Below are 57,671 nucleotides of genomic sequence, written 5' to 3'. Positions count from 1 at the left end.
TGCTACAGCGGCGATACAGGCCGCCCCCGCGCGGACAATCATCTGGAAAGCGCTGTTTCTGTCCGGTTGCGGCCGACGGCGCCGAAGGGCATGGTCAATGTTGATAACGGACTTCAGCGTCCACCGCAGGCGCACAACGCAACTGGCGGATTGCCAGTGGGCTCAAGCGAGTCGAATTGTCATTTCGAAGGAGCTTCCACATTGGCTGGGATACCACCCCTTCATCAATGCCTGTCGAATAGCGCGCTCCACGACTGAGGGCGTAATGGCACGCGTAAAATTACCCAGCCAAATATCCGGACGTGCGATATCTGTTCTCACCAGAAGGGTGGTTCGGCCACCGCTTTCAGATTCAACTGCGAAAGACAGATTCGTTTCCCCCATGGCCTGTGTATAGGCAGGTAGGCTGACCGACCATCGATATGGTAAAGAATCGACAATAATCCGGCGGCTTCCTTTTCTTGCAATGGACATGACATTTCCTGTGCTTCAGTGGCAGCCTCTGGCCGGTTGCCGCCGTTGGCAGGTTACGCCCCTTTGCGGAATTTGGCGTGCTACCGATAGTAGAGCCCTGCACAGACGATTTGCGGTATATCGACTCGTACCACCTTGGGCTGTTCGCTGGCAGGCATCAGGTTGACCCGCTCGATACACGTGTAAGTGAGAATATTTTGACGTCTCTTCATGCAAGTGGTCGACGGTGCCATATCGACTGGGTCACAGGCAAATCCATTAGCCTCAAGGGTTTTTGTTGCACTTGCCATATCGAATCCAGGTTCGAGAAGCTTATGGACGTCAGTAGCAAACCGTTCATTGTTCACGGTATAGCACCCTCCCAGCCACAGCAGGCAACTCGTAATGAACACGTATCGATGCATACATTCGACCTCATAATGGATATTAGCCGTGAAAGCCCGCTCTTGGCCGATACCGCACAGTCGGAATAAGTCAGCGCACGAAGTTACCGCCTTCGGCGCAAGCAAGAGGTTCTGTCCGGCGCTGCAAGCCCTCTTCGTGCCACTTACGGGCCCGGCACCGTCTCATCCGGACAGCTGACCTCGTCCTCTGGCGTATATAGGGTCATCGGTACGCGCTGGCCGTCGACTTCCAGTTCGCGCACTTTCGGCGGCACCAGCTGGAACTCGCCTGCCTGCAGTTTCTCGCGCAGGGGTTTGCAGCGCAGGGCATCGGTGGGGATTTGTCCGCGCGCGGTCCAGCTGCCGTCTTCCTTTTCAGCCAGCAAGACCGACGAGGCGCGCGGGTCATTGCTGATCAGCAGCACGTCCTGCTTGCCATCGCCGTCGAAATCGAGCAGATACGCGTCGCACTGCTGCCCTGCCCGTTTCAGGCAGGCGGGCAAGCGCCAGGCCGGGCCCACTTGCGTCCAGTCCTGGCGCAGGAAACTCTCCGGCAGTTTCGCCGTGGCCGGGCGCAGGGTCAGGTTGATCGACACGTCGCTCAGCGCGCCCGTCTCGTCGAGGCGATTCTGGCGCTTGAGCATGGCGTCGGCGCGGGCTCGCACGACGGCCGCGTCCGGACCCGTTGTGCGCGTCTTGAGTTCCTGCAAGGCCGCCTGGCCGTAGCGGGCACCCTGGAAGCGCAGGTAGTCGAAATCGAACTTGTCCACGCCTATCTTGCCGCTGTCTAGGCGCGCCATCTGGCTGGCCACGGAAATGCGCGCCGGGTCCGCCAGCGGCGAGAACAGGGCGAACAGCACCAGCAGGGTAACAAAGGCGGTGGCCACGTTGACGTTGGAGATCAGGTGCAGCCAGTCGCCATACTTGCTGGCCGCCCAAGCATAGCCGGCGGCGTAGCAGGTGGCGATCAAGAGGCAGGCGGCAGCGATCAGGCGGTCGGAGGTCCAGCCATGCGACATCACGCGCAGGGTCAGCGCATAGATGGCGATGCCCACCACCCACGGCAGCAGCAGACAGGCCAGGCGCGTGCCGAGGCGGATGCCGCGCGCCACGCCATGGCCCACTTCGCCATTCTGGAAGGCCGCATTGATCAGCACCACCAGCACGCCGGCCATGCCCAGCAGCACGGACGCCGCATGGCGCGTGGCCCACAGCCGCTCGAAGCCGATGAAGGGCAAGGTCAGCAGGAAGCCTGAGACGAGCACGGCGGCGATCGGCATCAGCCACGACAGCAGCACCAGCAGCAAGGTGCGGATGCCGCGCACGATCGAGGGGCGCACATCCGTGATGTGGATGGCGAACGAAAACGCGAAGCAGATGACGGGAATCACGAACCAGGCCTGGCCCAGCAGTTTTTTCAGGAAACTCAACTTGATGAGCAGGAACAGCTGCCCGCCCAGCCACAGCACCAGCCACAGGCCCAGCACGAACAGCAGGGAAAACAGCAGCTGGATGCCGAGCTTCCAGGCGATTTCAAAATAGGTCGGGTAGCGGGCGATGCGCTGGCCATCCTGGGCGCTGGCCAGCACCAGCGCGTGGGCGATATAAAAACCCACGACGCAAAAACCGAACAGCTGGGCGGAAATGACGCGCAGCGGCGCGCCCGGTTTGTAGTTGCCCCAGATCACGTGCTCGGCGCCGCGCGCCACGTCGTGCCAGGCCAGCACGGCCATCACGACGGCCGCGCCCGCCATCCACAGGCCGATGCGCTTGACCGACATGTGGCCCAGGCTGGAGACCAGCAGGATGGGCAGCAGCAAACTGATCAGCATCAGCGGCGCCAGCAGATAGGCTTCCGTGGCGGGCCACGCCTTGTCTTGCGCCGTGCTGTACAGCCAGTACAGCAGCAAGCCTTGCAGCAGGCCCGTCACCAGGCGCGTCACCGCGATGCGCGGCGCCACCACCGGATCGAGCAACGCCATGTTTTTTCCTGCGGCATCCTGCTGCATAGTCATTCCTTTAATAGTCGTTTATTGCTGTAAAGCACGGCCATTATTGCATTTCGTTATCGTCATCTCAACAACGATTCGTGCGCGCGCCCTGCCGGCGCGCCTTCGCTGCGGCGCAATGGCAAGCTTTGCGCAAGGCCCCAGGCCAGTTCCGGCACGAAGAACAGCCACAGCAGCGGCTGGCCCGTCGTGAACAGCGCCCACGCCATCCAGGTGGAAAACAGGTAGCGCGCTGCCGCGTCATAGCGGCCGAAGCGCGGCTGCGGATCCAGCATGCGCAGCACGGACCAGACCATCACCACGCTGCCGAACAAGCTGCTGATGAGCAGATGAAATGGTCCGAAGACGGGCAGCGGCAGGCCGCCCAGGCTCACGTTAAGGGCGCTCAAGTGATCGTGCAGCAGCAAAAACGTCCACGGCGTGACAAACGGGGCCGTCATGAGCACATCATAAATGGCGCTGGCGCGCACCACGCGGCGGAAAGCAGAAACGGACAACATGGGAACTCCTGTCGATGGAAAGCGCCCATGATCGAGCTTGGAGTACACTCCATGGTCAAGCATTTTATGAAAGAAAAATCACCATGCAGATCGGCGAGATGGCGCAGGCGACGGGCTTGAGCCGCGACACCCTGCGCTTTTATGAAAAGCGGGGCTTGCTGCGCGCGCGGCGCGGCGCGAACGGCTACCGCGACTACCCGCCCGAGGCGGCCGACTGGCTGCGCTACCTGCGCACGGCGCAGCAGCTGGGCTTTACCCTGGCGGAAATCGAGGCCGACATGCCGCTGCTGGCCAGTGCCGGCGATCCCGCCACGGCGGAACTGCTGCGCGCGGCGCTGGCGCGCAAGCTGGGCGAAATCGATGCGCGCATCGCGGGTTTGACGCAGTTGCGCGGCGAACTGGTGCTGCGCATGGGGCCGGCAGCGGCCGCGTGTCCCTTGCGCGCAGATGCCGATGCAAGTCAGTAAGCTCACTACACTGCTGCCGTGGCTATTCCTGCTGGGCGCGGGCGGCGCGCAGGGCGCCGGGCTGGCCTGCGGCGACTTCCTGTCCCAGCTGGGCAAGAAGCCCGCCTATCTCGTCTACCAGGGTTGCCAGCAAAACAGGGAACGCCAGGACCAGCCGTTCGAAGCCCGCTACGCAGTCGATGGCAAGCATGCGCAACAGGCGGAAGCGTATCTGCGGCGCACTTACGGTTTGCCCAAGCTCAAGCGCTATTGCTGCGCCTGGGACAGTACACCCCATTCCTGGCGCGACCGCCGCACGGGCTACGGCTATGTATTGCTCATGGCCACGGGCGAAACCTTGGTCAGGAGGCGCGACGCCTGGCCGCAGATCGAGCGCTTTACGGTGCAGGTGGACGGCTACGCGCAAGACCCTTGACGTAAAAAAACCGCCTGTGCATGGCAGCAGGCGGTTTGATCTCGGACAAAATCAGGCTTACTTGGCGGCCTTGCGGCGGCGCAGGAAACCCATCAGGCCCAGGCCAGCCAGCAGCATGGCGTAGGTTTCCGGTTCCGGTACGGCGGCCATCACGGCCACGTTGTCGATCACGGCGCCCGAGTAATTGTCGAACGGCGTGCCGGCCTGGGCGGCGCTGGCAAACGACAGGGTCGCCAGGCCGCTGGAAGCGGCCGTGAAGCTCAAGGTGTTGCTGTACAAGGTGTTCGAGGCGGCAGCCGTCGAGTAGAAATTGCCTGCCACGCCACCGAAATTGACGGCCACGCCCTGGCCGGCAGGGCCGCCGGAATTGCGCGCCATGTCAAAGCTCAGGTTGTACGTCTGGCCGGCAACGACATTGAAACTTTGCGACAGAAAACCCGGACCAGGCGTGCCCAGCATGTCGATGCTGTAGCCGTCGATGGCGTTATACGCGTTGCGGATCAGGTCGACCGAGGAAGCGCCCACCGTCCAGCCACCGATGGCCGAGGAGCCGCCATTGACAACATGAAAGCCGCTGGAAAAACTATAGCCGGGAGCGACCGATTCAAAATCGCCATTCGTGATCAGGTTGACGGGGCTGGCGCTGGCGGTGCCGACGGCGAACAGGGCGACAACTGCTGCGATGGTGGCGATTTTCATGATGTGATTTCCTTGCCTTATAGGCATTAAAGTTTCCTTAAGTGAAATCATATCCCAGCCATGACAAAAATCATAGAACTTTGCAAAAATATATTCAATGTGGATAATTTGTAACGTTTTCGGTGCGCCATCAATCGAGTTCCTGGCGCGCCACCAGAATGCCGTCCGCATCGGCGTAGATCCAGTCGCCCGGATGCACGGCCACGCCGCTGACCTGCACGCGCACGTCGCGCTGGCCGGCGCCCGTCTTGTTGCTCTTGCGCGGATACGTGGCCAGGGCGCGCACGCCGATCTGGCAGACATTGATTTCCTCGCTGTCGCGGATGCAGCCATCGACGACGATGCCGGCCCAGCCATTGCTTTCCGCCAGCACGCCCAGCTGGCCGCCCACCAGCGCGCGGCGCAGGCTGCCGCCGCCATCGATCACCAGCACGTGGCCCTGGCCCGGCGTTTCCAGGGTGCTGCGCACGAGCGCGTTGTCCTCGAACACCTGCAAGGTGGTGGCGGGGCCGCTGAAACGCACGCGCTGGCCGAAAGCGCGGTACACGGGCGGCAGCACGGCCAGGGTGCCGTCGTCGAGCATGGCCGCATAGTCGTCGCACAGGTCGGTGGTGGCAAAGGTCATGGGGATTCCTTTCGTGGCTGATGGCAACGATTCTAAGCCTTTTGCAAGGCCGCGGCACGTGTTTTGCCGCCCACGCCCACGGCCGTGGCAATCGCCAGCGCCTGGAACAGGCCGATGAACACGAACAGCAGGGCCGGATGGTCGCCATCCATCAGCGCGCCAAAGAACAGGGGGCCGACGGCCAGGCCGCTGTCGAGGCCCGAATACACAACGCCATACACGCGCCCGGTGGCATTCTTCGGCGCCGCCGCGCGTATCATCAGGTCGCGCGATGGCCCCGCCACGCCGGACGTCAAGCCGATGGCGCCCATCAGCACCACCGCGCCCCAGGCCGGCACGACGGCCATGGACAGCAGCACGGCCAGCAGCGCGGCGGCGGAAAAGGCGATCGCCACGTTGCGGTCCGGCTGCTTGCTGCGCGCACCCACCACGCCGCCGGCCAGCATGCCCACGGCCGAGGCCAGCATATAGGCCGTGTAGGCGCTGGTGGCCAGCGCCAGGCTCATGCCGTACAGCTTGACGAGGGCCACGCTGGCAAAGCTCTGGATGCCGCCCAGGGCGATGGCGGTAATGAAGAAAAAGGCAAAGCACATCCACACGGCGGGCAAACGCAGAAAGTCCAGCGTGCCCTCGCCGCTGGCGGCCTGGCCTGGCGCGGCCTTCTTGACCGGCTCGGGACGGATGGCGTGGCGGTTCAGGAACAGGATCAGCAGCACGCCGAACGGCAACACGGCCGCGCATTGCAGCGCGATACGCCAGTCATAATGGGTGGCAACGTATGTCATGAACAGCGGCGCCAGGGCCCAGCCGATATTGCCGCTGATGCCATGCACGGAAAAGCCGTAGGCCACGCGGGCCGCCGAGACGCGCTGGTTGAGGATGGTGTAGTCGGCCGGATGGAACACGCTGTTGCCCATGCCGGCCAGCATGGCGCCCAGCATCAGCGCCGCATAGCTGTGCGCGGTGGACAGGGCCAGCGCCGACACGCCCAGCAAGAAAATACCGGAAAACAACACGGCGCGGGCGCCGAAGCGGTCGACGACAAAGCCGGCCAGCGCCTGCCCCACGCCCGAGATGATGAAAAACACCGTCATCAGCAAGCCCAGCTCTGCATACGACAGGTCGAAGGCGGGCTTCAGCCAGACGAACAGGGCCGCGAGAATCAGGTGGTAGAAGTGCGACACGCCATGCGCCAGCCCCACCAGGGCGATGACGCGCGCATCGCTGCGCAAGGTAGGAAGTTCGGATGCCGAGTGAGTTGTTATCATGTCATACCCTGTCTTATACTGGTGAAGCTCAAGTGTATGCAAAATACCATCGCCTGTTTTCCGACAGGACGACATAATTTATCGAATTAAGGCCAAGCTGATGGGTGTACCTATCCTCCACCATACCCGCATGTGTCCGCCACGGGAAGCGCCCAGCGCGACCATCCCCGTGACCATGGTCGCGCGCGACCTGCAACCCGATGAATTTCTTTCGCCGCACAGCCATCCCTGGGGCCAGGTCACGATGGCGCTCGAAGGCGTGCTGCGCATCACCGCCAACAACAGCAGCTGGGTGCTGCCGCCCATGCGCGCCATCTGGATCGCGCCCAACGTGGAGCATGCCGTCACGATACTGGAAAAAACCCGCTTGCGCCCCCTGTGCATCCATGCCGCGCGCGCGCCGTTCGCGGGCAGCGACTGCAAGGTGCTGGAAGTGTCGAATCTGCTGCGCCAGCTGATCATGGCGCTGGAACAGCTGGACCCGGGACAGGAACCGGCGCGCGAGGCGCTGCTGGCCGAACTGATCCTCGATGAATTGAAACGCTCGGCCACGCGCCCCATTCGCGTCCCCTTGCCCAGCGACAAGCGCCTGAAGACCCTGTGCGACAGCCTGATCGAGAAACCGGGTTTGAACCAGACCCTGGAGCACTGGGCGCAGCTGGTCGGCGCCTCGGAGCGTACCCTGGCGCGGCTGTTCGAACGGGAGTTGGGCATGAGTTTCGGCCAGTGGCGCCAGCAAGTGCGCCTGGCTCACGCGGCGCCCCTGATCGCGCGCGGCGTGCCGCTGTCGCAGGTGGCCGAAGAACTGGGTTATGCCAGCCAGTCGGCGTTTTCCGCCATGTTCAAGAAGACTTTCGGCAGTTCGCCGTCAGCCTTCTTTGCCCAGGGCGAACGCTCTTAAGCCATGAAGTCGAATAAAGAGTTCTTGCCGGTATAACCCGGCAAGGCCGAGTTCGTTCCCATCTGTTCCTGGGCTGAATAGGCTTTGACCAGCGCCTGCGCCTGCGCCGTCAGCGCCTTGGCCAGCACGGCTTTCTTGTTGGTCAGGGTGGTGATGTCCTTGCCCACCGTCTGCACTTCCTTGCGGATGATGCTCGTTTCGCCCGTCAGCTCGCCGATCTTGCTGGAGAACTGGTCCGCCACGCCCTTGCCGTTATTCGTAAACAGCTTGCTGACGGCGTCCGGATCGGCCGCAATGGCGGCCTTGAGTTTTTTGTCGTCCAGCACCAGTTCGCCGCTTTTGCCCAGGGTCACGCCGGCGCTGCCCAGTACGGACGATGGCACGCCCGTGCTGGCCGTGCGCAACACTTGCTCCATCTGCGAGCGCACCTGGCCCAGGGCCGTATCGGACTTCAAATCGCCCTGCTGCAGGCTCTGCAGCTTGCTGTTGAGTTCATTGTAGGCCGTGACGAAGCTGGCCACGTTGGTCGCGATCTGGCTGCTGTCCTTGGCGATGACGAGGTCGGTCACACCCTTTTTCTTCAATTCGATGGTGGCGCCCTCGACAGCCGTCGTCAAGGTATTCGTGGCGCTCTTGATGTCCTTGCCGTCGACGGTCAGCAGCGCATCCTGCGCGGCAGCCGTTTGCTGCATGCCCTTGCCGGCGCCGGGCGCATAGCTGAGCAGATTGCTGACGGCCGCATCGCCGGAAACGCTGATGCGCATGCTGCTGTCGGCGCCGCTCTTGCCGTTCAGCGCCAGCGAATAGCCATCGGGGCCTTTGACCACGCTGGCGTCGATGCCCTGCTGCTTGAGCGCGGCGGCGATGCCGTCGAGGCTATTGTTGCTGCTGTCTATCGTCAGCGAAATGATCTTGCCGCTGCCGGCCGTGAATTGCTTGCCGTCGGCCGTGCCCACTTCGATCTTGACCAGCGCGGGCGCCCCAGTGCCGATCGGCGCGCTCGAGGATTTCTGCGCGCCGCTGAGCAGGGTCTGCCCCTGCGCCAGCTGTTTGACGTTCAGCTCATGGCTGCCGCTGGCGGCCTTGTCGGTGGTGGTGGCGCTCAGCACATCCTTGGCGCTGGACGTGGCCGACGTGGCCAGGCCGCTGCCGGCCATGTTCTTGGCCACGGTCTGGAATTTTGCCAGCGCCGATTGCAGCTGGCCCAGGCCGGAGAACTTAGCCTGGTCGCGCGCCAGGCTGGCGTTGAGCTTGACGACGCCCGTGTTCTGCGACTGCATCTGGCGCTCCACCTTCGCATACACATCAGCCGAGATATTGCCCTGCGTCGTCTGCTGCGTGTTGTTGGTGTAAGCCCTGCTGTTGATGGTCGAATTAAACATGATAGGCGTTCCCGTCGGGTGTAAGGTCATGACACACGGTTCAGGTCCTGACCGTGCTGCGCAAGAAACGGACGGCAGGCGCGCGTGGCGCGGCGGCGTCCCTCTTCTGGTTGATAATTATGCAGTATTACCGGAATATCAAAACAGCGAACAGAACAAGTTTTTCCTGACTGCAAACCTATATGCACCATTCTAGCGCATTTCACTTGCCGCTTATCGCGGGCATGCCTCAGCGCATGAATTTCGAAATGGCGCTGCTGACAGCCATGTCCAGTTGCAGGAAAGTGAGTCCCACCTTGAAACCGGCACTGCTGAAAATGCAGTGCGAGACGGACACGCGCGCCTCGATGATGTGCGCCGCGCCATCGTAAAACAGCTCGAACAGCACCTTGCCCTGCTTGCCTGTCGGCACCGGCTCAGCGATGACGGCCGCCATGCCGCCCGGCCCTACATCAAGGGTACGTGCCGCCACGGGGCCCGCACCATCGATTACCAACATTGCCTTGGCACGCAATATCTTGCGTGCGCCCTGCCTTTGCTCTACTGACACTGTATTCCGCTTCTCTCTATGCATTGTCGATACGAATTCGCCATGCGAACTCATCGGACAAATATTATAGTTCCAAACGGAAATTTTGTTTGACTTGTCTCAAGCTTGGCATTTAAACCATACCAACTCTTACTCCAGGTCACGGAGCTTATTGAACGCTTCATCGATGCGTTCGACGCCGATGACCTTGAGGCCCTCGATAACCTGTTTCGGCAAATTGGACTTGGGCACCACGGCCAGGGTAAAGCCCAGCTTGGCCGCTTCGCGCAAGCGCTCCTGGCCCCGTGGCGCGGGACGGATTTCGCCGGCCAGCCCCACTTCGCCAAACACGACCAATCCCCGCGGCAAGGGTTTGTTGCGCATCGACGAGTTAATCGCCAGCAACACGGCCAAGTCGGCCGCCGGTTCCGTGATCTTCACGCCGCCCACCGCGTTGATGAACACATCCTGGTCAAAGGCCGCGATGCCCGCATGGCGGTGCGCCACGGCCAGTAGCATGGCCAGGCGGTTTTGCTCCAGGCCGACGGACAGCCGGCGCGCATTGGGCAAGTGGCTCGTATCGACGAGGGCCTGGATTTCCACCAGTAAAGGGCGAGTGCCTTCCTGCGTCACCATCACGCAGGAACCGGGCACCTGGTTGTCGTGCTGCGACAGGAACAGGGCCGATGGATTCGACACCCCTTTCAAGCCCTTTTCCGTCATGGCAAATACGCCCAGCTCGTTGACGGCGCCGAAACGATTCTTGATGGCGCGCACGAGGCGGAAGCTGGAATGGGCGTCGCCCTCGAAATACAGCACCGTGTCGACGATGTGCTCGAGTACGCGGGGACCGGCCAGCGCGCCCTCTTTCGTCACGTGGCCCACCAGAATGATGGTCACGCCCGTCTGCTTGGCCGCGCGCGTGAGCTGGGCCGCGCATTCGCGCACTTGCGCCACGGAACCGGGCGCCGAACTGAGCGCGTCCGAATACACGGTCTGGATCGAGTCGATGACCACCACTTCCGGTTTCAGGTCGTTCAAGGTGGACAGGATCTTTTCCAGCTGGATCTCGGCCTGCAATTTCAGTTCCTTGGCGTCGATGACGAGGCGCTTGGCGCGCAGGGCGATCTGCGCGCCCGATTCCTCGCCACTGACGTACAGCACGCGCTTGTGGTGCGACATGTTCGCCAGCGCCTGCAGCAGCAGGGTCGACTTGCCGATGCCGGGGTCGCCGCCGATCAGCACGACGCCGCCGGCCACCATGCCGCCGCCCAGCACGCGGTCGAATTCCTCGATGCCCGTGCCGAAGCGGGGCACGTCGATGGCGTCGATATCGTCGAGCGACAGCACGGGCGCCGTCTGCGCCAGCGACATGTGCTGCGGATTCGAATAGCGGTTGTTGCCGCCCGTCTCGGGCAGGGTTTCCACCATGGTGTTCCACTGGTTGCACGAGGTGCATTGCCCCATCCATTTATTGCTGATGGCGCCGCAATCGCTGCAGGTGTAGATGGTCTTGACTTTTGCCATGGTGTACTTTGCCCGGGTAAGGTGAAACTGCTGTTTATATATACAGTATATACAAACAAGGCTGCAAGGTCACGCCTCGATCACCGGAACGCGGGGCGCCAGCGCGCACATCAGCTCGTAGCCTATGGTGCCGGCGGCCAGGGCCACCTCGTCGATCGGCATGCCCTGGCCCCACAAGGTGACGGCACTGCCGACTTTTGCTCCCGGCACGTGCGTCAGATCGACCATCAGCATGTCCATCGACACCCGGCCGATGAGGCCAGTGCGCACGCCGTCGACGAGCACGGGCGTGCCTTCGGGCGCATGGCGCGGATAACCGTCTGCATAGCCGCAGGCCACTACGCCTACCTTGATATTGCCGGCCGCTTCGTAGCGGCTGCCGTAGCCCACCACTTCGCCAGCGGCGATGTCCTGGATGCCGATGATGCTGCTGCGCAAGGTCATGGTAGGCAGCAAGCCGAACGCTTGCGCGGACGTCCCGCCGGGAGCGCCGCTGGGCGTGCCGCCATACAGCATGATGCCGGGGCGCACCCAATCGCTGTCGAGCTGGTGCATCAGCACGCCGGCAGAATTGCACAGGCTGCGCGGCAAGGCAGCACCAATGCTCGCCGCGCCCGCCTCAAAACGCAGCATCTGCTGTTCCAGGGGCAAACGCGTGGGCGCCGCCTCGTCCGCATTGGCGAAATGCGTCATCAGGGTGATCGTGCCGACGTGCGGCATGGCGCGCAAGCGCGCATAGACACTCGCCACGGCTTGCGGCGTGAAACCCAGGCGGTTCATGCCCGTGTTCATCTTCAGGTGCACGTCGATGGCGTGCGGCAAGCGCGCCGCTGCCAGCATGTCGATCTGCTCTTCGCAATGCACGCTGCCGTTCAAGCCATATTGCGCCATGACGGACAAATCGCTGGCGTCGAAAAAACCTTCCAACAACAAGATGGGCTTGGTCCAGCCCAGCTCGCGCAAGCGCACGGCATAATCGACCTCGACCAGCGCCAGGCCATCGGCCTCGGCAAAGCCCCGCATGGCCCGCTCCAGGCCGTGGCCGTAGGCATTCGCCTTGACGACGGCCCACACGTTGGCGCCGCGGGCGCCGGCACGGGCGCGCGCCAGATTGTGTTGCATGGCATCGAGATGGATGGTGGCGATGAGGGGCCTGGGCATAAGCGTGACACACGGCAAGTGGGAAAGCCGTATTTTACCGGATGGGCCGTACGAGGACATGGCAGGCACCGCAGGTCGTGCGCATCGGACATCATTTACAAAATGCTCACATGTATGTGTATTTTTCTACGGCAGAAAAATTAAGCCGACCTTAGGCAAGCGGATGCAAAGCAGCCCCTTCCAAACTTGGGGTTTGCCGTTTTTTCGTGGTATAAAGCAAGCCAGATATGATTTCAGGCAATCCAGAATGAATCGTGGTTTTTATACCATCATGGCGGCGCAGTTCTTTTCCTCGCTGGCAGATAACGCCCTCTTTTTTGTCGCCGTCGATTTATTGGTGTCCATGAAATCCCCGGCGTGGATCACGCCGCTGCTTAAACTGTCGTTCGTGCTGTTTTACGTGCTGTTGGCCGCTTTTGTCGGCGCCTTCGCGGATGCATTGCCGAAAGGCAAGGTCATGTTCATCGCCAACATGGTCAAGATCTTCGGCTGCGCCCTCGTCTTTTTCCATGTGCATCCACTGCTGGCCTACGCCGTCGTCGGTTTTGGCGCGGCCGTGTACTCACCCGCCAAGTACGGCATCCTGACGGAACTGCTGCCGCCGGAAAAGCTGGTGGCGGCGAATGGCTGGATCGAAGGCTTGACCGTCACCTCCATCATTCTCGGCACCGTCATGGGCGGCGCGCTCGTCAGCGGTCACGTGTCCGACATGCTGCTGTCCATCGACATTCCCCTGATCGATACGGGCATCACCAGCAAGACGGAAGCGGCCTTGTGCGTGGTAGTGGGCATTTATGCGCTGGCGACGCTGGCCAACCTGAAGATTCCAGATACGGGCTGCGTGTATCCGCACCAGGAACGCAATCCTATCAAACTGATTACCGATTTTGCCAATTGCTATTCCATCCTGTGGAAAGACAAGCTGGGCCAGATCACCCTGGCTGTGACAACCCTGTTCTGGGGCGCTGGCGCCACCTTGCAGCTGATCGTGCTGGAATGGGCCAAACAATCGCTGAACATGCCGTTCGACAAGGCAACCAGCCTGGTGGGCGTGGTGGCCATCGGCGTGGCCGCCGGCGCCGTGCTGTCGGCCCGCTTCATTCCGCTGCGCAAATCGCTGACCGTCATTCCGCTCGGTATCGCCATGGGCGTGATCGTCATGATGATGACGCAAGTACATTCCGTGTGGATCGCCTACCCGCTGCTGATACTGATCGGCGCCCTGTCCGGCTTCTTCGTCGTGCCAATGAATGCCCTGCTGCAACACCGCGGCCACGTGCTGATGAGCGCAGGCCATTCCATCGCCGTGCAGAACTTCAATGAGAACCTGTCGATTCTGACCATGCTGGCAGTGTATTCGATCATGATCCGCTTGCACCTGCCGCTGAACATCATCATCACCCTGTTCGGCCTGTTCGTTGCCGGTACCATGTACATGATCATGCGCAAGCACAAGCTGAACCAGGCTGAGCATGACAATCTGTCCTTGATCGGCGAGCAGAAACATTAATTAGGGTGGTGTCGGATTACGCGCTATGCGCTAATCCGACCTACGCGACCTACACAGGTAGAAAGCCTGTTATCCGCCGCGCCGCAGCCTGCTCCGTCCAGTCATGGGGCACGACAAACCCGCGCGCGCGCTCCACTTCCCAGCCTTCGATATTGTCCACCGCTGCCACCAGCACCGGTTGCGCCAGATCAAACAGTTGCGCGCGCAAGGCATCGACGTCCAGCACTTCCACGTCGCGCCCCTTGAACGGCGCCAGCCATTGCAAGCGGGGCAGCACGACGTAACGCTGCTGCGGCAATTGCGTTGGCGTGCACCAGAAGCCGTGTCCATGATCCCGGGAAATACCGTCCATGGCGGGCGTGGCGCCTGCCGCATAGAACAGCCAGCCCTTGACAAGCGCCTGCGCCGTGCGCACGGGTTGCGCCAGCAGGCTTTGCGCGGCAGGATGGCGGGACAAGGCCAGTTGCTTGTCGAGAATCTTGCGCATCTTCAAGCCCAGGGTATCGGCCAGGTTCGGACCGATCAAGTGATTGAACACGCCAGGATCGGGCGCGCCTTCGAGCAGGTAGAACTTGGTGGCGAATTCCCAGTGCAGCAACTCACTCCCGTCACGCAGCAGGAAATCGAACTCGCCCACCGTGTCGTTGCGGTTCACCTGCACTTGCAAGCCATGCGCTTGCAGCAGTCCATGCTGCTCAAAATAAAAGGCCAGCAGCTTTTCAGCGTACAGGCCCAGGCGGGAATAGAATTTCGGCCCCAGCGCCGCATCGAGCGGCGACGGATCATCCTGCAGCGCCCCCAGCCACGCTGCCACGGCAGGCGTGACGGGCACGAGGCTGGCGATACGCCCGCCCCAGTGGGGGCTGGACGGATCCAGCAAGTCGGGCGAGTCGAGCAGCCAGGCCAGCGCACGCACGCGGGGGTGCGTCAGATGTCCCCATCGGCGCTCGAAGCGGACCTGAAAGCTGTCGACGGCCGTGTCAACCACCGTGCGTGCTTTTCGCCAGGCACAGGTCGGCCCAGGCGCGCGCCTTGGCCTTGCCCGTCTCGTCCTGCAGCAACATTTCCGGATGAAAGGTGGCCACGACGGACGCATTGCCCAGCTGGCGCACCTTGCCGCGCACGGGTTTTTCGCCGGGATTGATGCCGGCGGCGGCCATGGAACCGAGGGTGACGATGGTGCGCGGTTGCAGCAGAGCCAGTTCGCGGTCGAAGTACGGGCGGCAGGCGGCGGACTCGGCCTCTGTCGGCAGACGTTCCTGCCCGGCCTCGTCGAGCGGACGGCATTTCAGCAAGTGCGTGATGTACACATCGCTGCCCGCGTCAACCTCGATGGCTTTCAGCATATTGTCGAGCAATTTACCCTGTTCGCCCGGCAAGGCGCGCCCTTCCCGTTCTTCCGCGCGCGCGGGGCTGCTGGCCAGCATCAGCCAATCGCCCTGGCGGTCGCCGCGACCCATGACGACGCCCTTGCGCGTCTTGCACAAGTCGCAGCGCGCGCACTTGGCGACGGCCGCCGTCAAGCCATCCCAGTCGAGGGCGGCAATGTCTGCGTCGCTCAGCTGTTTGGCGGGCGGCGGTGGCGGCGCATCGTCGAACCAGGCCGTGTCGTCAGGCTCGGCGGAGGGGACTGGCGCAGCGGCAACGGCGACGGGCGCTTCGGCCTTCACCTCGACCTTCGCCTCGGCAGCCATCTCGACGACGACTGCGGCGACCGCCTCAGCGACCACTGCGGTCACGGCCTCAGCGGCTTCGGCAACAGGGGGCGCCACGGCGACTTCCATCTCCACGGCAGCCTCGGCGGCGGCGTCAACAGCTTCGGATGCAGCGCCCTGGCGCAAGCGCCACAGGGGGCCGACGCCCATTTCATCGAGGAAAACGGCGCTGCGGCTCATAAGGTATAACGCATCACGATGGCGTCCTCACGTTGCGAATTGGCGGCAGGATAATATCCCTTGCGCCGGCCGATCTGTTCAAATCCATAACGCTGGTAAATATCAAGCGCGCGCACGTTCGACGGGCGCACTTCCAACAGCATCGATTCCATGCCCAGCCGGCGCGCGCAGGCGCAGGACTGGTTCAGCAGGAAACGGCCCAGCCCCTGTCCCTGGATGGCGCCCTCGACGGCCACGTTCAGCAAGTGCGCTTCATCGACAACCAGCATCAGCAAAAAGTAGCCAAGCAAGGTGCCATCCACGTCGCGCAGCACCCAGGCAGGGTAGCCGCTCTTGAGGGAGTCGGCAAAGTTGCCATGCGTCCACGGATGCGGATACACGCGCTGTTCCAGCGCCAGCACCTCAAACAGGTCCGCTTCAACCATCGGCTGATAGTCGAGGCGCAGCAAGTCCCAAGCTGCAGCGCTGTCCTTGTCCTGGCCCCCTACACTCATTGTGCCGACTCCGCAGCGGCCTTGGCGGCCTGCATGTCGAGGCGTTCCGCGCTCGTGTAGGCGATCTTGTTGCGCAAGTACAAAGGCTGCGCCTCGGCCGCCGTCACGAACTGACCGGCCGCAAAGGCGATGCGCGCCAGCTGCGCCACTTGCACGGCGTGCGGCATGATGGCCGCGTCCGCGCTGGCGGCGCATGGCAGCGTCGCCAAGGCATCGGCATAGGCCGCAAAACCGTTGCCGCAAGCGGTGACGTCGCCTTGCGGCGCTACGCCGGCAGGCGCACTCAGGGCCGGTGGCGCAACAATCTGCAAGCCATCCTGGTAATCATATTGCGCCCAGTAGACTTCTCCCATGCGGGCGTCGAGCACGGTGACGATGCGCTGCGCGCCATGCTGCTGGTGGCATGCGAGCGCCATGGCGTCGAGCGTCACGACGGGCACGACGGGCAGGCTGGCGCCATAGGCCAGGCCTTGCGCGATGCCGCAGGCCGTGCGCACGCCCGTAAACGAGCCAGGGCCGGAGCCGTAGGCGATGGCGTCCACGTCCGCCAGGGTCACGCCCGCTTCGGCCAGCAATTCCTGCACCATGGGCAGGATGGACTGGGAATGGGTACGCACGCCCGACGAGGCGTGGGACAGGACGGCATCGCCGCGCAGCAAGGCGCAGGAGGCGAGTTCGGACGACGTTTCAATAGCAAGTAAGGTGGGAAGTAAGGTAGGCATGGCGTATTTTAACCTGTGCCTGTACGTTATTACAGTACGCAGTGCGTACCGCCGCTGCCGCATTGCACAACTCTCTCTCTGGCACGGCTATAATGGAAGGCTGGCTGGTGGCAATGCCGCAGCCGGCCTTCGTTCCCACTCTTGCCCTGGTCCGCTCCGTGAATCCACTTCTTGCCAAACTGCAACCATATCCTTTTGAAAAGCTGCGCCAGCTGTTTGCCGGCGTAACGGTCAACCCCGAATATGCGCCCATCAGCCTGGGCATGGGCGAACCCAAGCACCCGACGCCAGCCTTCATCGAGCAGGCATTGACCGACAATATCCATGGCCTGGCCAGCTATCCGACCACCATCGGTTCAGAAGCCTTGCGCACCGCTATTGCCGGCTGGCTCGAACGCCGCTACGGCATCCCCAAGCTCAATCCTGCCACGCAAATCCTGCCCGTGAATGGTTCACGCGAAGCACTGTTTGCGCTGGCGCAAACGGTGATCGATCCGTCGGCCGGTTCGCTCGTGATCAGCCCGAATCCGTTTTACCAGATCTATGAAGGCGCGGCCTACCTGGCCGGCGCCGAACCGTATTTCGTCAATTCCGACCCGGCGCGCAATTTCGGCTGCGACTACGACAGCGTGCCTGCGTCCGTGTGGGAAAAGGTCAAGCTGCTGTTCCTGTGCTCGCCAGGCAACCCGACGGGCGCCGTGCTCACCCTGACGGACTGGGAACACCTGTTCGCCCTGTCCGAGCGCTACGACTTCGTCATCGCCGCCGACGAGTGCTATTCCGAGATTTACCACGGCGACACGCCGCCGCTGGGCGCGCTGCAGGCGGCGCACATGCTGGGCCTGTCCACCATCGAGCGCCCGTATGCGCGCCTGGTCGTGTTTTCCAGCCTGTCGAAGCGCTCGAACGTGCCGGGCATGCGCTCGGGCTTTGTGGCCGGCGACGCGGAAGTCCTGAAAAAATTCCTGCTTTACCGAACCTACCACGGCGGCGCCATGAGCCCTGCCGTGCAGGCGGCCTCCGTCGCGGCCTGGAACGACGAAACCCATGTCGAGGAAAATCGCGCCAAGTACCGCGCCAAGTTCGACGCCATCACGCCGCTGCTGCAATCGGTGATGGACGTGCAATTGCCGGACGCCGGCTTCTACCTGTGGGCCGACGTCAGCCGCACGGGACTGTCCGACACCGAATTCGCGCAACGCCTGTACGCCGAATATAATGTCACGGTATTGCCTGGCAGTTACCTGGCGCGCGACGCGCACGGCATCAATCCGGGCCGCAACCGCATCCGCATGGCCCTCGTGGCCGAAACGGCCGAAGGGCTGGAAGCCGCGTTGCGCATAGTAAAATTCTGCCAGCAGCTTTCCGCATCCGCATCAACCAACTAGATAAACAAGACATCATCATGAGCCAACAACTGCAAACCATCATCGACCAGGCCTGGGAAAACCGCGCCGAGATCAATCCAGGCAACGGCACGGCCGAACTGCGCGACGCCGTCTCCCACGTCATCAATGGCCTGGATAACGGCAGCATCCGCGTGGCCGAAAAAACCACGGGCGACTGGGTTGTCAACCAGTGGGTCAAGAAAGCCGTGCTGCTGTCGTTCCGCCTGGAAGACAACGTCGTCCTGCCGTCCGACGGCACGATGCAGTTCTACGACAAGGTGCCGACCAAGTTCGCCAATTACACCAAGGAAGACTTCGCCAAGGGCGGCTTCCGCGTGGTGCCGCCAGCCGTCGCCCGCCGCGGCAGCTTCATCGCCAAGAACGTCGTGCTGATGCCGTCCTACGTCAACATCGGCGCCTACGTCGATGAAGGCGCCATGGTCGACACCTGGGCCACTGTCGGCTCCTGCGCGCAGATCGGCAAGAACGTCCACCTGTCCGGCGGCGTCGGCATCGGCGGCGTGCTGGAACCAATGCAAGCGAACCCGACCATCATCGAAGACAACTGCTTCATCGGCGCCCGTTCGGAAATCGTCGAAGGCGTCATCGTCGAAGAAAACTCGGTCATCTCGATGGGCGTGTACATCGGCCAATCGACCAAGATCTACGACCGCGCCACGGGCGAAGTCACCTACGGCCGCGTGCCAGCCGGTTCCGTCGTGGTTTCGGGCAACCTGCCTTCGGAAGACGGCAAGTACTCGCTGTACTGCGCCGTGATCGTCAAGCGCGTGGATGCAAAAACCCGCGCCAAGACCGGCATCAACGAGTTGCTGCGCGGTATTTAATCACTGCGCCGCAAGGCGCACGCAGTACCCTGAACGTCCCGCTTCGGCGGGACATTTTTGTTTCCAGCGAGCAACTTCAATCGTCGCGCAGCCATCTTCCATCCTGTCCTATACTGGATGGCATGAATACTCCTCCCGTCCTGATCGTCGGCGCCGGTCCTACCGGCCTCATGCTGGCCTTGCGCCTGGCGCGTCATGGCGTCGATTGCCGCATCATCGACCAAAATAGCGGTCCGGGCCAGGCGTCGCGGGCCATGGCCGTGCATGCGCGCACCCTGGAGTTTTACCAGCAACTGGGCTTTGCCGATGAACTGGTCAGCCTGGGTATCAAGATCAATGCCATGCACATCCACGAAGGCGGCGAGGAGCTGGTGAAACTGGCGCTGGGAGAAATCGGCGAAGGCCTGAGTCCCTACCCTTTCGTGCTGAGCCTGCCCCAGGACGAGCATGAACGTTTTCTGATCAGCAAGCTGGCGGCGGCCGGCGTGCACGTGGAATGGAATGTCGCGCTGGACCTGTGGACGCAGGACGATAGCGAAGTGCAAGCCATCCTGCTCAAGGGCGGCGAACGCCAATATTGCACGTTTAACTACATTTGCGGCTGCGACGGCGCCCGCAGCAAGGTGCGCGAGATCGCCGGTTTCGAGTTCTCTGGCGGCACCTACGACCACCTGTATTACGTGGCCGACGCGCAAGTGGCAGGCAAGAACACGGATTTGCACGCCCACCTGGGCGCGAACTCGTTTGCCTTGATGCTGCCCGTGCGCACCAGCGGCATGCAGCGCCTGATCGGCATCCTGCCCGACCGCCCCGACGGCGCGCCCGCGCCCGTCTTCGACGACGTGCGGGAATCGGTGCAAACTTTGCTCGGCATCGAAGTCGAACACGTGAACTGGTTTTCCACGTATAAAGTGCATCACCGGGTGGCCGGGCAATTCCGCGAACGGCGTTGCTTCATCCTCGGCGACGCGGCCCATTTGCACAGCCCCGTGGGCGGCCAGGGCATGAACACGGGCCTGGGCGACGCCGTCAACCTGGCGTGGAAACTGGCGCAAAAGCTGCGGGGCCAGAGCAACGATGCCCTGCTCGACACCTATGAAAGCGAGCGCATCGTGTTTGCCCGCAAGCTCGTCGCCACCACCGACCGCGCCTTTCAGGCCATCGTCGCGCAGGGCATGGCCGGGCAATTCCTGCGCCGCTGGCTGGTGCCGCATGCGCTGCCCTTCCTTTCGGGCTTCGCGCGGGCGCGCCGTTTGCTGTTCAAAACAGTGTCGCAGATCCAGATCAGCTATGAAGACAGCGCCCTGTCCGCAGGCCACGCGGAATACCTGCGCGGCGGCGACCGCCTGCCGTGGTTTTCCGACGGCACGCAAGACAATTTTATCGCCCTGCGCAGCATGAATTGGCAATTGCACATCTATGGCGAAGCGGCACCCGAATTGCTGGACGAAGCGCGCGTGCTGAAACTGCCCGTGCATTGCTACACCTATAACGTGGCGGCCAAGCTGGCGGGACTGGGCCGCGACGCGGCCTACCTCGTGCGCCCCGACGGCCACATCGCGCTGGCCCTGCACCTGCAGGAAAGCGGTGCCCTGCGCGCCCTGGCCTTGCGACTTGGCCTGCATTTCGGTCCGGCGGAGTCGGGCAAGGCGGCGCCGCGGCCTGTGTAGGGGAAATCACCGGGCCTTGTTGCACTGCCGCATCGACTGCGCATCGACTGTATAATGGCGGCTACCATCGCATTTTTCCCTGGCGCAAGCGCCGCGATCAAGCGAACCGCATTCATTCCCCTTAGCCCTACCCATGACGACCATTACACTCTACGGTATCCCCAACTGCGATACCGTCAAAAAGGCCCGCACCTGGCTGGCCGCGCAGCAACTCGATTTCACCTTCCACGACTTCAAGAAGCAGGGCCTGGAACGCGCCACGGTCGAGGCCTGGCTGGCGCAATTGCCGTGGGATGTGCTGGTCAACAAAAAAGGCACGACCTGGCGCGCCCTGTCCGACGAGCGCAAGGCGTCCATCGTTGACCCCGCCAGCGCGCTGGACCTGATGCTGGAAAACCCGTCCATCATCAAGCGCCCCGTGCTGGACAAGGATGGCCAGTTCAGCGTGGCGTTTTCGGATGCGCAGTACAAGACCATTTTCTCGTTGTAACTCCCTAGTTGACCACCGGAACGATGTTGCCGGCACGACCTTACCCATGACCACCTCCAAAACCCTCGCCCTGACCGAAAAACTGATCGCCCTGTCCTCGGTCACGCCCGACGACAAGGGCTGCCAGCAGCACCTGATCGATATCCTCACGCCGCTGGGCTTTGTCTGCGAGACGATACAGTCGAACGACGTCACCAATCTGTGGGCGCGCCGTGGCACGACTTCTCCCGTGTTCGTCTTTGCCGGCCATACGGACGTGGTGCCGACCGGCCCCGTCGAGCAATGGCGCTCGCTGCCCTTTATCCCCACCCACCGCGACGGCAAGCTGTACGGCCGTGGCGCGGCCGACATGAAGACCTCGATCGCCGCCATGGTGGTCGCTTGCGAGGAATTCATCGCCGCCACGCCCGACCATACTGGTTCGATCGCCTTTCTGATCACCAGCGACGAGGAAGGCCCGGCCACGGACGGCACCGTCATCGTCTGCAACAAATTGAAGGAACGGGGCGAGCAGATCGACTATTGCCTGGTAGGCGAGCCGACGTCGAGCGCGCAGCTGGGCGACATGATCAAGAACGGCCGCCGCGGTTCGCTGTCGGGCCGTTTGACGATCAAGGGCGTGCAAGGCCATATCGCCTACCCGCACCTGGCGAAAAACCCGATCCACGAAGCGGCGCAGGCGCTGGCCGATTTGGTCGAGGAAAAATGGGATGCCGGCAACGAGTATTACCTGCCGACGTCTTGGCAAATGTCCAACATCAACGCGGGCACGGGCGCCAACAACGTGATTCCGGGCGACATGGTGATCGATTTCAATTTCCGCTTTTCCACGGCCAGCACGGCGGAAAACCTGCAGGAACGAGTCCACGCCATCCTCGACAAGCATGACTTGCAATACGATTTGCAGTGGACCCTGAGCGGCCTGCCCTTCCTCACGCCACGCGGCACCTTGAGCGATGCGCTGTCGTCCGCCATCCTCGAAGAAACGGGCCTCACGACGGAGCTGTCGACCACGGGCGGCACCTCGGATGGCCGGTTTATCGCGCAAATCTGCCCCCAAGTGATAGAATTCGGGCCGCCCAATGCCAGTATTCACAAGATCGACGAGCACATCGAACTGCGCCACATCGATCCCTTGAAGAATATTTACCGGCGCACGCTGGAGCATTTGCTGCCCGTCTGAACCAGAATACCGAGGCCCGTCACGGCGGGCCAGAACACCGTCTTTTCGAGAATGCCATGACCCCGAACCCGTTTTCCACGCCACGCGACCTGCTGCGCTACGCCGTTACCCGTTTCAATACCGCCAAGCTGTTTTTCGGCCACGGCAGCGCCGAAGCGTTCGACGAAGCGGCCTATCTGATCCTGCACACCTTGAAGTTGCCGCTCGACAAGCTCGAACCGTTCCTCGACGCCAAGCTGCTGCCGTCGGAAGTGGCCAGCGTGATGAGCGTCATCGACCGCCGCAGCATCGACCGCGTGCCGGCCGCCTACATCACCAAGGAAGGCTGGCTGGGCACCTACAATTTCTACGTGGACGAGCGCGTGATCGTGCCCCGTTCCTTCATCGCCGAGCTGATCCCTGAATACTTCTCGCCATGGGTCGCGGAACCGGAAGCCGTGGAAAACATCCTGGAACTGTGCACCGGCTCGGGCTGCCTGTCGATCATGATGGCCGACGCCTTCCCGAACGCCGCCGTCGATGCCGTGGACATTTCCGCCGACGCGCTGGCCGTGGCCAAGCGCAACGTCGACACGTACAAATTGCAGGACCGCGTGAACCTGATCGAATCGGACCTGTACACAAACGTGCCGGCCAAGAAATATGATTTGATCATCAGCAACCCACCATACGTGAATTCGGCGTCGATGGGCGCCCTGCCCCAGGAATACCTGGCCGAACCGCAAATCGCCCTCGACGGCGGCAGCGACGGCATGGACCTGGTGCGCAAGATCATCGCCGGCGCGGCCGAGCGCCTGACGGACGACGGCATCCTGATGATTGAAATCGGCAACGAGCGCGCATACGCGGAAGCGGCCTTCGGCGAGCTGGGCCTGACCTGGCTGACGACGAGCGCCGGCGACGACATGGTGTTCCTGCTGACGGCCGAGCAGCTCAAGCTGGCTTGATCGACTTGGCAGGTCGGATAACGCCCTTCGGGCTAATCCGACCTACCTGAATTTTACGGCGCGGGTTCATTCCCAGCCTTTACAAAGAAAAAAATGATACGTTTCCTACAAGTAAGCCTGATGCGCGGCATCAAACCGTTGCTCGAACAAGTCGACGTCACCCTCAATCCGGGCGACAAGATCGGCCTGATCGGCGCCAATGGCGCGGGCAAATCGAGCCTGTTCGCCATGATGCGTGGCGAATTGCACCCTGACCAGGGCGAGATCGATTTCCCGGCGAAATGGCGCGTGGCTTACGTGGCGCAGGAAACGCCGCCGCTGGACCGTGCCGCGCTCGACTATGCGATCGATGGCGACATCACCCTGCGCAAGCTGGAAGCGGAACTGACGCGCCTGGAATCGGAACCGGCCACGTCGGAAAACGGCATCGCCATCGGCGAAATCTACAGCGCGCTGGCCGATGCCGACGCGTATACCGTGCAGTCGCGCGGCGAGCAATTGCTGCTGGGCCTGGGCTTCACCCTGGACCAGATGCAGCAGCCGGTGGCGAGTTTCTCCGGCGGCTGGCGCATGCGTTTGAACCTGGCGCAAGCGCTGATGTGCCCATCCGACCTGCTGCTGCTCGATGAACCGACCAATCACCTGGATCTGGACGCCATCATCTGGCTGGAAGACTGGCTCAAGCGCTACGCCGGCACCTTGCTGATCATTTCCCATGACCGCGACTTCCTCGACGAAGTGGTCAACGTCGTCGTGCATATCGACGAACGCAAGCTGAAGCGCTATTCGGGCAACTATTCGAGCTTCGAGCGTCAACGCGCGGCGCAGATGATCCTGGCCGCCGGCGCGCTGGAAAAGCAGCAACGCAAGCGCGCCCACCTGGAATCGTTCGTCAACCGCTTCAAGGCGCAAGCGTCGAAGGCCCGCCAGGCGCAAAGCCGCATGAAGGCGCTGGCGAAGATGGAAGAACTGGCGCCATTGCGCGCCGCCGCCGAATTCTCGTTCGAATTCCGCGAGCCGCTGAGCGCGCCGAACCCGCTGCTGGTGATGGAAGACGTCGATGCTGGCTACAAGATCGAGAACGAAGCGACTGGCGAAATCACGCATAAAACCATCGTCAACGGCATCAAGTTTTCGCTGCAGATCGGCCAGCGTATCGGCTTGCTGGGTCAGAACGGCGCCGGCAAATCGACCCTGATCAAGACCATCGCCGGCGAACTGATGCCGTTGACGGGCGACGCCACCATGGGCAAGGGCCTCAACATCGGCTACTTCGCCCAGCACCAGGTGGAAATGCTGCGCCACGACGAATCGCCGCTGTGGCATCTGTCGAAGATCGCCCCGACCGTGCGCGAGCAGGAACTGCGCAACTTCCTGGGCGGCTTCAACTTCCCCGGCAACATGGTGACCGCCTCGATCGCACCGTTCTCGGGCGGCGAAAAAGCCCGTCTGGCGCTGGCCCTGATCGTCTGGCAGCGTCCGAACCTGCTGCTGCTCGATGAACCGACCAATCACCTGGATCTGGAAACGCGCGAAGCGCTGACGGAAGCGCTGGCCCAGTTCGAAGGCACCCTGGTCGTCGTGTCCCATGATCGCCACTTGCTGCGCGCCACCACGGACGAATTCATCATCGTTGCCGACGGCAAGCTGCAGCCGTTCGACGGCGACCTGGACGACTACAAGGACTGGCTGTTCAAGACCAAGCTGGGCAAAGGCACGGACGTGCTGCCGGCCGCCGGCAAGGCCAACAAGACCGACTTCCCCGTCGTGTCGCCGGTAGCGGCCGCCGCGCCTGCCGCGCCCGTGCGCGACAAGCGCAAGGAAGCGGAAGAGCGCCAGAAAACGGCCGCCCTGCGCAAGCCGATCGAAAACAAGATCAAGCGCCAGGAAGAGCAGATCGCCAAGCGCAATGCGCAAAAGGCGGAAACCGACGCCAAGCTGGGCGAGCCGACCATCTATGACGCCGCCAACAAGGCGAAATTGAAGCAACTGCTGGCCGACCAGACCTTCTTTACCAAGGACCTGGCACAGCTGGAAGCGGAATGGCTCGATCTGCAGGATCAGCTGGAAAAGCTCGGCTAATTCGGTAGCGACAAAAGACGACTTTCGGGTCGTCTTTTTTTTAGGCCGCCTGCAGGGGGCTGGGGCTGCGGATCGCCATCAGGCGGTCGATGTCGACGAGGATCAGGCGGCGCCCCGCCACCGTGCCCAGGCCCAACAGGTAATCGGCTTCCGCCGCGCCCAGGCCTGACACGGCGGCGATGTCGCTTGGCGCCAGGCTGACGATATCGGTGACGCCATCGACCACCATGCCCATCACGCCATTGCTCAGCTGCAAAATGATCACGTCGGTGGCCGGGTCGGGCGCGCTCTGGGCGCCACCGAACGCGGCGCGCATGTCGACGATGGGGATGATCACGCCGCGCGAGACGGCCACGCTGTGCAGCACTTCCCCTTCCGAGGAAAAACGGTCGAGTTCCTTCAGCGGACGCAATTCCCGCACGCAGCGGTAGTCAAGGCCGTATTCCAGGCCGCCCAGCCGGAAGCTCAAGTACTGCGTCAGGTATTGCGCAGTTGCGGCGCCAGGCGTGGTCGTGGGCTGCATGGTGTTCCTTTCATCCGGTAAGCGCTGCCAGGATGCGCAATGGCGCAACGTTGGCCCCATGCTAACCAGCATCGCCGCAAGCGGCGTTGAGAAACATCAATTTTCCCGGAAGACATCATCAGCTGGCCGCCCGCCCTTGCGCCGGCGCAGCCATCTTCCCTTACAATACCCACATCATTCCCCCACAGGCAGGCCATGCAACACCTCGTCAATCCCGCTGAAGTTGAATTCTCCGCCATCCGCGCCCAGGGCCCGGGCGGGCAGAACGTCAACAAGGTCTCCAGCGCCATCCATTTGCGCTTCCCCATCGCCGCCTCGTCGCTGCCGGAAGCGTACAAGGAGCGGCTGCTGGCCCTGCGCGACAGCCGCATCAGCAAGGATGGCGTGCTGGTGCTCAAGGCGCAGCAATCGCGCAGCCAGGAGCAGAACAAGGAAGAAGCGTTGCGGCGCTTGCAGGAAATCATCGACAGCGTGACCTTCCTGCCCGCCGTGCGCCGCGCCACCAAGCCCACGCGCAGTTCGCAGCGACGCCGCCTCGACAGCAAGAGCACGCACAGCGTACTCAAGCAATCTCGGGGCAAGGTCACGGATTAAACGCTACGGCGGCGGCGCATACGTCCACTCCAGGCTGCCCGTGCTATCCGCAAACACGGCTTGCGTGACCGGCGTGGCGCTGCGCAGCAAGGCCTTGATTTCTTTCGGAGGGCGGTCGTAGACCTTGGCCGGCCCGGGCGGCACGACCAAGGCGCGCACCGTCGTCTCGCCATCGATCAGGCCCAGGCTGCAGCGCGACTGGCCCGCCGTCGCCTGCCGCTCCTGGCGCAGTTGCGCCACCAGGGCCAGCATCTGCGCGTGCAGGATTTCCGACTGTTTCACCTCCACGCGCAGCCGCGCCACCTCTTTCAGGACCGGAGCGATGCGCGCGGCCAGCTTGTCGTACTGCACCTGCTGCGTTGGCTGCAACTGCAATTCGCCGCGCCGCAGCTGGCCCGCCAGGGTCAGGTAATTGCGCACCTCGGGCAATTGCGCGATGGCGTCGATCTCCTGCTGGCGCTTGTGCTGCACCTGCAGGAATTGCGCCCCCTTCGCCAGGCTCTCGGCGATCTTCTGCTCCAGCGCGCTCAGGTCGGGCACCAGCGGGAACAGCAGCATTTCCACCTGCTTGCGGGGACCGGCGCTGCCGATGCGGATGGTGCGCGCCGCCACGGCGCAGCCTTCGGCCAGCTCGATGACGACCTCGTCGGCGATGATCTCGCAATTGCTGGCGCTATCGATCACCACGCGCGTGCCTGCGATGACGCAGCTTTCCGCGCGCTTCACGTGTACTTCACCGCTCAGCGCCTGCAGCACGGAACCGGAAGCGACGCCCTCGACGCGCACGTCGCCGTGTTCATTAAACGCCGTGCCGCCCACCAGGTTGCGGTGTAACAAGATCAAGCCGCCATGCGAGTGCAAATGGCCATATACGTCGCCATGGATGGTGATGTCGCTGCCGTCGAGCTGGCGCTGCTCCTGCACTTCGCCATACTCCTCGTAGGCGGCGCGCAGCTTCAGATTGCCCGTGGTGCGGCTGCTGACGCCTTCGCGGCTGACGATCTTGTTTTCGATCGACATCTTGCCGCTCTCATCGACATTCACATAGCCATCCTGGGTGGCCACAAGGAAATCGCCATCGCTGAAATGCTCGACCGCCGTGCCTGGCCCCGCCACCGTGGCCAGGTCCAGTTCCAGCGGCGCGGGCGGCGGCAGCGCCTTGCCGGCCAGGTCGTAGCCAGGCAAGCCGGGCGTACCGGGCAGCAGACGCAGCAGGCGCGCGTGTTTTTTCACTTGCGGAAAGCGGTTCTTGAAGCTGAGCAAATCGAGGCGGCCATCGGAGCGTTCGCGCGGCGCATCGTCGCGATGGATGCCTTGCGACACTTCGACCAGCTGGGCGTCGCGCCCCGGCTGCGGCGGCAGCACCCGCGCCACCGTGATGCGCTCGGCCTTGCCGCTGGCGAGCATGGCGCGCACGGCCACGCTATCGATGCCGTAGTGCACGCCCTTGCACCACAGGTCGGCCACCAGCTCGTCAAACTCGCGGCGCGCAGGCACCTGGCCGTCCGCGTCCGCAAGCAGGGCTTCAAAGTAAAACTCGGCGCTGTCGCCACGGATCTTGACCTGTTTGTACAGCGCGCGGCGCGGGGGCGGGAATGGCGCCACGCGCACGGCGATGCGCAGCAAGGCGTCGCCCTTGGGCGCGGCGCGGGGAGTGGGAGCATGGAACAGGGTCAGCAGGAACAAACCGTAGTCGAGGCCGGCCAGCAACTGCCCCGACTGGAACAGCTGGTCGACGGCGGCGCGCAGCTGCGCCGGCGCCAGCGACATGTCAAGGCACACGCCCTCTTCGCGCTGGACCAGGCCGAGCGGCAAGCCGCCTGCGGGAGCCGCATCAGGAACGGGTGTGTCGTCGTCGCTCACCACTTGCCTCCCCAAAAACCGAGAATTGCCTCATTGCGTTAGAACAATATCACGCGGCGGGGCCGTGTGCCTGACTGAGCAATACAAAGGGGGGAGCAAATGCAAACAGGGCCATGTCTTGCGAGATGGCCCTGTCGGATGGGGTTGTACACCGCCTAGCGGCGCGGCGGATTCGAGTAGATGTCCTGGCCCACTTCGTTGATTTGGCGGCGCAGGTCGCGGCGCTCGTCGGGCGTCATGCGGCCCGTGCGGCGCGAGGCGTCGGCGCCTTCGTTGGCGCGGCGCTGCTCTTCGGCGCGCGTGTCGAAACTGCGTGCGTCACGCTGTTCGCGCAAGCGCGTATCATTGCTGTTGCTGCGCTGAACCTGTTCATATCGCTGGGCCTGCATTTGCTGCTGGTCGTCACGGCGTGGCGGCGGCTGGTTTTGCGCTGACGCCAGGCCGGCGGCAAACACGGAACAAATGGCACATGCGGACAGCACGGTCGTACGTGCGGCAAAAGCTGCGCTGGGAGCGGCGTGAATTTTTTTAGTAAAGATATTCATTGAGTTCCTCTTCCGCGATGCCGTATAAACTAAAGCTGATTTCCACTGTGGCCCCAGTGTATGATGCTTTACACGGTGCAGTAAGAGTAATTGGGTAAAGTTTGTAACACTTTGTAATGGGTCGCCACAGCCCCTTGCCGACGCCGCGCGAGGCGTTACTATAGCAACTAATATAAGATAACACGACACCCTAAATGACCACAACCTCCACTTCCGGCAGCAATACAACAACGCAATCGATCCACGGCCACCAGGCAAAAATCATGGTGGTCGATGACGATGTGCGCCTGCGCGACCTGCTGCGGCGCTACCTGACCGAACAGGGCTTTAATGTCTTCACGGCAGAGAGCGCGACGGCCATGAACAAGCTGTGGCTGCGCGAACGCTACGACCTGCTCGTGCTCGACCTGATGCTGCCCGGTGAAGACGGCCTGTCGATCTGCCGCCGCCTGCGCGGCGCGGGCGATCAGACGCCGATCATCATGCTGACGGCCAAGGGCGAGGACGTGGACCGCATCGTGGGCCTGGAGATGGGTGCCGACGACTACCTGCCGAAACCGTTCAATCCGCGCGAGCTGGTGGCCCGCATTGGCGCCGTACTGCGCCGCAAGGGTCCCGATGAAATCCCGGGCGCCCCGTCGGAAACGCCGCAAACCTTCGAGTTCGGCGACTTCGTGCTGGACCTGGGCACGCGCACCCTGAAAAAGAATGGCGAAACGGTGCCGCTGACGACCGGCGAGTTTTCCGTGCTGAAAGTGTTTGCCCGCCATGCGCGCCAGCCGCTGTCGCGCGAAAAACTGATGGAACTGGCGCGCGGCCGCGAATACGAAGTGTTCGACCGCAGCCTGGACGTGCAAATCTCGCGCCTGCGCAAGCTGATCGAACCCGACCCGTCGAGCCCGCTGTTCATCCAGACCGTGTGGGGCCTCGGCTACGTCTTCATCCCGGACGGACAGCCGCGCTGATCGCAGGCGAGGCATGATGAAGCTTGTTCCCGATATCAGCCTGGCGCGGCTGAAAAGCGGCCTGTTCTGGCGTACCTTTTTGCTGCTGGGCACTTTGACCACCGTCAGCATGATCACCTGGATCGGCATGATTTCCGTCATCCAGCGCGAGCCGCAGGCGCAGCAGATTTCCGCCCAGATCATTTCCGTCGTCACCATCACGCATGCGGCCCTGACGCACTCGGCTCCCGAGCTGCGGCGCGAGCTGCTGTTCGACCTCGTCAGCAATGAAGGCATCCGCATCTTCTCGCTGGAAGAGGACGACCGCATCGAGCCGCCGCCCGACAATTACCTGATGCCCGAGATCGAGGCGCTGGTGAAGGCCAAGCTGGGCAAGGACACGCGCTTTTCCGCGCGCGTCAATGGCGTGGCCGGCTTCTGGGTCAGCTTCAAGATCGACGACGACGAGTACTGGCTGATGCTGGACCGCGAGCGCCTGCGCGGCCTGACGGGCTTCCAGTGGCTGGGATGGGCCAGCCTGGTGTCCCTGCTGTCGCTGCTGGGCGCGGCCATCATTTCCAGCCTGATCAATCTGCCGCTGTCGCGTCTGACGGCGGCCGCGCGCGACATCGCCAAGGGCAAGCAGCCGGCGCCGCTGCCGGAAAAGGGCCCGATAGAGATCATTGAGGCGAACCGCAGCTTCAACCAGATGGTCGATGATCTGAAACAGGTGGAATCGGACCGCGCCGTGATCTTGGCGGGCATTTCGCACGACTTGCGCACGCCGCTGGCACGCATGCAGCTGGAAGTGGAAATGGCGAATCTGTCCGACGAGGCGCGCGAAGGCATCCAGTCCGATATCGGGCAGATGGACGCCATCATCGGCCAGTTCCTCGACTATGCCAAGCCGACGGAAGCGTCGAGCTTTACGGACGTCGACCTCAGTGGCTTGCTCAACGACATGACGCGCGAAGCGATGCGCCTGCCGGACGTGAAGATCAACGCCACCATCGCCGATGGCGCGCATGCGATGGGCAACCCCACCGACTTGCGCCGCGTATTGAACAACCTGATCGAGAATGCGCGCCGCTATGGCAAGACGCCGGGCGGCGACGTGACGGAAATCGACATCGCCTGCCAGGTACGCACCAGCCACGGCGCGAAAAAGGTCATCATCGAAGTGCAGGACCACGGCACGGGCGTGCCGGCGGAAAAGATCGAGCAGCTGATGAAGCCGTTCACCCGCCTCGACACGGCGCGCGGACAGGCAAACGGCGCCGGCCTGGGCCTGGCCATCGTCGACCGCGTGCTGCTGCGCCATGGCGCCGAATTGCAGGTCCGCAACCGCGAAGGCGGCGGCCTGGCGTTTCAGATCAGCTTGCCAGCGGCGTAAGCGGCGTAGGTCGGCGTAGGTCGGCTTAGCGCAAGGCGCGTAAGCCGACACCACCAGCGGCCTTGGCCAACAATGTTGTCGGATTACGCGAGGCAAGGCCTCGCTAATCCGACCTACGCCGCCGGACCGCGGTCAAGCCGACGCCTGCTCCTGCGCGAGCAATTTATTCATCAACAATTCCGTCGCCCCGTAGCCGTACAGGGAATCGCTTTCCATGCCCGGCGTGTCGAAGGGGATCGATTCCTCGCGGTTCAGCTTGGCAGGATCGGCGTCCGCATAGCTGGCGCGCCAGGCACGCTGCAAGGATTCGTTGCGGCGGATAAAGGCCGGCATGGGCCAGTCGTCACGGTTCCAGTGGGGACTGTCGCCCAGCAGGGGCCAGCGCTCGTTGAGCAAGGCCATGTCGCCCGTGCGCAGGCGGCGCACGGCCTGTTCCGGCCGCAAGCCTTCCAGCTCTTCCAGCGCAGGCAGGCTGTCGCGTTTCGGCCCGAACATATACGCCAGCATGATGCGCCCGGCAGGCGCCCTGCGTGCCACCACGCCGACGGCATAACCGCCGCCCGGCAGGGGCACGGCAAACCAGCTGCCTTCTCGGTATGGTAATGATTTCATTTCTGCAAACTCCCCCAAAATCGTGTTCGGGGCACAGTCTACGCGAAGCGATGCGAAAGTGGCGCATGGTACGCCACAACAACAAACCAATAGTTACAATATTTTCTCGTCATAGTGATACTGGGCAACAATCGGCCCCGCCTTGAACAGCGCTTCCTTCATGGCCGTGTCCAGGCGCGCGTCGCGGCGGCGCATCCATTCGAGCAGCATGGCCGCTTCCTTGCGGCTCGTGTCGCCCGCATGCGCGAGCACGCGGCGCAGTTCCGGGTCCGTGCACGCCTCGAAACGCTGGCTGTTCAAGTCCAGCGCCTGCAGTGCGGCGATGGTGGCGCCGATGGCGCGGTGCATGTCGAGCGCGGTGGCCGGCAAGCCGGATTCTTCCAGTGGGACGGTGGTCATGCGCATTCCTTTTCGCGTGGTGGTGACATCGGCTGCATTCTCCACCGCGCGGGCGAAAAGCTCAAGCGTCCACGACACGTTTCCACCCGTTCGGCCATAATCATGGCTCAGCAACAGCCTAAACCCCAGCGGCAGGAGCCCCATGTTCAATTTCGACTTTTACAATCCGACGCAAATCCTCTTTGGCCAGGGCCAGATCGCCGCCATCACGGCGCTGATCCCGCCCCAGGCCAGAGTGCTCATGACGTATGGCGGCGGCAGCATCAAGCAGAACGGCGTCTACGATGAAGTCAGGGCGGCGCTGGCCGGGCATACGATGATCGAGTTTGCCGGCATCGAACCCAATCCCAGCTATGAAACCCTGATGCAGGCCGTGGCCCTCGTGAAAAGCGAGCGCATCGATTTCCTGCTGGCCGTCGGCGGCGGTTCCGTGGTCGATGGCACCAAGTTCATCGCCGCGGCCGCCCTGCATGAGGGCGAGGCGTGGGACATCCTGGCTAAGGGCGGCAAGATCGTCGAGGCCGCCCTGCCCTTCGGCACCGTATTGACCTTGCCGGCCACGGGGTCCGAAATGAATGGCTCGGCCGTGATCACGCGCAAGGCCACGCAGGAAAAGCGCTCGTTCATGAGCCGCAAGGTGTATCCGAAATTCTCCGTGCTGGACCCGTCGAAAACGTTCACCTTGCCGCTGCGCCAGGTGGGCAATGGCGTCGTCGACGCGTTTGCGCATGTGATGGAGCAATACCTGACCTATCCCGTGAACGCCGCCGTGCAGGACCGCTTTGCCGAAGGTATTTTATTGACCCTGATCGAGGAAGGCCCGAAAGCGCTGTCGCACCCGGATGACTACGACGTGCGCGCCAATGTGATGTGGAGCGCCACCCTGGCCTTGAACGGCCTGATCGGCGTGGGCGTGCCGCAGGACTGGTCCACGCACGCCATCGGCCATGAATTGACGGCCTTGTACGAGCTCGACCACGCGCAAACCCTGGCCATCATCCTGCCCAGCATGCTGCGCGTGCGCAAGCAGGCCAAGCGCGCCAAGCTGCTGCAATACGCGGCCCGCGTCTGGGGCCTGGACGGCGGCGACGAGGATGGCCGCATCGAGGCGGCCATCGCCCGCACGGAATTCTTCTTCCGCCACATGGGCGTCAAGACGCGTCTGGCCGACTATGGCCTGAACCATGCGAGCGTGGACGCCGTCGTGTCCGCCCTGGAAGCGCACGGCATGACGGCGCTGGGCGAACAGCGTGAAATCACGCCCACCATCAGCCGCAAGGTGCTGGAACTGAGTTTGTAGTTTCAACCGGCACTGTTGTAAAACGGTCAGCCAGCGGGACAGCTGGCCGTGCTTCATGCTAAGCTGTCATTTCGCTAGGGGTCCTGGAGCAGTCATCCGGGTGAGAGATACCCTTCGTACCTGATCTGGATAATGCCAGCGAAGGAAAGCGCAAAGTACCTCCCTCCTTTGATAGCTCCTGCGTTGGCGCCAGCCGAACAAGCAGCCTGCCGTGCTCTTCTTAAAGAGACGGCTTGAACCACGAGCAATCTATGTCCACACCGAATTTATCCGTTTCTGTTTTGACCCTGGCGATCCTGCACGCGTTTGCCGCACCGGCCTTTGCCGCGAACGACGCCGCCGACGCCGCCGACCCGCAGGCCCAGAGCATGGCCGAAGTCGTCGTCACGGCCAGCAAGGCGCCGGCCGCCAAGCGCGCCTCCGTGGGCGGCTTTTCCGACGCGCCGCTGCTGCAGACGCCGGCGTCCGTCACCGTCATTTCGCAGAAAGACATGCAGGACTTGCAGATCCGCAATCTCAGCGATGCCGTCAAGCTCGACACCAGCATCAACGACGCCTACAACGCCGTCGGCTATGCGGAACAGTTTTCCATCCGCGGCTTCAAGCTCGACAACAATTCCAGCTACCGCAAGGATGGCGTGGCCATTCCTGGCGATACGCAAATTCCGCTGGAAAACAAGGAACGCATCGAAGTGCTGAAAGGCCTGGCCGGCTTGCAGGCAGGCGTGGCCGCGCCGGGCGGCGTGGTCGACTTCATCGTCAAGCGCCCCACCGCCGCACCGCTGCGCACCGTCACCGTGGAAACGCGCGAGCGGGGCACCCTGTACGGCGCCGTCGACCTGGGCGGCCGCCTGGAAGACACGCGCTTCGGCTACCGCGTCAACGTGGCGGCCGAGCGCCTGCGCTCCTACATCAAGGGCGCGGACGGCAACCGCAAGTTCATTTCCGGCGCCTTCGACTGGCAAATCTCGCCGCAAGCGCTGCTGCAGATCGATGCCGACTACCAGGACAAGGCGCAGGCGACGGCGCCCGGCTTCCAGCTGCTGAACAACAAGACCCTACCGACCGGCATCAGCGCCGACGCCATGCTCAACCTGCAGCCATGGACGCGCCCCGTGGAAACCATCACCAGCAATATCGGCCTGCGCTTCCAGTACGCCTTCAATGACGACTGGCGCGCCACCCTGTCGGCCAACCAGCACTCGTTCAAGCGCGACGACTACACGGCCTTCCCGTACGGCTGCAGCGCGCAAGACCTGTACCCTGGCTTCTGCGGCAATGGCGACTACGACGTGTATGACTACCGCAGCCTGGGCGAAACGAAAAAGCCGCTGAGCGCGCAAGCCATGATCCAGGGCAAGTTCGCCACCGGTTCCCTGCGCCATGAATTCACGGCCGGCGTCTCGACCTTCCGCCGCAGGGACCGCGCGGGCCTGTACGTGTACGACTGGGCTGGCGTGAGCAATATCTACCACCCGCAGATCGTCGACATGTCGACGGGTGTGCAAGGCCCCGTGCGCCTGGTGCGCAAGGATACGGAAAACTCCGTCTTCGTGCAGGATATCGTCAGCCTGGCCCAAAACTGGAAGCTGCATGGCGGCTTGCGCCATATCGACGTCGACGGCTACCAGTATGTGCTGAAGGCCGACAAGGAAATCCGCGCCAAGCACGATTTCCTGCTGCCCAACGTGTCGCTCGTCTACACCCCGCTCGACAATGTGTCCGTGTACGCGGCCTATTCGCAGGGCATGGAACATGGCGGCACGGCCGATCGCAAGGCGATGAATGCCAACGAAGAACTCACGCCCAGCCGCTCCAAGCAGATCGAGCTTGGCGCGAAGATGGATGTGACGCCTGACTTCATTGTGGCGGCCAGCCTGTTCCAGATCCGCAAGGGCCTGGAATTCCAGAATGCCGCAGGCTACTTCGTGCGCGAAGGCCAGGCCCAGCACCGTGGCCTGGAATTGTCGGCCCAGGGCAAGGCATCGTCCAACCTGAGCCTGGGCGCCTCCGTGACAGCCCTGAACAGCCAGCAGTCAGGCACGGGCAATGCGGACCTCGATGGCAAGCGCGTGCCCAACGTGCCGGCCTTCAAGGCAGCCGTGCATGCGGACTACGCCGTGCAGCAGGTGGCAGGCTTGAGCGTGAATGGCAGCTGGGAATTTGCGGGCAAGAAAGCATTTGAGTACAACAACACGACCTTCGTGCCGTCGTACAACGTGTTCAACCTGGGCGCCGCCTGGGCCACGCGCATCGCCGGCACGCGCGCCGTGCTGCGCGCCAGCGTCAACAACGTGGCCGACAAGTTCTACTGGCGCGACGTGACGCCGGAATCGGACGGCTATCTGTATCCGGGCGCCAGCCGCACCTTCAAGGTGTCGGCACAGTTTGATTTTTAATTGAGGGAAATGGCAGACGCTGCAGCCAGCGCCTGCCGCAGCAAAGGCGCCGCCTGTTCCAGGCGCGCCTCCAGGCTGTCGTGCAGCACGTGGTACACAATGCCGCGCGCGTCGAGCTCGTCGAGAAGGTAGCGGTAGATCAGCTGGCGCACGGCTTCCGATTCGCGCTGCAAGCCGTCGGCTACCCACGGGCTGTCGGGCGCCGTCACCAGGGTCAGATCGTACTGCGTGGCATCGGCCAGCGCCGCCAGCGGCGCATCGGCGCCATTGAAATAATGGCGGCTGTAGACGACCGTCATCAACGGCGTCGTGTCGCAAAACAGGAAGTTGCGCGCTTGCGCGGCGGCTGCCGCCTCGCGTTCGACTTGCGTGCGCGCAATGCCATACTGGTCGACCGCGACGGGCACCCTGCCCTGCGTCTCGACAAATTCGCGTAAATACTCGGGCACCCAGACGGTGCCGTAGCGCTCGGCCAGGGCGGCCGCCAGGGTCGACTTGCCCGACGACTCCGCGCCCAGGATGGCTACGCGCACGCAATGGCCCATCACTTGAGGACCATCGCATCGGGCGCGGCCGGCGCCGACTTTCTCCACGCCAGCAAGCCGATGATGGCCATCACGACGAAGAACGCATACAGCACGGCCGTCAGGGTCAGGCCCTTGTGCACATACAGCCACACGTACAGCACGTCGACGATGATCCAGGCGATCCAATTTTCCAGCTTCTTGCGCGACAGCAGGAATTGGCCCACCAGGCTGCCTGCCGTGAGGAAACCGTCCGCGTGCGGCACGTCCGTGTCCGTCGTCGTCAGCAGCCAGGCGATGAGCAGGAAGCCGACCAGCCAGCCTACGGCGCAAGCCAGCCAGCCGCGGCCATCGAGGCGCGTGACGGGCAAGGTCTTGCCGCCACTGGCCGGATGCAGCCACTGGTACCAGCCCCAGAACGAGACGCTGATGAACAGCAGTTGCAAGGCCATGTCGCCATACAGGCGCGACTCGAAAAACACGAAACCGTAGGCGGCCGAGGAAATGATGGCGAACAGCCACGCCCAGTGATTCTGGCGGATGTTCAGCGCAACGGTTGTCAGTGCCAGGACAAAGGAAATCAGTTCAAGCGGCGTGGTGGCAAAACCCAGCAGGAGAAGCGTATCGTTCATGGGAATCGTGATGAGGCTGGTGGTGCAGTATGCAATACCGGCCATGAATAAGCAAGATTGCCCGCAGCGTCACGCCCCTTCCCCGCTCAACCCGCTCAGGCAAAGCCTTCCTTGACGGCGCGCGCCAGCGAACGCCGCACGATCAGCTTGTGGAAAGGCCGGATCACCAGGATGTAGGCGCGTCCCACCGCATTATGGCAATGCACGACACTGGACAGGGTCACGCTGCCATGCGGCCCCGCGTCGCGGTGGCGCAGCACCGACAGGCGGAAGTCCAGGTGGCTGTCGTCCTCGCCCACGATGATCTCATCGTCGCTGACGGCAAAGATGCGGAAGATGCCGATGCGCTTGCCGGGCCGCTCTTCCATCTGCTTTGCCGTCCGGATGCCGAAGCGCGCCACGATGGCGTCGCGCACCACCATCAGCTTGCGCGCCCAGCCCGGCTGACTGCCCAGCAGCGCGCGCGCCAGGTTTTCCATGTCCATCTGGCGCGCCTGCGCAGTCGGCAGCGCGACGGCATACGCATCGGCCAGGTTGCTGCCCTGGTACAAGGGGGCGATGCTGGCGCCGGGCGGCATGGCCACGGCAAGTACCACGTTGCTTATCTCTTGCATGTGCTCTCCATGTTTTCAGTGATAACATGACCATCATACACGACAATGTGAACAGCGATAACATAGAATGACAATAACGACTACCTATCATCATGGCAACCTGCGCGACACCCTAGTCGCCGCCACCATCGCGCAACTGGCGCAGCAGCACGACGCCACCCTCTCGCTGCGCGAACTGGCGCGCACGGTGGGCGTGTCGATCGCCGCCGTGTACCGCCACTTCCCCAGCAAGGAAGCCTTGCTGGCCGACGTGGCGGCCGCCGGTTTCGCCAGCCTGATCGCAAAATGGGAAGCGGAATTGCCGCCGCAGGGCAGCCTGCCCTCCGAACAGCGGTTTCAGCTGCTGGGCCAGCAATACATCGAATTCGCCCTGGCCGCACCGGCCCACTACCGGCTGATGTTCGAACACCAGGACGTGCGCCAGTTCCCCGCCCTGCTGGAAGCGGCGCAAGCGTGCTTCCAGTACGTGCTGCAGACGGCCGGCGCGGCCGTGCGCGAAGCGGGCCTCGACCCGCGCTGGGACAAGGCCGCCGCCAGCGCCGGCTGGTCGCTGGGCCACGGCTACGTGATGCTGCTGCTGAGCGGCCGCCTGGCCATGGCGGACGGCGGCGACGACTTGTCCCCCGCGATGGTGCCGCGTTTTTTCCAGTTGCCCGTGGAGGCCTTGCGGCAGGCGCGTCAGCAAGCGGGAGAACAGCCATGATGACCATCGCCAGATGCGCCCGCTGATCATGCAGGAACCCATGGCCCCATCCACTGTCCCGGGCACCGAGGGCTATGCAGAAAATGCAGGGCGGCTCATCTCCCGATATGACAGCGTTGCCTTCCTGGATAAATACCGCCCCGTTGCCCATCTCTTGCCGACGCGATCAGGCGCCGTGCTCGACATCGGCGCCGGGACAGGCGGCGACGCGGCGTGGCTGGCAAGCCTGGGGCACACGGTAATCGCGCTTGAGCCCGTTGCCGCCTTCCGCGCGGCGGGCATGAAGGCGCATGCCCTGGCCAACCTTGAATGGATCAACGATAGCCTGCCCGCCCTGTCCACGATAGGCGCGCGCCACACCAAGTATGACCTGATTGTCGTCGCTGCCGTCTGGATGCATCTGACAGCGGAAGAAAGGATGGAGGCGATGGGCAATATCAGCACATTGCTCAAGCCCGGCGCAGTACTCGTCATTTCCCTGAGGCATGGCCCGGCTCCTGAAGGCCGCCGCATCTTTGACGTATCCGCCAGTGAAACGGCAGACCTGGCGATGCGGCATGGACTCAAGGTCATGCTGAGCACGCAGGCGCCATCCATCCAGCCGCAGAATCGCCAGGCGGGGGTGAGCTGGTCCTGGCTGGTCTTTGAAAAATGATTCAAGCTGAAGCAGCATGCGCCAGGGAGCTGAGAGGCACGCACTCAGCCGAGACCAGCCATTATTTTTGAAACACCGTCAATTTATGCACAATATATCGATAGACACTCTCTCCGTGATCGCCAGGCAATGCATTGCCGTAACGTGCCTGCAACGCTTTTGCCAGCGGCATGCCCTTCATCATCAGGCACTGTCCGCGTTCACCGAACACATATGGCAAGTGACGCAGGTCGGGCCTGGGGATTTTGCTGCCTGGGAAAGCGGCTTTGCTTCCCTGGCCATGACGGGCATGGGCGATCCCTGGCCGGACGACATCCGCATGGCCATACCCGGGCACCTGCTCGGCACGCTGGAGCAACTTGTTCAGCATGTGCTGGAAACGAGCGCCTGCACCTGGTATGGCAATGACCTTCCGGAAAGCCGGCGCCAGCTGGAAGCCGTGCTTGATCTCTGTGCCCGGCATGACGTGGCGATACCGCAGTTGGCGCACTATGTGCAGCACGATGCTGCCCTGCGCGGCGGCTGGGGGCCGGCGCTCACGGACGAAGAAGTCAGGGCCTGGAAAGCCCTGATATAGCATGCGGCCGGCAAATGCCCGTCATGCGGGGCTGGCCAATGCCGCCAGCCGCACCTGCTCGAGCAGCCGCTCCTCTTCATCCGTATCGGCGTCGATTTGCGTGACCACGGTCCAGAAGTGCGCGCATATTTTGATTTGCTCGAAAGCATGGCTCGTTTCAAGCCGCACCATGGTTTTCCTCAGGCTGTGCAGATAGCCTTCCTCGATGGCATCGAGCAAGTCGTCATCGGCAGCGTCGATCAGCTCGATCAGCGCGCCTTCTATCGTTGCATGCCCCTCTTCCCACAGCTGGCCGATTTCCGGCACATCGACTTCCATGCACTCGTTCGACCAGTCCGGCGGATAGTCACCACGCGCCCGGCTATCGGGGTCGGTGTCAAAGCTCAGCGAAAGGGACGGAAACGATACGGCGTTGAAGGCAAACGCTGAAAATTCCTGGTCCTTGAATGGGGAGGCGCCCAGCAGTGCCAGCGATGCAGTGGCCAGCCTGAGCCAGGTCTCTTCAACGGCGTATGCCGCTTCAAACGTTTGCCAGTCAGGCAGCGAATCGGGAGTCAGGGACATGGTGGGCCTGTCGGAAAAGAATAGCGGTGGATAGTGCGAGGAATTATACGTGGCACAGCCAATGCGGCAGGCGGTGGCGCGTGAACAGTGCGGGCGATGCTGGGACGGCAAACCGGCGGCTTGCCCGTATGCGGAAAATGGCGCAGTCGGCGCGTCGCTGTGCAAGCCGGTGGGTTGCAGGGCATAGTCGGCGGCCAGGAAATACGGTTTTTGTAACAGCGAGGCTGCGCTTGGCTTCGGGATGGCTGGCGGTGGGCGCACACCCTTGGCTTCATGCAGCAAGGTATCCCTGTCACCATTCCAGGGCGGCAGGTCGGCGGGGGGCAGCTGCAATACCTTGTCCAGATTGGGAAAGCGCGCATTGGGATTGAATCCCAGTTCACGATTAAGTACCGCATAACGTTCGCAGCGAGCTTTGTCCACGTATGGCGCCAGCATATCGGCAAGATCAAAAGGAGAACCAAATTCAATTGCCAGTGCATTTGCGCAATCCCCACAGCCGAACTTAACACCTTCATGCAATACTTTTAATGCACGATTTTTTGTTTCGGCGTTACGCGAGCCATTTATTTTTCCACTGGCGGCCCGTGGAGACACGTACAAATAATGCAAATCAAATGCTACCGGACCATATCCTTGCCCAAATGCACATTCCAGCATTTTTGTCGCAACGGGAATATTGGACCAATAGCCCGCCCCTTCACTGGCGGGTCCTACATTTAATTTATCCGCCAAAAATGCCATTGCCTGAGGATTTCCCATGACAGCAGCCTTTTGCCAGAAGGCATAAGCCCGGGTGGTATCGCCTGTCACACCCGTACTGTTCGCATAATACGTTCCCATCCGGTCGTAGGCCGCCGGTATGCCCAGCCGCATTGCCTTTTCCACCAGTTGCACCGCCTCTTCCTCACCATTTAAAGGATCGCGCCCTTCCACGTACAGGCTGGCCAGATTGAGCATCGCCTTCCAGTGCAATCGCTCCGCCGCCTGACGCGTCAGATCGACAATTTTTTTGTAACCGCAGTCTTCCACGAAAATTTCAGGATCTTCCATGGCGCGTCCTTCGAGAAACCAGTCCTCGGCTTGCGCATCAATGGGCGGCACTTTGCTCGCCTCAGTTTCGCAGATAAAATCCGCGACATGCGGATTGAAGAGGGGCAGACTTTGGTTGCGCGGCCAAACTTTTCGTCTGGCATTTTGCAGGCAAGCAGGCAGCATAAGAAGATAAGCGATGCGCAGCGTCCTCTCATGGCAGCCTTGCAGGATTGATTGCTATCCATTGCGTCCTCCATCGCTGCGGCATTACGTTATCCAAGATCAGGAAGGGACGCATCCATCAAATGCCACATTACGTCGCCATCTGACAAATCAAGCAGCCAGTCGCGGCGCGGTCGCGGGAACGGTGCGCCCTGGCTCAGCCACGCCTGGCGCCAGTACTGGTTGACGATGGCCTGCAGCGGATGGTCGGCCGCCACCCACGGTTGCCAGACGCCGCTGACCGGACAGGCCTGGTCGCAAGCGCAGCTCAACCATGGCTCAGGCCGCGCCACCTCGCGCAGCAAGCCGCGCGCCGCGCGCGGCTCCACTGCCCCATGGTTGTGCCGTATCGTCAGGTACTGTTCCCATGTCACGCGGCCATAACGACTCTTGTTGTCGGCATCCAACACGCTGAAATGGCGGAACTCTTCATCTTTACGGAACAGCCGGGCCGGCTCCGTCAATCCTTGCCCTTGGGCCGGTTGCCAATATGCGGAAAACGGCGCAGTAGGCGCGTCGCTGTGCAAGCCGGTGGGATGCAGCGCATAGTCGGCGGCCAGGAAATACGGTTTTTGCAACAGCGAGGCGGCGCTTGGCTGTGGGATCGCTGGCGGCGGGCGCACACCCTTGGCTTCATGCAGCAAGGTATCCCTGTCGCCATTCCAGGGGGGCAAGTCGGCGGGGGGCAGCGGCAATACCTTGTCCAGATTAGGAAAGCGTGCATTGGGATTGAATCCCAGTTCACGATTAAGTACCGCATAACGTTCGCCGCGAGCTTTGTCCACGTATGGCGCCAGCATATCGGCAAGATCAAAAGGAGAACCAAATTCAATTGCCAGTGCGCTCGCACATTCTGCGCAGCCAAACTTGACTCCCTCATGCAATACATTTAGAGCACGCTGTTTGGTTGCAGGAGTTCGATCGCCAATCTCATCGCCATTTGCAGCTCTTGGTATTGCATACAAATAGTGCAGGTTAAACGCAGCAGGCCCATACCCTTGAGAAAGCGCACACGCCATCATTTTTATCGCTACAGGAATATTGGCCCAATATCCAGGAATAGCACCGTCTGTTCCCGCTCTTAATTTTTCCCCTAAAAATGCCATCGCCTGAGGATTTCCCATGACAGCCGCCTTTTGCCAGAAGGCATAAGCCCGGGTGGTATCGCCTGTCACACCCGTACTGTTCGCATAATACGTTCCCATCCGGTCGTAGGCCGCCGGTATGCCCAGCCGCATCGCCTTTTCCACCAGTTGCACCGCTTCTTCCTCACCATTTAAAGGATCGCGTCCTTCCACATACAGGCTGGCCAGATTGAGCATCGCCTTCCAGTGCAAACGCTGCGCCGCCTGACGCGTCAGATCGATGATTTTTTTATAATCGCGGTCTTCCACAAAAATTTCAGGATCTTCCAAGGCGCGTGCTTCGAGAAACCAGTCCTCGGCTTGCGCATCGATGGGCGGCACCTTGTTCGATTCGATTTCACAAATGAAATCAGGGACATGCGGATTGAAGAGGGGCAGGCTTTGGTTGCGTGGCAAGACTTCTTCTTTGTCGTTTGGCATTTTGCAGGCGAATAAAGGGATATACAGGAGAACTACCAATACGGAACATGGCAGACGAATGAATATATTTTGATACTGTTTCATGCTCACCCCAGACGTATAGTAGAACTTCGGTTATCTTCTAATGGCAACAAAAAACCAATCATTTTTTTTAATTTTGCTCCGCCTTGTTTTGCCAGCTTTTTCGTTCGATTGGCCTTCATTAAGTTTCCCCACTTTTCAAAAGCATCCACAATCTCCGCCTTCTTCCCACTCCCGCCATCGACCAATCCCCCGCTATGCATGTGCCACACCCGCTTGCGCAAATCCGTGGCCACGCGGTAATTGACGGTGGCGATATTGATTTCGCTGTCGACGGCCATGCTGCGCTGGTTCAAGTTGGCGCTGCCCAAGGTCATGAACACGTCGTCGACCAGCATCAATTTGGAATGGATGTAGATTTCACGGTAGCGCCAGCGGTCGTTATCGAACGCGCTGACATTGAGCATGGCCACCGACACCCTCAACCCGAATTCGCTTTCAAGCGTCATCGCGCCGGGTTTGTTGATGCCGTTGGAATGCCGCACCACGTCGGGCAACTGGACTTCCGCCTCGGTGGAAATGCCGAATCCTGCCCTGACACGCCGGGTTTTCGGCCGCTTGTTGTAGTCGTCGATCATGGTGTTTTGTCCCGTCATGCCAGCGTGCTGCCCCAGCGCCGCCAGCGTGTCGTGGGTGCGTGGCACCATCTGCGCCCGCTCCGGCACCGGGATGACGATGAATACGTGCATGACGGGCATATCACGCATGGTCTTGCCCGCTTTCACGCTGCCGGCCTTCCAGGCGGCGACCACCTTCTTGCGCTCGGCCAGCAAGTGCCGGGCCCATTCTTCATACTGGAAATACTGGTTTTCCACATACAGGTAGCCGGCCGCCAGGCTGGCCTGGGTCACGGCGCGAAAGTAGGTTTCCTTGATCGTCTTGTCCTGCTCCTCGGGCTGCGTCAGGACGATCTGCACGGTGGAGTCATCCTGCCTGGCCTCGCGCAACAGCCGCGCCGGTGGGCTGCCACATGGCAACTCCTGGCTAACACAGTCGGTGGAAGCCGAACGCGTGCGGTCGTCGATAGCGCGGTCCCACGCCTTCACGAAATTGTTGTACAGCGCGATCAATGCCTTGCCGCCGTCGATGCGGCAGGCGTAATCCTGATACGGTTTCAAGGTGGCGAACCCGCCGTCCGCGGCCATTCCCTGCAAGCACTCGCGCCGCTCGTTGACACCACCCTGTTCGCGGCGCGTATCGTCGAGCAGATGGGCCGTCGTGTCCCAGTAATCGGTCACCGAGTTCAGGCCCATCACGTAACCGACGGCCTTGGCTCCCTCTTCGTGGTCGAAATCGATCAGGACAGGCTTCTGGTGGTGCGTGCCCAGGTATTGCATGCCGGGCTTTTCAATTTCCCCCATCGTCAAGCCGCGCGGCTGGCTTATTTCGGTCGCGATACTCTTGCTGATCGCGGTGCTGTCGCCGTGCCGCAAGCGAATCTCCAGGCCTTCCAACAAGCCATGGAACGCGGCCGCATACCAGCTGTGGCAATATTCTTCACGCGCAAGCATTGGGATATCCTCGGGCCGGACGATATCGCCCCTGAAAGCACTGCTTAAAACAAGTTTTTTCCTGACTGCCTCCTGCAACATCGCCAGGCTGGCTTTTGCACTGATATCGTCGGCGCGCTGTCCACCGGTTTTCCATGGTGAGGTGCCGTGCGAATGGCCCGGCATACTGCGCACCATCGGCGAACCGATACGGTCATGCCAGATCAGCAGGCGCACCCTGACGTGACGCCGTGCGGCGGCAATCAGCAAGTCGCCAAACGTTGCGCCGCGCGGCCAGGTGGCGCTGTTGCCGCGCACCAGTTCCATGCCCGGGTCGAAACCCCAGCAGCACAGGTCGATTGAATGTTTAGCCTTGGCGATCTCGCCGGCGATGTCGGCGAACCCTTCCTGTCCGCAAATGAACAGTGTCAGCTTGTTGTTATGCGTAATCGGATGAGTGGCCTTGCCCTTCAGGTTGCGGTTTTCCAGCAGCCACTGGAGCGAACTGGTCGCAGTACGGCCAACCTCGTCGATGTGGGTGGTTTCGATACGGCCGCTCGATTCCGGCATGGCGCTCTCCAGTCAGTGTCGTGCATCATTGAACCCAGCGGCCATCGGCGGTGTCGTCGAACGCGCGCAAACCGCGGTTCGATAGCTTCTGTTCGCCGTCCGGCGCCGCGTTCGGGTCGAAGCGTGCGCTCGCCTGCAATGAAAACTCTTCGCCATTGCCAAGGACGACACGGTAGCGCGGCGTGCCGTCCTGATGCGCGATGAGGATGCGGCCGAATTCGTCGGTCAAGCCGCGTTCGACTTCGGCGTCCCCCTTGTACAGCGTGTACGGCACATGCGCGTATTGACCGCCATCCGCATGGGCCTGGATCGTATGCTGCAACTGCCCTTCGACGGGTCCGATGGCAGGCTCCAGCTCCGGTTGCGGCCGTTTTTTGGGTGCCAGCGTTTCCAGGTTGCCATGGAACAGTGTCGGCGACGCGGTAAAAAACTGCACCTTGTCGCTAATTTCAAGCATGCAATTGGCGCCATGCAGACGCACGCCTTTGCGGCCGCGAATATTCACCCAGTCGGTCTGGCTGATCAATTCCAGAACCTTGTTGGCGACGATATCGACCGCATCGGTTTGCGCCGCGATCTGCACCGGGCCAGCTGCGGCGATCAGTTTCATGCCCGCCTTGTGGACGAACAGGCGAAACGCCGCGCCGATGCTGGCGAACAGGCCGCCGCCGGCCGCCAGCGACAGGTCGCACCCGGCCGTCAGCGCGGTGTGCTCGGCGCTGGCGATGTGCGTCGATTGCGCGGTCGTCGTTTCGATACCAGCCGGACTGGCCAGCACCAGATGCGGCTTTGACAATTCGGGAAATGCGTTTTCGCCACTGCCGGCACCGCCCTTGATCCCGGCATGCTGGGCTTTCAGCACATCGGCGGCGGCGCCCTGCTGGGCGGAACTTTCTTGCGCACCGTAATGCTGCGCCAAGGCGGCGAGCGCCTTGTGCCGTTCAGCAGCCTCGGCCAACCGGCGCAAGGTTTCATCCATGCTCTTGATATGCGAGGCGGCGCCAGGGCGCGCTTCGGTGGTCAGCAACATGCCGCGGCCGGCGCGCGCCACGCCCCAGGCGTCTGACGCCAGTTCCCAGCCCTCGCCACGCGCATCCTTGCGCCCGCTGGCGTCTTCGATGCGGCTGATGCAGCCGAGCGACAATTGGCTGTGCTGATGATCGCTTTTCAGTTGCGCCTGGATGCGCTGGTGCGTGTCGTCAAGCACCAACTGGTTACCGCGCACGCCGTAGCCGCCGCCAGGCATCAGCTCGGCGCTGCGCCAGCCGCCAAGCATGCGTTGCCCCGGCAAATTCCACGGCGGCGCATGCTTGCCGTTGTACACCGCGCCGACAATGACGGGACGGTCGATATTGTCGTCGAGAAACTGGATCAGCACTTCCTGGCCAATGCGCGGCAACGCGATCTGGCCGAACGCCTGGCCCGCCCATGGCGTCATGACCCTGATCCATGGCGAACTGCCTGCGTCGAACTTGCCCAGCCGGTCCCAGTGGAATTGCACCTTCACCCGGCCCAGCGCGTCAGTATGGATGGTTTCGCCTGCCGGCCCGGTGACAATCGCCGTCTGCACGCCGGGCAACGCACAAGGCGTGCTGTTGAACTGCCGCCCCGGATACCAGCGGATGCTCTTGCGGATGCAGCTAAAACGGTTTTCATAATGCGACTTCGCGCCCGTGCCTGCCTGGTAATTGTTGCTGGCGATATGATCGACCGACAGGATCAGGTATTCGCGCGAGCCGATGTCCGGGCGCGCCGGTTCACCTCTGGCCGGCATGGATTGCTTGCCGCTGAAGTGTCCGCCCAGCGTGAAACTGCGCCCGGCCTGGACGCAGCGGTGATTGCCGCCAGCGTCGAAGTATTGCGCCCGGCAGTTATTTTCCTCCAGGCGGCGTTGCGCCAGCGCTTCGCCGTCGCCCATGTCGGCATAGCCATAGCCGGTGTCCTGATACAGTTCATGGGCAAACACGTCGCCCTGCTGGTGCAGCGCATAGCCGCTGGTGCGGCTGGCATACGCCTGCTTGTAATTGAAGCTGGCCAGCGTGAGCGAGCCTGAAGCAATCTTTCGTATTGCCTGCCAATCGCGTATGCCGTCGCGCTCCAGCGAGCCCGCGTCGCCGCGGAACACCATCTCGTCGGCTTCGCTGGCATCGTGGTCGCCTGGGTCGATGCTGTCGCTCAGCCAGGTATTGTCGCCCAAACAGAGCGTATGACCGTCGGCGCGATGTTCATACCAATAGTGGATACCCTGGTCTTCCCAGCGCCGGTGCAGATGGTTGTAATCGGTTTCATTATGCTGGTTGGCGCAGCTTAATATCGCTTTTTCCTCATGCAGCCGGTTTTGCCAGTCGCGCTGCAAATAGTGATCGAAGGTAGTTTCGCTGATGTCGATGACCGTGCGTTCGTGGAACGAGACGTTGTCCATGCGCAGCCTGGAAAACGCCAGCCAGGGTTGCAGCACCATCTGGTAGAACGCGAAACCGCCATCGCTGCGCAACAAGCGAAATTCGCCGACATAACCATTAAAATAGCGCAAGCTGCCGTCATCGCGCACCATCGAAATCGTGACCATCCGGCCCATCATCGCTGTCAGGGGAACGTGGAGATTGTCGGACAGCAGTTCGGCCTCGAACCGGAAGTCGCGTGACATTTCCTCGTGTGCCCGCAAGCTGTTGACCAGCAGCGCGGTATCGGGCGGGCCATCGTTGCGCGGAAAATCCATGCGCAGCAAGCGGCTGTCCTGGACTCGCCAGCTCGCTCCGAAAAGGCGCGCCAGATCGGCTGCCAGCTCGCCATCATCCATCGTGCCCCCCTTCAAACTTGTTTCCCTGGCTTATGCTAACCATGGTGAACGCTGGCATATTGATGGAACTCAAACTAGTTGCCCATACGCAAAAAAGCCGCATCGGCCCTACGGCGGATGCGGCTTTATTTCAACCAAGAAAAATTATTTCTTGGTGGCCTTCGGATACTTGATGGTCATTTCCTGCAGCAGGTTATCCGCATGGTCCACTTCCTTCATCACCCACAGCATGTAGCGGATGTCGAGATGGATGGCGCGCGTGATGGCCGTGTCGAAGTACCAGTCCTTGGTAATCGATTCATACGTCGAATCGAAGTTCAGGCCGATCAGCTCGCCGCGCTTGTTCATCACGGCCGAGCCGGAATTGCCGCCCGTGGTGTCGGCGCTGGTGAGGAAGTTGACGGGAACCGTGCCCAGTACCGGGTCGCGGAACTGGCCGTAGCGTTTTTGCTTGACGGCGTCGATCAGTCCTTGCGGCGCTTCGAACGGGGCCTTGCCAGTGACTTTCTCGACGATGCCTTCCACGGTCGTGAACGGCCCCTTGGTCAAGCCATCGCGCGGCGAGTATGGCGAGACGGTGCCATACGTCACGCGCAGGGTCGAGTTGGCGTCAGGATACACAGGCTTGCCTTGCGACTTCTTCCACGCGATCACGGCTTGCATGTATTGCGGAATCACGCGTTCCAGGTTGCCGTCGATTTCCTTGCGGCGCTCTTCCAGCGCCACGTCCACCGGATGCAGCTTGACAGCCAGTTGCATGAAGGCGTCGTCGGACTGGGTAACGGCAGCCTGGTCCTTTTCCAGCCAGGCCAGACGCTTGGCCGTGTCAGCCAGTTGCGTCTGCTGGTACAGGGCGGCCACGGCGCCTGGCGCCGGCAGCAGCGCGTCCAGGCCTTGCGGATGGCTCTTCGCCGCCAGTTGCGCGTAACGCTTCAGGCCGGCTTCAAAACGCGCCTGGTCGACCTTGTTGACGTACGACTGTTCCAGTCGGGCCAGACGGGCCTTGATGAAGGCCAGGTCGCGCTGCTGGAAGCCCGATTCGCGCTCGGCGTCCGCTTTCTGGCGCTCCAGCGACAAACGGTAGATGGTGCGCGCGCTTTTCAGCAAATCGCTGTTGGTGGCCACGCTCCAGGCGAACTCTTCTTCGCTCAAGGCCATGTCGCTGGCAATCGCCGCGTCCAGTTCGGCCAGCAGGGTCGGCGATACGTTCGGCTGCTTGGCGTACCAGGCGCGGAACTCGGCATCCTGCACGTCCTTGATGGCGGCGATATCCTTGCGGGCGAAACCGTCGAGCAAGCCCTGGGTTTTCTTCAGCACGTTGTTGATGCTTTTCACCACGCTGGCATAGCGCACGGCGGCTGCCGCGTCGCCATTCGTCGCGTCGGCCATCACGGCCAGGTCGGCTTGCAGTTCGGATACTTTCAGCGGGAAAGCCGTATCGCGCGCAAAACGGATTTCCGCCGGCAGCTTGTAGCGGCTGGTGCGGCCGGGGTAGCCCGCCAGCAAGATGCCGTCACCGGCTTTCAAGCCTTCGGCCGAGACCACCAGGAAATCCTTCGATTTGTACGGCACGTTGTCGGGCGACGGATCGGCCGGACGGCCATCCTTGCCCACGTAGGCGCGCAGGAACGAGTAGTCGCCCGTATGGCGCGGCCATTCGTAGTTGTCGATGTCGCCTCCGAAGTTGCCGATCTTGTCCGATGGCGCGTAGACCAGGCGCACGTCGCGTATCATCATCTGGCGGATGCGGTAGTACTCGAGGCCGCGGTGGAAGGCGGGCACGGAGCAGCGGTACATCTTGTCCGTTTCGCATTCGGCGATCAGGTCCTTGACGCGCTTTTCCACGGCTTCGTGGCGTGCGCGGCCGCTCATGTCGGCCGTCAAGCCTTTCAGCACACGGTCGCTGACGTTCTCCACCTTGTCCGTCACATACACGAGGCTGTTCGGACCGCCCGGCAGCTCGCTAGCGCGCGTCTTGGCCAGGAAGCCGTTGGTGATGTAATTGTGTTCCGGCGTGGAATTGCGCTGCACGGCGCCATACGCGCAATGGTGGTTCGTCACCACCAGGCCGGCGTCGGAAACGAAAGCGGCCGAGCAGCCACCGAGCGACACGATGGCGCTCATCGGGTGCTTGCTCAGGTCGGCCAGTTTTTCTGCAGGAATTTCGATGCCGACCCGTTTCAGTTCGGCTTTCAGCTGTGGCAATTGGTGTGGTTGCCACTGCCCTTCGTCGGCGTGTGCGCCGGCGAACGCGCCCAACAAGGCGACTGGTAAAACGATTGTTTTGAACAAGATATGCCCCTCCATAAATAGCAGGCGAAAGTATAGCCTGTCCAGGGGGCATGAGTCGGCAAAAATTAACCCATTGCAATTTCCGTATCAGGCGGCCGGGCGCCCCACTCCCTGCAAGGGAATCTGCAAGGCCAGGCGGCAGCCGGTGCCCGAGGCCGGCAAGCCCACCTCGAAGTGGCCACCCAGCGCCGTCACCCGCTCGGCGATGCCGATCAGGCCAAAACACTGTTTCTTGCGCTGCTGCTGCGGCGTGATGCCGATGCCGTTGTCGCTGATGGCCACGTACACGGCGCAGGCATCGGAACTGAGTTCGATCTCGACCTGGCTGGCCTGGGCGTGCCGCATGACGTTGCTGAGCGCTTCCTGCACGATGCGGAACAGCACGATCTCGGCCTGGCTACCGATGGCGGCAAACAGCGCCTCGTCGCGGATCAGCAGGCGGCAAGCGACGCCGCTGCGCTTGCGGAAGTCGCCCACCTGCCATTCGATGGCGGCCTGCAAGCCCAGGTCCAGCGCCATCGGGCGCAGCTCGTTGATGATGCCGCGCACGCTCTTGATGGTCGTGTCGACATTGCTGAGCACGGCGCCGACCCGGCGGTGCAGGCGCGGATGGGAACCCTCGGTGCGGGCGCTGAGCATGGAGATATCGATGCGCAGCGCCAGCAGGTTTTGTCCCAGTTCATCGTGGATATCGCGCGAAATGCGCTTGCGCTCGTCTTCCTTGGCCGTTTCCAGGTGCAAGGCCAACTGGCGCAGCTGCGCGTGCGACTGGCGCAGGGCGCCATCCATCAACTTGCGTTCGGTGATGTCCGTGTGCGCCACCACGACGCGCAGCGGCCCTTCGCCGAGAAAACGGCTGACCCTGGCCTGCGACCAGCGGGGTCCTGAGCGCGTGGCAAATTCATACTCGAGCGCAAACGCATCGGCGCGGCCGGCAATCACGGAGCGGATGCCGGCGGCCAGCTCGCGCCCGGCGCTGCGCTGCCAGCGCGCGTCCGTCTCGCAAAACTCCAGGTAATGCAGCGGTTTTCCCATCTGCCCCACAAAATCCACGCACGCCTGGTTGGCATGCAAGACGCTGCCCGTCTGGTCCAGCACCAGCACCCGGTCCGTCAGCGAATCGATGGTGGCGTGAAAGAAACGCTCGGCATCGCGCAAGGCTTCCTGCGCCAGTTCGCGCTGCTGCACTTCCTGCTGCAGATGCTGGTTGGCGTGCAGCAATTCGGCCGTGCGGTCGATGACCCGCTGGTCCAGCTCGCGGTGCAGTTCGCGCAAGTCCGCTTCGGCCAGCTTGCGCTCGGTGATATCGGAAAACACGCCGACAAAATGGCTGATGCTGCCGTCCGCCGTGCGCATGGGCGTGATCGACAGAGATTCGACGAAGCGCTCGCCATTCTTGCGCCGGTTCACCAGTTCGCCATACCAGCTGCCATCCTGGTGCAGGCTGCGCCACATGGTTTCATAGAAATGCGGCAAATGCGTGCCGCCGCCGAGGAAGGACGGATCGCGCCCGATGGCTTCCTCGGCCTGGTAGCCGGTGATGGTGGTGAAGGCGGGGTTGACGGAAATGATGCGGTTGCCGCTGTCCGTCACCAGCACGCCTTCACGGATACTGTCGAGGATGACGAAGGCGCGCCGCAAGGCCGATTCGCGCGCGTGCTCGTCGCCCAGGTCCGTCACCAGCATGCGCACCGTGTCGCTGGCCGCGTCGAAATTGGCTTCGATGCGCACCATGCCGCCGGCCGAGCCGCCGAACAGCTGCGCTTCAAGCACCTGGCGCGCACCGCTGGTGAAGACGGCGTCGAGGAAGCGGCGGAAGCTGCCTTGCGCCTGGGGCGCGATGAATTGCTCGAAACGCCGCCCCAGCAGCTGATTCTTGTCGCGCTGCAGCAAGCCGCAAGCCGCCACGTTGACACGCGTGACGACGCCCTCGCGCGCCAGCGAAAAGTAGCTGACGGGCGCCTGTTCATACAGCTGCGCATAACGGTCGCGGCTGCTTTCATATTCATTCTTCAGCTGTTCCAGCTCGGCCAGGGCCGCGTTCTGCATTTCCAGCTCGATCTGGCTGACTTGCAACTCATGCAGCTGGCGTATCACGTCTTCATTCGACTGCGGCACGGGCTGGCGCTGCTGCGCCGCCAGTTGCTCGGCCTGCTCTCGCAATCTGGCCGGCACGTTGCCCTCGTCGAATGGTTCGCTCATGACACGTTCTCGCCGCTATTGCCGGCCGCCGCGGCGCCGGACTGAATCTGGCGCAACTGGGCTTCCAGCAGTTTCGATTCCGTGATGTTGATGAAGGTCACCACCACGCCATCGATCACATTTTCGATCGTGCGGTACGGCATGATGCGCACGTTGTACCAGCGCCCCGTCTTGGTTTCCACTTGCCGCTCGCAAAACACGAGGCTGCGGATGACTTCCAGCGCATCGTCTTCCAGGCCCGGATAGTCGAGGTCGTTGACGATGTCGCTGAGCGGGCGGCGCAAATCCGTCTGGATCAGCTTGTAGATTTGCGTGGCCGGCGCCGTGAAGCGGCGGATGCGCAGGTCGCTGTCGAGGAAAATGGTGGCGATATCGGTGCTGTTGAGCAGGTTTTTCATGTCGCTGTTGACCAGCGACAGATCGTCGACCTTCGATTGCAGCTCGGCATTGACCGTGTACAGCTCCTCGTTGAGCGACTGCATCTCTTCCTTCGAGGTGGTCAACTCCTCGTTCGTCGATTGCAGCTCTTCATTGGTCGACTGCAATTCCTCGTTGGCCGATTTGAGCTCCTCGCGCGACGTCTGCATCTCGTCGCGCACGGCCTGGATTTCATTGCGCGCCTGCGCCAGCTGCTGCTCCAGCTCCAGCACCTTCGGATTCGGCGAGCGGCCGCGGCGTACCTCGGTCACCAGCGGCGCGCTGGAGAACGTCACGAAGACCATGCCGCGCAAGGACTCGGGCTGGCTCAGCGCTTCGGCGCTCAGGTCCACGCCCAGCGACTGTCCCAGGTGGTCCTTGACCACCAGGCCCTTCAGGCGCACCACGCTTTCGCTTTGCAGGGCTTGCTTGATCAGGCTGGCCAGCTCGTAGCGCAAGCCTTCGCGCGCCATGGCGTGGATATTCCAGTTGGCCTTGCCGGCCGCCGGTTCGAGGAAGGCGCCCGTGCGGCCGTTGATGTACAGGATGTCGCCGTCCTGGTTCAGCAGCGCGGCGGCAGGCGAATATTTCTGGAGCAATAATTGCTCGACATGGGATTGAATCTTTCCAGTCATGCTCACTTCTCTCGTGTCGCTAGGTGTAGGGGGGGATGCCAACGATACCTTGGTGGGGAAATACGTGGGCAAACGCTGGCGCGCCAGGTTGTCGAGGCGGCGATATAGCCGGGTCGACGTGGTCAGGGGCGAAAACAGGTCGGAAAAATGGCCGGGCGTGTCGGCACTGCCCAGCAGCAAGATTCCATCCCGGTTCAGGGCGTAATGAAACAAGGGTATCAAACGCTGCTGCAGCTTGGCATTGAGGTAAATCAACAGGTTGCGGCAGCACAGGATGTCGAGCTTGGTGAACGGCGGGTCAGAGATGATGTTTTGCTGGGCAAAGATGATCGTGTTGCGGATCTCTTTCTTCACGTGGTAGCCGTTCTTGTCATTGACAAAGAAACGCTCGAGCCGTTCGGCGGACACGTCGCTGATGATACTGTGCGGAAAGCGGCCCTGGCGGGCGCGGTCGATGGCGTCGGCCGACAGGTCGGTGGCAAAGATCTGCAGGCTGTATTTCGACGGCGGATTGATGCTGGCCACCACTTCATGGAACACCATGGCCAGCGAATAGGCTTCCTCGCCCGTGGAACAGGCGGGCACCCAGGCCTTGAAGGCGCGCCCGTCCGGGTGGGACGCCAGCAATTGCGGCAAGGCCACCATCTTCAGGTATTCCCACACCTTGGGATCGCGGAAGAAGCTCGTGACGCCGATCAGCAATTCCTTGAACAGCAAGTCGATTTCGGCGGGATTGGCACGCAAATACGGCACGTAAGCTTCCATCGACGTCATTTGATACAAGCTCATACGCCGTTCGATGCGCCGCAGCACCGTATTGATCTTGTAATCGGTAAAGCTGTTGCCCGTATGTTCGGACAGCAAGGCAACAATTTCCTGCAGAGAATTACGCCCGTTCGGCTCATGCCCGGGCAAGCTGAGAAAACTGCTGCGGAACAGATAGGTGATGATCTTGTCCGGCATCTTGTCGGGGAAATCGACCAGGTCCACCACTTCGGCGGCAATCGCGCTTTGCGGCATCATGTCGAACTTGGCCGTATCGGGATGCTGGGCCAGGGTCAGGCCGCCTGCCTGCTTGATCGCCTGCAGGCCGCGCGTGCCGTCGCTGCCCATGCCGGAAAAAATCACGCCGACGGCCAGTTCGCCCAGCTCGCTTGCAAGGCTTTCGAAAAAGGTATTGATGGGCAAGCGGTGGCCGCGCAGCTGCACCGGCTCGCTGAGCACGAAACGCCCCTTCGACAGGCCCAGGTCCGCATTCGACGGGATCACATAGATATGATTGGGTCGCAACTCTGACTGGTGCGTGATTTCCGTGACGGGGATGCTGGTGGCGCGCTGCAGCAGTTCCGGCAGCATGGCCTTTTGCGTGGGATCAAGATGCTGGATCACCACATAGGCAATCCCGCTTTCCTGCGGCACGTTGGCCAGGAAAGCGACGATGGGATCGAGTCCGCCGGCCGAAGCGCCAATGGCCACCACCGGGAAAACGATGGCGGCCACTTCGGGAACGGAAGCATTGCTGTGTTTACTGCGTGTCATCGTCGGCAAGAATGCAGCCACGGCCAAAGCGTCAGGCTGGGAATTGATAATAATCTTGCATTCTAGCACTCAAGATGCGCGACAAAACGCGAATTTGGCGCAGGGGTTTTATGCTACCCCATGCTGCCCCATGCCGCCCTCTTACTGCGCCTGCGGCACATGCCAGCCGCCGCCCAGCGACTGGATCAGGGCCACGGCTGTCGTCTGGCGGTCCGCCTGCGCCTGCACCAGCGAACGGCGCGCCGACAGGGCCGTCACTTGCGCCGTCACCACGTCCGTGTAGCCGACCTGGCCCGCGTTATAGCGGTTCAGCATCTGCTGTTCGACCTGGTCGGCGGCGGACGACGCCTGCTGGCGCAAGGCCAGCTGCTCGGCCAGCGCGCGCGTGGCCGACAACTGGTCTTCCACGGCGCCAAAGGCACTCAATACCGTCTGGCGGTAGCGCGCCACAGCCGCCTCATGCCCCGCCTTGGCCGCGTCCACGCTGGCCGTCGTGGCGCCCGCGTTGAACAGGGTTTGCGCGGCCGACACGCCCAGGGACCACAGGCTCGACGATGCATTGAACAGGTCGCCCACACGGCTGGCGCCGGAACCGTAGGACCCCGTCAGGTTCAGGCTCGGGTAATACGCCGAGCGGGCGATGCCGATCTGCTCGTTGGCCACGGCCACGCGGCGCTCGGCGGCGGCGATGTCGGGACGACGCTGCAGCAGGGTCGACGGGACGCCCAGCGGCACCTCGGGCACGGTCAGGGTCCACGGCGCCACGGCCAGGCTGAAGTCGGATGGGGCCTTGCCCAGCAGAATGGCGATCGCGTGTTCCAGCTGGGCGCGCGCACGCGTCTGGCTGGACAAATCGATCTGCGCATTGGCCAGCTGCGTCTGCGCCTGCAGCAGGTCGGACTTGGCGGCGATGCCCGAGTTGAAGCGGTTGCTGGTGATCTCGAGCACGCGCTTGTAGCCGTCGATCGTGGCATTGAGCAGCGCGATCTGCGCATCGCTCTGGCGCAGCGAAAAATAATTGGTGGCCAGCTCGCCCTGCGCCGACAGGCGCGCCGCGGCCAGGTCCGCCGCGCTGGCGGCCGCACTCGCATCCGCGCCCGTCACGCCGGCGCGCAGCTTGCCCCACACGTCCGGTTCCCACGACGCGCCGATGGCCGCCTTGAAGTTGTTGTTCGTCTGCTGCTCGTCCCCGCCGCCGGAGCGGGCGCCGCTGCCCGTCAGGTTCACTGTGGGGAACAGCGAGGCGCGCTGTTCGCGCACCAGCGCGCGCGCCTGCTCGTAGGAGGCGATGGCGGCCGCCACGTTCTGGTTCGATATGTCGATGCCCTCGGCCAGCTGGTTCAGCTGCGCGTCGCCGAACAGGGTCCACCAGGGACCCCGCTCCAGGGTATCGGCCGGTACGGCAGGCTCCCAGCCGGCCGCCTCCTTGAACGTTTGCGGCGCGGCGGCCGTCGGCGTTTCATACGCGGGGCTGACGGCGCAGCCGGCCAGCAGGACAGCAGCCGCCAGCGCCAGCAAGTGGCGTGCGGGGACGGCGGATGGAATAGGTTTTACTTGCTTCATGATTGTGTGCTCGGGTTATCTGGCCCAGGAATGCGGCTCAATTGCTGCTCGTCGGCGCTGCGCGTGCGCAGTTTGTCGAGCAGGATGTAGACCACCGGGGTGGTCAGCAATGTGAGTAACTGGCTGGCAATCAGGCCGCCGATGATGGCGACCCCCAAGGGCTGGCGTAGCTCCGACCCCTCGCCGAAACCGATCGCCAGCGGCAAGGCGCCAAGCGCCGCCGCGAGGGTGGTCATCAGAATGGGGCGGAAACGCAGCAAACATGCCTCGCGCACCGCCTCCACCGCACTCAAGCCGCGCGAACGCTCGGCCTCCAGCGCGAAGTCGATGATCAATATAGCATTTTTCTTCACGATACCGATCAACAGGAACACGCCGATCAGGGCAATGATGGAAAACTCCATGCGGAACAGCAGCAAGGCCAGCACGGCGCCCACCCCCGCCGACGGCAAAGTCGACAGCACGGTGACGGGGTGGATCAGGCTTTCGTACAGGATGCCCAGCACGATGTAGATCACCACGATGGCCGCCAGGATCAACAGCGGCTGCTCCTTGTTGCTGTCCTGCGCGCTCTTGGCCGAACCCTGGAAGCTGCCGCGCACGTTGACGGGCATGCCGATTTCCGACTCCGCCTGGGCCACGGCGGCCTGTCCGTCGCTGAGCGGATAGCCGTCTGCCAGGTTGAACGACACGGTGGTCGCCAGTTCGCCGCCCTGGTGATTGATGGAAGTGGCCGTCGAGCTTTCGGCAAAGCTGCTGAACGAGGACAGCGGCACCATGTGCGCCAGGGTCGTGGACAGGGCCGAGCCGCTGGACGGGTCGCGCGCGGCCGTCGTGTTCGATGGCGCCGCGC

General features: G+C 62.4%; 50 protein-coding genes and 1 riboswitch. Of the genes, 19 read left to right on the top strand and 31 right to left on the bottom strand.

What is annotated here, in order from left to right; all coding sequences use genetic code 11:
- Positions 1-162: 162 nt before the first annotated feature.
- The 3 genes from VM94_RS28230 to VM94_RS13380 form a co-directional block, all read right to left on the bottom strand.
- On the bottom strand, positions 163-474 hold the full coding sequence (locus VM94_RS28230) for a hypothetical protein (RefSeq protein ID WP_138829152.1): 312 nt from the start codon (positions 472-474) through the stop codon (positions 163-165).
- 547 nt (positions 475-1,021) lie between these two features.
- Positions 1,022-2,839 (bottom strand): DUF4153 domain-containing protein, encoded by a 1,818-nt coding sequence (locus VM94_RS13385; protein WP_138829153.1) that lies wholly within the window; start codon positions 2,837-2,839, stop codon positions 1,022-1,024.
- An 89-nt stretch (positions 2,840-2,928) separates the two neighbouring features.
- A complete protein-coding gene (locus VM94_RS13380; protein WP_046683930.1) occupies positions 2,929-3,366 on the bottom strand; it encodes a hypothetical protein in 438 nt (145 codons plus the stop codon).
- Between the two features lie 83 nt (positions 3,367-3,449).
- Here VM94_RS13380 and VM94_RS13375 point away from each other — a divergent pair, with 83 nt between their 5' ends.
- Positions 3,450-3,833, top strand: coding sequence for a MerR family transcriptional regulator (locus VM94_RS13375; RefSeq protein ID WP_046683929.1), 384 nt, complete (start codon positions 3,450-3,452; stop codon positions 3,831-3,833).
- Positions 3,820-4,248, top strand: coding sequence for a DUF4952 domain-containing protein (locus tag VM94_RS13370; RefSeq protein ID WP_046684581.1), 429 nt, complete (start codon positions 3,820-3,822; stop codon positions 4,246-4,248). Before VM94_RS13375 ends, VM94_RS13370 begins: the two co-directional genes overlap by 14 nt.
- A 57-nt stretch (positions 4,249-4,305) precedes the next feature.
- Here the strand turns inward: VM94_RS13370 and VM94_RS13365 are convergent, their stop codons facing one another.
- The 3 genes from VM94_RS13365 to VM94_RS13355 all read right to left on the bottom strand — a co-directional run bounded on the left by VM94_RS13365 (position 4,306) and on the right by VM94_RS13355 (position 6,840).
- A complete protein-coding gene (locus VM94_RS13365; protein WP_138829154.1) occupies positions 4,306-4,947 on the bottom strand; it encodes a choice-of-anchor C family PEP-CTERM protein in 642 nt (213 codons plus the stop codon).
- A gap of 130 nt (positions 4,948-5,077) precedes the next feature.
- Positions 5,078-5,572 (bottom strand): ribonuclease E activity regulator RraA, encoded by a 495-nt coding sequence (gene rraA, locus VM94_RS13360; protein WP_046683927.1) that lies wholly within the window; start codon positions 5,570-5,572, stop codon positions 5,078-5,080.
- A 32-nt stretch (positions 5,573-5,604) separates the two neighbouring features.
- Positions 5,605-6,840 (bottom strand): MFS transporter, encoded by a 1,236-nt coding sequence (locus VM94_RS13355; protein WP_046683926.1) that lies wholly within the window; start codon positions 6,838-6,840, stop codon positions 5,605-5,607.
- A gap of 100 nt (positions 6,841-6,940) precedes the next feature.
- Between VM94_RS13355 and VM94_RS13350 the strand changes: the two genes are divergently transcribed.
- Complete coding sequence (locus tag VM94_RS13350; RefSeq protein ID WP_046683925.1) at positions 6,941-7,741, top strand: AraC family transcriptional regulator; 801 nt, start codon at positions 6,941-6,943, stop codon at positions 7,739-7,741.
- Here the strand turns inward: VM94_RS13350 and fliD are convergent.
- From fliD to alr, 4 genes are all read right to left on the bottom strand, one after another.
- Positions 7,738-9,123 (bottom strand): flagellar filament capping protein FliD, encoded by a 1,386-nt coding sequence (gene fliD, locus VM94_RS13345; RefSeq protein WP_046683924.1) that lies wholly within the window; start codon positions 9,121-9,123, stop codon positions 7,738-7,740. The genes VM94_RS13350 and fliD overlap by 4 nt on opposite strands.
- A 229-nt stretch (positions 9,124-9,352) precedes the next feature.
- Complete coding sequence (locus VM94_RS13340) at positions 9,353-9,697, bottom strand: PilZ domain-containing protein (protein ID WP_080698516.1); 345 nt, start codon at positions 9,695-9,697, stop codon at positions 9,353-9,355.
- A gap of 105 nt (positions 9,698-9,802) precedes the next feature.
- Complete coding sequence (radA, locus tag VM94_RS13335) at positions 9,803-11,179, bottom strand: DNA repair protein RadA (RefSeq protein ID WP_046683923.1); 1,377 nt, start codon at positions 11,177-11,179, stop codon at positions 9,803-9,805.
- A gap of 69 nt (positions 11,180-11,248) precedes the next feature.
- On the bottom strand, positions 11,249-12,340 hold the full coding sequence (gene alr, locus VM94_RS13330) for an alanine racemase (RefSeq protein WP_046683922.1): 1,092 nt from the start codon (positions 12,338-12,340) through the stop codon (positions 11,249-11,251).
- 247 nt (positions 12,341-12,587) lie between these two features.
- Between alr and lplT the strand changes: the two genes are divergently transcribed.
- Positions 12,588-13,850 (top strand): lysophospholipid transporter LplT, encoded by a 1,263-nt coding sequence (gene lplT / locus VM94_RS13325; RefSeq protein ID WP_046683921.1) that lies wholly within the window; start codon positions 12,588-12,590, stop codon positions 13,848-13,850.
- 49 nt (positions 13,851-13,899) lie between these two features.
- On the opposite strand, the gene VM94_RS13320 is transcribed toward lplT, so the two are convergent.
- From VM94_RS13320 to tsaB, 4 genes are read right to left on the bottom strand one after another with little or no spacing between them, the layout of a single operon-like run.
- A complete protein-coding gene (locus tag VM94_RS13320; RefSeq protein WP_046683920.1) occupies positions 13,900-14,838 on the bottom strand; it encodes a DUF1853 family protein in 939 nt (312 codons plus the stop codon).
- Positions 14,831-15,745 carry a uracil-DNA glycosylase gene (locus VM94_RS13315; RefSeq protein ID WP_046683919.1) on the bottom strand — a complete coding sequence of 305 codons (915 nt, stop codon included), beginning with the start codon at positions 15,743-15,745 and terminating at the stop codon, positions 14,831-14,833. The genes VM94_RS13320 and VM94_RS13315 overlap by 8 nt, the downstream gene beginning before the upstream one ends.
- Positions 15,742-16,239: a ribosomal protein S18-alanine N-acetyltransferase gene (gene rimI, locus VM94_RS13310; protein WP_046683918.1), complete on the bottom strand. Its 498-nt coding sequence runs from the start codon at positions 16,237-16,239 to the stop codon at positions 15,742-15,744. Before rimI ends, VM94_RS13315 begins: the two co-directional genes overlap by 4 nt.
- Entirely contained in the window at positions 16,236-16,961 is a 726-nt protein-coding gene (tsaB, locus tag VM94_RS13305) for a tRNA (adenosine(37)-N6)-threonylcarbamoyltransferase complex dimerization subunit type 1 TsaB (protein WP_046683917.1), read from the bottom strand. Before tsaB ends, rimI begins: the two co-directional genes overlap by 4 nt.
- Positions 16,962-17,119: 158 nt before the next feature.
- Here tsaB and dapC point away from each other — a divergent pair, with 158 nt between their 5' ends.
- From dapC to VM94_RS13270, 7 genes are all read left to right on the top strand, one after another.
- Positions 17,120-18,349, top strand: a complete 1,230-nt coding sequence (gene dapC, locus VM94_RS13300) for a succinyldiaminopimelate transaminase (protein ID WP_046684580.1) — start codon at positions 17,120-17,122, stop codon at positions 18,347-18,349.
- Positions 18,350-18,366: 17 nt separating this feature from the next.
- Positions 18,367-19,194 (top strand): 2,3,4,5-tetrahydropyridine-2,6-dicarboxylate N-succinyltransferase, encoded by an 828-nt coding sequence (gene dapD, locus VM94_RS13295; RefSeq protein WP_046683916.1) that lies wholly within the window; start codon positions 18,367-18,369, stop codon positions 19,192-19,194.
- Between the two features lie 122 nt (positions 19,195-19,316).
- Entirely contained in the window at positions 19,317-20,864 is a 1,548-nt protein-coding gene (locus VM94_RS13290; RefSeq protein ID WP_046683915.1) for an FAD-dependent monooxygenase, read from the top strand.
- A gap of 133 nt (positions 20,865-20,997) precedes the next feature.
- Positions 20,998-21,354: an ArsC family reductase gene (locus VM94_RS13285; RefSeq protein ID WP_046683914.1), complete on the top strand. Its 357-nt coding sequence runs from the start codon at positions 20,998-21,000 to the stop codon at positions 21,352-21,354.
- A gap of 46 nt (positions 21,355-21,400) precedes the next feature.
- Positions 21,401-22,537, top strand: a complete 1,137-nt coding sequence (gene dapE / locus VM94_RS13280) for a succinyl-diaminopimelate desuccinylase (RefSeq protein WP_046683913.1) — start codon at positions 21,401-21,403, stop codon at positions 22,535-22,537.
- 56 nt (positions 22,538-22,593) lie between these two features.
- A complete protein-coding gene (prmB, locus tag VM94_RS13275) occupies positions 22,594-23,484 on the top strand; it encodes a 50S ribosomal protein L3 N(5)-glutamine methyltransferase (protein ID WP_046683912.1) in 891 nt (296 codons plus the stop codon).
- A gap of 93 nt (positions 23,485-23,577) precedes the next feature.
- Complete coding sequence (locus VM94_RS13270) at positions 23,578-25,566, top strand: ATP-binding cassette domain-containing protein (RefSeq protein ID WP_046683911.1); 1,989 nt, start codon at positions 23,578-23,580, stop codon at positions 25,564-25,566.
- Positions 25,567-25,606: 40 nt separating this feature from the next.
- On the opposite strand, the gene VM94_RS13265 is transcribed toward VM94_RS13270, so the two are convergent.
- Positions 25,607-26,089: a chemotaxis protein CheW gene (locus VM94_RS13265; RefSeq protein ID WP_046683910.1), complete on the bottom strand. Its 483-nt coding sequence runs from the start codon at positions 26,087-26,089 to the stop codon at positions 25,607-25,609.
- 195 nt (positions 26,090-26,284) lie between these two features.
- On the opposite strand from VM94_RS13265, the gene arfB reads away from it, so the two are divergent.
- The gene (gene arfB, locus VM94_RS13260) at positions 26,285-26,683 is read left to right on the top strand and encodes an alternative ribosome rescue aminoacyl-tRNA hydrolase ArfB (protein WP_034749850.1); all 399 of its coding nucleotides are present in this window, start codon (positions 26,285-26,287) and stop codon (positions 26,681-26,683) included.
- Between the two features lie 3 nt (positions 26,684-26,686).
- On the opposite strand, the gene VM94_RS13255 is transcribed toward arfB, so the two are convergent.
- Positions 26,687-28,546 (bottom strand): flagellar assembly protein A, encoded by a 1,860-nt coding sequence (locus tag VM94_RS13255; RefSeq protein ID WP_052755803.1) that lies wholly within the window; start codon positions 28,544-28,546, stop codon positions 26,687-26,689.
- A gap of 155 nt (positions 28,547-28,701) precedes the next feature.
- The gene (locus VM94_RS13250) at positions 28,702-29,091 is read right to left on the bottom strand and encodes a hypothetical protein (RefSeq protein WP_046683909.1); all 390 of its coding nucleotides are present in this window, start codon (positions 29,089-29,091) and stop codon (positions 28,702-28,704) included.
- Positions 29,092-29,354: 263 nt separating this feature from the next.
- On the opposite strand from VM94_RS13250, the gene ompR reads away from it, so the two are divergent.
- Both ompR and VM94_RS13240 read left to right on the top strand, forming a co-directional pair.
- Positions 29,355-30,056, top strand: coding sequence for an osmolarity response regulator transcription factor OmpR (ompR, locus tag VM94_RS13245; protein WP_223278807.1), 702 nt, complete (start codon positions 29,355-29,357; stop codon positions 30,054-30,056).
- A 13-nt stretch (positions 30,057-30,069) separates the two neighbouring features.
- The gene (locus tag VM94_RS13240) at positions 30,070-31,428 is read left to right on the top strand and encodes a sensor histidine kinase (protein ID WP_046683908.1); all 1,359 of its coding nucleotides are present in this window, start codon (positions 30,070-30,072) and stop codon (positions 31,426-31,428) included.
- Positions 31,429-31,560: 132 nt separating this feature from the next.
- Here the strand turns inward: VM94_RS13240 and VM94_RS13235 are convergent, their stop codons facing one another.
- Together VM94_RS13235 and VM94_RS13230 are read right to left on the bottom strand one after the other, a co-directional pair.
- Positions 31,561-32,040, bottom strand: a complete 480-nt coding sequence (locus VM94_RS13235; protein WP_046683907.1) for an Imm26 family immunity protein — start codon at positions 32,038-32,040, stop codon at positions 31,561-31,563.
- A 93-nt stretch (positions 32,041-32,133) separates the two neighbouring features.
- Positions 32,134-32,439: a ferritin family protein gene (locus VM94_RS13230; RefSeq protein WP_034750230.1), complete on the bottom strand. Its 306-nt coding sequence runs from the start codon at positions 32,437-32,439 to the stop codon at positions 32,134-32,136.
- Positions 32,440-32,581: 142 nt separating this feature from the next.
- Between VM94_RS13230 and VM94_RS13225 the strand changes: the two genes are divergently transcribed.
- Both VM94_RS13225 and VM94_RS13220 read left to right on the top strand, forming a co-directional pair.
- Entirely contained in the window at positions 32,582-33,739 is a 1,158-nt protein-coding gene (locus tag VM94_RS13225) for an iron-containing alcohol dehydrogenase (RefSeq protein ID WP_046683906.1), read from the top strand.
- 66 nt (positions 33,740-33,805) lie between these two features.
- A riboswitch (TPP riboswitch) is annotated at positions 33,806-33,903 on the top strand.
- 87 nt (positions 33,904-33,990) lie between these two features.
- Positions 33,991-36,138 carry a TonB-dependent siderophore receptor gene (locus VM94_RS13220; RefSeq protein ID WP_046683905.1) on the top strand — a complete coding sequence of 716 codons (2,148 nt, stop codon included), beginning with the start codon at positions 33,991-33,993 and terminating at the stop codon, positions 36,136-36,138.
- On the opposite strand, the gene VM94_RS13215 is transcribed toward VM94_RS13220, so the two are convergent.
- From VM94_RS13215 to VM94_RS13205, 3 genes are all read right to left on the bottom strand, one after another.
- Complete coding sequence (locus tag VM94_RS13215; RefSeq protein ID WP_046683904.1) at positions 36,135-36,683, bottom strand: AAA family ATPase; 549 nt, start codon at positions 36,681-36,683, stop codon at positions 36,135-36,137. The two genes, VM94_RS13220 and VM94_RS13215, sit on opposite strands and share 4 nt — an antisense overlap.
- A complete protein-coding gene (pnuC, locus tag VM94_RS13210) occupies positions 36,683-37,294 on the bottom strand; it encodes a nicotinamide riboside transporter PnuC (protein ID WP_046684578.1) in 612 nt (203 codons plus the stop codon). Before pnuC ends, VM94_RS13215 begins: the two co-directional genes overlap by 1 nt.
- Positions 37,295-37,389: 95 nt before the next feature.
- The gene (locus tag VM94_RS13205) at positions 37,390-37,908 is read right to left on the bottom strand and encodes a DUF2867 domain-containing protein (protein ID WP_046683903.1); all 519 of its coding nucleotides are present in this window, start codon (positions 37,906-37,908) and stop codon (positions 37,390-37,392) included.
- Between the two features lie 67 nt (positions 37,909-37,975).
- Here VM94_RS13205 and VM94_RS13200 point away from each other — a divergent pair, with 67 nt between their 5' ends.
- The 3 genes from VM94_RS13200 (at position 37,976) to VM94_RS13190 (ending at position 39,843) form a co-directional block, all read left to right on the top strand.
- A complete protein-coding gene (locus tag VM94_RS13200; RefSeq protein WP_052755754.1) occupies positions 37,976-38,611 on the top strand; it encodes a TetR/AcrR family transcriptional regulator in 636 nt (211 codons plus the stop codon).
- A gap of 40 nt (positions 38,612-38,651) precedes the next feature.
- On the top strand, positions 38,652-39,266 hold the full coding sequence (locus VM94_RS13195; RefSeq protein ID WP_046684576.1) for a class I SAM-dependent methyltransferase: 615 nt from the start codon (positions 38,652-38,654) through the stop codon (positions 39,264-39,266).
- A gap of 67 nt (positions 39,267-39,333) precedes the next feature.
- Positions 39,334-39,843 (top strand): hypothetical protein, encoded by a 510-nt coding sequence (locus VM94_RS13190; protein WP_138829155.1) that lies wholly within the window; start codon positions 39,334-39,336, stop codon positions 39,841-39,843.
- Between the two features lie 21 nt (positions 39,844-39,864).
- Here VM94_RS13190 and VM94_RS28225 read toward each other — a convergent pair whose 3' ends face one another.
- The 9 genes from VM94_RS28225 to VM94_RS29000 form a co-directional block, all read right to left on the bottom strand.
- A complete protein-coding gene (locus tag VM94_RS28225) occupies positions 39,865-41,625 on the bottom strand; it encodes an SEL1-like repeat protein (protein WP_138829156.1) in 1,761 nt (586 codons plus the stop codon).
- 89 nt (positions 41,626-41,714) lie between these two features.
- The gene (locus tag VM94_RS28220; protein ID WP_138829157.1) at positions 41,715-43,313 is read right to left on the bottom strand and encodes a tetratricopeptide repeat protein; all 1,599 of its coding nucleotides are present in this window, start codon (positions 43,311-43,313) and stop codon (positions 41,715-41,717) included.
- A 2-nt stretch (positions 43,314-43,315) separates the two neighbouring features.
- Positions 43,316-45,370 (bottom strand): phospholipase D-like domain-containing protein, encoded by a 2,055-nt coding sequence (locus tag VM94_RS13175; protein WP_046683900.1) that lies wholly within the window; start codon positions 45,368-45,370, stop codon positions 43,316-43,318.
- 25 nt (positions 45,371-45,395) lie between these two features.
- Positions 45,396-48,185 (bottom strand): type VI secretion system Vgr family protein, encoded by a 2,790-nt coding sequence (locus tag VM94_RS13170; protein ID WP_235432909.1) that lies wholly within the window; start codon positions 48,183-48,185, stop codon positions 45,396-45,398.
- Positions 48,186-48,314: 129 nt separating this feature from the next.
- Entirely contained in the window at positions 48,315-50,462 is a 2,148-nt protein-coding gene (locus VM94_RS13165; protein WP_409929599.1) for a S46 family peptidase, read from the bottom strand.
- An 87-nt stretch (positions 50,463-50,549) separates the two neighbouring features.
- Positions 50,550-52,664 (bottom strand): sensor histidine kinase, encoded by a 2,115-nt coding sequence (locus tag VM94_RS13160; protein ID WP_235432908.1) that lies wholly within the window; start codon positions 52,662-52,664, stop codon positions 50,550-50,552.
- Positions 52,661-55,255 carry a chemotaxis protein CheB gene (locus VM94_RS13155; protein WP_046684573.1) on the bottom strand — a complete coding sequence of 865 codons (2,595 nt, stop codon included), beginning with the start codon at positions 55,253-55,255 and terminating at the stop codon, positions 52,661-52,663. Before VM94_RS13155 ends, VM94_RS13160 begins: the two co-directional genes overlap by 4 nt.
- Before the next feature lie 141 nt (positions 55,256-55,396).
- Positions 55,397-56,818, bottom strand: coding sequence for an efflux transporter outer membrane subunit (locus VM94_RS13150; protein ID WP_046683897.1), 1,422 nt, complete (start codon positions 56,816-56,818; stop codon positions 55,397-55,399).
- On the bottom strand, positions 56,815-57,671 hold an 857-nt coding region (locus VM94_RS29000; RefSeq protein WP_046684690.1), incomplete at its 5' end, for an efflux RND transporter permease subunit. The genes VM94_RS29000 and VM94_RS13150, both read right to left, overlap by 4 nt.

Source organism: Janthinobacterium sp. KBS0711, from assembly GCF_000988085.1.
Classification (GTDB): Bacteria; Pseudomonadota; Gammaproteobacteria; order Burkholderiales; family Burkholderiaceae_D; genus Janthinobacterium; species Janthinobacterium lividum_E.
The sequence above is the reverse complement of the archived record's forward strand: the minus strand, read 5'-3'. Positions and strand labels throughout refer to the sequence as shown.

Bases quoted from the DNA above. Each gene is read 5' to 3' on its own strand.
- VM94_RS13290 (WP_046683915.1), top strand. From the start codon at position 19,317: ATGAATACTCCTCCCGTCCTGATCGTCGGCGCCGGTCCTACCGGCCTC.
- ompR (WP_223278807.1), top strand. From the start codon at position 29,355: ATGGTGGTCGATGACGATGTGCGCCTGCGCGACCTGCTGCGGCGCTAC.
- prmB (WP_046683912.1), top strand. From the start codon at position 22,594: ATGACCCCGAACCCGTTTTCCACGCCACGCGACCTGCTGCGCTACGCC.
- lplT (WP_046683921.1), top strand. From the start codon at position 12,588: ATGAATCGTGGTTTTTATACCATCATGGCGGCGCAGTTCTTTTCCTCG.
- VM94_RS13385 (WP_138829153.1), bottom strand. From the start codon at position 2,839: ATGGCGTTGCTCGATCCGGTGGTGGCGCCGCGCATCGCGGTGACGCGC.
- VM94_RS13340 (WP_080698516.1), bottom strand. From the start codon at position 9,697: ATGCATAGAGAGAAGCGGAATACAGTGTCAGTAGAGCAAAGGCAGGGC.
- VM94_RS28220 (WP_138829157.1), bottom strand. From the start codon at position 43,313: ATGAAACAGTATCAAAATATATTCATTCGTCTGCCATGTTCCGTATTG.
- VM94_RS13380 (WP_046683930.1), bottom strand. From the start codon at position 3,366: ATGTTGTCCGTTTCTGCTTTCCGCCGCGTGGTGCGCGCCAGCGCCATT.
- VM94_RS13230 (WP_034750230.1), bottom strand. From the start codon at position 32,439: ATGACCACCGTCCCACTGGAAGAATCCGGCTTGCCGGCCACCGCGCTC.
- rraA (WP_046683927.1), bottom strand. From the start codon at position 5,572: ATGACCTTTGCCACCACCGACCTGTGCGACGACTATGCGGCCATGCTC.
- VM94_RS13285 (WP_046683914.1), top strand. From the start codon at position 20,998: ATGACGACCATTACACTCTACGGTATCCCCAACTGCGATACCGTCAAA.
- VM94_RS13315 (WP_046683919.1), bottom strand. From the start codon at position 15,745: ATGAGCCGCAGCGCCGTTTTCCTCGATGAAATGGGCGTCGGCCCCCTG.
- alr (WP_046683922.1), bottom strand. From the start codon at position 12,340: ATGCCCAGGCCCCTCATCGCCACCATCCATCTCGATGCCATGCAACAC.
- tsaB (WP_046683917.1), bottom strand. From the start codon at position 16,961: ATGCCTACCTTACTTCCCACCTTACTTGCTATTGAAACGTCGTCCGAA.
- VM94_RS13200 (WP_052755754.1), top strand. From the start codon at position 37,976: ATGACAATAACGACTACCTATCATCATGGCAACCTGCGCGACACCCTA.
- fliD (WP_046683924.1), bottom strand. From the start codon at position 9,123: ATGTTTAATTCGACCATCAACAGCAGGGCTTACACCAACAACACGCAG.
- VM94_RS13235 (WP_046683907.1), bottom strand. From the start codon at position 32,040: ATGAAATCATTACCATACCGAGAAGGCAGCTGGTTTGCCGTGCCCCTG.
- rimI (WP_046683918.1), bottom strand. From the start codon at position 16,239: ATGAGTGTAGGGGGCCAGGACAAGGACAGCGCTGCAGCTTGGGACTTG.
- VM94_RS28230 (WP_138829152.1), bottom strand. From the start codon at position 474: ATGTCCATTGCAAGAAAAGGAAGCCGCCGGATTATTGTCGATTCTTTA.
- VM94_RS13150 (WP_046683897.1), bottom strand. From the start codon at position 56,818: ATGAAGCAAGTAAAACCTATTCCATCCGCCGTCCCCGCACGCCACTTG.
- VM94_RS13250 (WP_046683909.1), bottom strand. From the start codon at position 29,091: ATGAATATCTTTACTAAAAAAATTCACGCCGCTCCCAGCGCAGCTTTT.
- dapD (WP_046683916.1), top strand. From the start codon at position 18,367: ATGAGCCAACAACTGCAAACCATCATCGACCAGGCCTGGGAAAACCGC.
- VM94_RS13370 (WP_046684581.1), top strand. From the start codon at position 3,820: ATGCAAGTCAGTAAGCTCACTACACTGCTGCCGTGGCTATTCCTGCTG.
- pnuC (WP_046684578.1), bottom strand. From the start codon at position 37,294: ATGAACGATACGCTTCTCCTGCTGGGTTTTGCCACCACGCCGCTTGAA.
- VM94_RS13365 (WP_138829154.1), bottom strand. From the start codon at position 4,947: ATGAAAATCGCCACCATCGCAGCAGTTGTCGCCCTGTTCGCCGTCGGC.
- VM94_RS13160 (WP_235432908.1), bottom strand. From the start codon at position 52,664: ATGAGCGAACCATTCGACGAGGGCAACGTGCCGGCCAGATTGCGAGAG.
- VM94_RS13270 (WP_046683911.1), top strand. From the start codon at position 23,578: ATGATACGTTTCCTACAAGTAAGCCTGATGCGCGGCATCAAACCGTTG.
- VM94_RS13355 (WP_046683926.1), bottom strand. From the start codon at position 6,840: ATGATAACAACTCACTCGGCATCCGAACTTCCTACCTTGCGCAGCGAT.
- VM94_RS13215 (WP_046683904.1), bottom strand. From the start codon at position 36,683: ATGGGCCATTGCGTGCGCGTAGCCATCCTGGGCGCGGAGTCGTCGGGC.
- VM94_RS13220 (WP_046683905.1), top strand. From the start codon at position 33,991: ATGTCCACACCGAATTTATCCGTTTCTGTTTTGACCCTGGCGATCCTG.
- VM94_RS13375 (WP_046683929.1), top strand. From the start codon at position 3,450: ATGCAGATCGGCGAGATGGCGCAGGCGACGGGCTTGAGCCGCGACACC.
- arfB (WP_034749850.1), top strand. From the start codon at position 26,285: ATGCAACACCTCGTCAATCCCGCTGAAGTTGAATTCTCCGCCATCCGC.
- dapE (WP_046683913.1), top strand. From the start codon at position 21,401: ATGACCACCTCCAAAACCCTCGCCCTGACCGAAAAACTGATCGCCCTG.
- VM94_RS13240 (WP_046683908.1), top strand. From the start codon at position 30,070: ATGATGAAGCTTGTTCCCGATATCAGCCTGGCGCGGCTGAAAAGCGGC.
- VM94_RS13205 (WP_046683903.1), bottom strand. From the start codon at position 37,908: ATGCAAGAGATAAGCAACGTGGTACTTGCCGTGGCCATGCCGCCCGGC.
- VM94_RS13350 (WP_046683925.1), top strand. From the start codon at position 6,941: ATGGGTGTACCTATCCTCCACCATACCCGCATGTGTCCGCCACGGGAA.
- VM94_RS13175 (WP_046683900.1), bottom strand. From the start codon at position 45,370: ATGCCGGAATCGAGCGGCCGTATCGAAACCACCCACATCGACGAGGTT.
- VM94_RS28225 (WP_138829156.1), bottom strand. From the start codon at position 41,625: ATGCTGCCTGCTTGCCTGCAAAATGCCAGACGAAAAGTTTGGCCGCGC.
- VM94_RS13265 (WP_046683910.1), bottom strand. From the start codon at position 26,089: ATGCAGCCCACGACCACGCCTGGCGCCGCAACTGCGCAATACCTGACG.
- VM94_RS13225 (WP_046683906.1), top strand. From the start codon at position 32,582: ATGTTCAATTTCGACTTTTACAATCCGACGCAAATCCTCTTTGGCCAG.
- radA (WP_046683923.1), bottom strand. From the start codon at position 11,179: ATGGCAAAAGTCAAGACCATCTACACCTGCAGCGATTGCGGCGCCATC.
- VM94_RS13155 (WP_046684573.1), bottom strand. From the start codon at position 55,255: ATGACACGCAGTAAACACAGCAATGCTTCCGTTCCCGAAGTGGCCGCC.
- VM94_RS13195 (WP_046684576.1), top strand. From the start codon at position 38,652: ATGGCCCCATCCACTGTCCCGGGCACCGAGGGCTATGCAGAAAATGCA.